Origin of the sequence: Pseudomonas sp. zfem003 (genome assembly GCF_032621675.1) — a bacterium.
Classification (GTDB): Bacteria; Pseudomonadota; Gammaproteobacteria; order Pseudomonadales; family Pseudomonadaceae; genus Metapseudomonas; species Metapseudomonas otitidis.
The window spans coordinates 281,854-334,612 of record NZ_JAVYJG010000008.1 but is presented as its reverse complement, the minus strand read 5'-3'; the positions used below and the strand labels follow the sequence as shown (position 1 = coordinate 334,612).

General features: G+C 63.9%; 63 protein-coding genes (2 of these 63 running past the window's edge). 26 read left to right on the top strand and 37 right to left on the bottom strand.

The features are described from left to right. The 3 genes in view from RTK35_RS21065 to RTK35_RS21055 are tightly spaced (at most 57 nt apart) and all read right to left on the bottom strand, a layout consistent with a single transcriptional unit that may run on beyond the window. Positions 1-457: the 5' portion of a hypothetical protein gene (locus tag RTK35_RS21065; protein WP_316908905.1), read on the bottom strand. The gene continues 407 nt to the left of window position 1, outside the view; only the first 457 of its 864 coding nucleotides appear in the window; the start codon lies at positions 455-457; its stop codon lies off the left edge, out of view. Position 458: 1 nt separating this feature from the next. After that, the gene (locus RTK35_RS21060; RefSeq protein ID WP_316908904.1) at positions 459-1,061 is read right to left on the bottom strand and encodes a hypothetical protein; all 603 of its coding nucleotides are present in this window, start codon (positions 1,059-1,061) and stop codon (positions 459-461) included. Positions 1,062-1,118: 57 nt separating this feature from the next. Beyond that, the gene (locus tag RTK35_RS21055) at positions 1,119-1,340 is read right to left on the bottom strand and encodes a transcriptional regulator (RefSeq protein ID WP_160482701.1); all 222 of its coding nucleotides are present in this window, start codon (positions 1,338-1,340) and stop codon (positions 1,119-1,121) included. A 99-nt stretch (positions 1,341-1,439) separates the two neighbouring features. Here RTK35_RS21055 and RTK35_RS21050 point away from each other — a divergent pair, with 99 nt between their 5' ends. From RTK35_RS21050 to RTK35_RS21035, 4 genes are all read left to right on the top strand, one after another. After that, the gene (locus RTK35_RS21050; protein ID WP_410478700.1) at positions 1,440-2,276 is read left to right on the top strand and encodes a helix-turn-helix transcriptional regulator; all 837 of its coding nucleotides are present in this window, start codon (positions 1,440-1,442) and stop codon (positions 2,274-2,276) included. 187 nt (positions 2,277-2,463) lie between these two features. Continuing rightward, positions 2,464-2,889, top strand: a complete 426-nt coding sequence (locus RTK35_RS21045; RefSeq protein ID WP_316908902.1) for a hypothetical protein — start codon at positions 2,464-2,466, stop codon at positions 2,887-2,889. After that, positions 2,822-3,310 carry a helix-turn-helix transcriptional regulator gene (locus RTK35_RS21040; protein ID WP_316908901.1) on the top strand — a complete coding sequence of 163 codons (489 nt, stop codon included), beginning with the start codon at positions 2,822-2,824 and terminating at the stop codon, positions 3,308-3,310. The genes RTK35_RS21045 and RTK35_RS21040 overlap by 68 nt, the downstream gene beginning before the upstream one ends. After that, positions 3,303-3,743 carry a DUF6941 family protein gene (locus tag RTK35_RS21035; RefSeq protein ID WP_316908900.1) on the top strand — a complete coding sequence of 147 codons (441 nt, stop codon included), beginning with the start codon at positions 3,303-3,305 and terminating at the stop codon, positions 3,741-3,743. Before RTK35_RS21040 ends, RTK35_RS21035 begins: the two co-directional genes overlap by 8 nt. A gap of 37 nt (positions 3,744-3,780) precedes the next feature. On the opposite strand, the gene RTK35_RS21030 is transcribed toward RTK35_RS21035, so the two are convergent. Further along, the gene (locus RTK35_RS21030) at positions 3,781-3,999 is read right to left on the bottom strand and encodes a hypothetical protein (RefSeq protein WP_316908899.1); all 219 of its coding nucleotides are present in this window, start codon (positions 3,997-3,999) and stop codon (positions 3,781-3,783) included. A gap of 103 nt (positions 4,000-4,102) precedes the next feature. On the opposite strand from RTK35_RS21030, the gene RTK35_RS21025 reads away from it, so the two are divergent. Further along, positions 4,103-4,771: an SOS response-associated peptidase gene (locus RTK35_RS21025; RefSeq protein ID WP_316908898.1), complete on the top strand. Its 669-nt coding sequence runs from the start codon at positions 4,103-4,105 to the stop codon at positions 4,769-4,771. A 66-nt stretch (positions 4,772-4,837) separates the two neighbouring features. Next, positions 4,838-5,521 carry a hypothetical protein gene (locus RTK35_RS21020; RefSeq protein WP_316908897.1) on the top strand — a complete coding sequence of 228 codons (684 nt, stop codon included), beginning with the start codon at positions 4,838-4,840 and terminating at the stop codon, positions 5,519-5,521. 1 nt (position 5,522) lies between these two features. On the opposite strand, the gene RTK35_RS21015 is transcribed toward RTK35_RS21020, so the two are convergent. Next, entirely contained in the window at positions 5,523-5,837 is a 315-nt protein-coding gene (locus RTK35_RS21015; protein WP_316908896.1) for a DUF1654 domain-containing protein, read from the bottom strand. Positions 5,838-6,453: 616 nt separating this feature from the next. Here RTK35_RS21015 and RTK35_RS21010 point away from each other — a divergent pair. From RTK35_RS21010 to fdxA, 19 genes are all read left to right on the top strand, one after another. Then, on the top strand, positions 6,454-6,684 hold the full coding sequence (locus RTK35_RS21010; protein ID WP_279811193.1) for a hypothetical protein: 231 nt from the start codon (positions 6,454-6,456) through the stop codon (positions 6,682-6,684). A 210-nt stretch (positions 6,685-6,894) separates the two neighbouring features. Next, positions 6,895-7,056, top strand: coding sequence for a hypothetical protein (locus RTK35_RS21005; protein WP_316908895.1), 162 nt, complete (start codon positions 6,895-6,897; stop codon positions 7,054-7,056). Positions 7,057-7,065: 9 nt separating this feature from the next. Beyond that, the gene (locus RTK35_RS21000) at positions 7,066-7,464 is read left to right on the top strand and encodes a hypothetical protein (RefSeq protein WP_316908894.1); all 399 of its coding nucleotides are present in this window, start codon (positions 7,066-7,068) and stop codon (positions 7,462-7,464) included. Continuing rightward, positions 7,424-7,738, top strand: a complete 315-nt coding sequence (locus RTK35_RS20995; protein ID WP_316908893.1) for a hypothetical protein — start codon at positions 7,424-7,426, stop codon at positions 7,736-7,738. Before RTK35_RS21000 ends, RTK35_RS20995 begins: the two co-directional genes overlap by 41 nt. Positions 7,739-7,800: 62 nt before the next feature. Then, positions 7,801-8,670 (top strand): hypothetical protein, encoded by an 870-nt coding sequence (locus RTK35_RS20990; protein ID WP_316908892.1) that lies wholly within the window; start codon positions 7,801-7,803, stop codon positions 8,668-8,670. Between the two features lie 61 nt (positions 8,671-8,731). After that, positions 8,732-9,136, top strand: a complete 405-nt coding sequence (locus RTK35_RS20985) for a host nuclease inhibitor protein (RefSeq protein WP_316908891.1) — start codon at positions 8,732-8,734, stop codon at positions 9,134-9,136. Next, positions 9,133-9,459, top strand: a complete 327-nt coding sequence (locus RTK35_RS20980; RefSeq protein WP_316908890.1) for a DUF4406 domain-containing protein — start codon at positions 9,133-9,135, stop codon at positions 9,457-9,459. Before RTK35_RS20985 ends, RTK35_RS20980 begins: the two co-directional genes overlap by 4 nt. After that, positions 9,452-10,084, top strand: coding sequence for a hypothetical protein (locus tag RTK35_RS20975; RefSeq protein ID WP_316908889.1), 633 nt, complete (start codon positions 9,452-9,454; stop codon positions 10,082-10,084). The genes RTK35_RS20980 and RTK35_RS20975 overlap by 8 nt, the downstream gene beginning before the upstream one ends. Next, on the top strand, positions 10,081-10,506 hold the full coding sequence (locus RTK35_RS20970) for a hypothetical protein (RefSeq protein WP_316908888.1): 426 nt from the start codon (positions 10,081-10,083) through the stop codon (positions 10,504-10,506). The genes RTK35_RS20975 and RTK35_RS20970 overlap by 4 nt, the downstream gene beginning before the upstream one ends. After that, positions 10,503-10,679, top strand: coding sequence for a hypothetical protein (locus RTK35_RS20965; RefSeq protein WP_208272946.1), 177 nt, complete (start codon positions 10,503-10,505; stop codon positions 10,677-10,679). Before RTK35_RS20970 ends, RTK35_RS20965 begins: the two co-directional genes overlap by 4 nt. Beyond that, positions 10,676-11,500: a hypothetical protein gene (locus RTK35_RS20960; RefSeq protein ID WP_316908887.1), complete on the top strand. Its 825-nt coding sequence runs from the start codon at positions 10,676-10,678 to the stop codon at positions 11,498-11,500. The genes RTK35_RS20965 and RTK35_RS20960 overlap by 4 nt, the downstream gene beginning before the upstream one ends. A gap of 1 nt (position 11,501) precedes the next feature. Beyond that, entirely contained in the window at positions 11,502-11,744 is a 243-nt protein-coding gene (locus RTK35_RS20955; protein WP_316908480.1) for a hypothetical protein, read from the top strand. Then, entirely contained in the window at positions 11,741-12,430 is a 690-nt protein-coding gene (locus tag RTK35_RS20950; RefSeq protein ID WP_316908886.1) for a hypothetical protein, read from the top strand. Before RTK35_RS20955 ends, RTK35_RS20950 begins: the two co-directional genes overlap by 4 nt. Next, a complete protein-coding gene (locus tag RTK35_RS20945) occupies positions 12,418-12,840 on the top strand; it encodes a hypothetical protein (protein WP_316908885.1) in 423 nt (140 codons plus the stop codon). Before RTK35_RS20950 ends, RTK35_RS20945 begins: the two co-directional genes overlap by 13 nt. Further along, complete coding sequence (locus RTK35_RS20940) at positions 12,840-13,325, top strand: DNA N-6-adenine-methyltransferase (RefSeq protein WP_316908884.1); 486 nt, start codon at positions 12,840-12,842, stop codon at positions 13,323-13,325. Before RTK35_RS20945 ends, RTK35_RS20940 begins: the two co-directional genes overlap by 1 nt. A gap of 60 nt (positions 13,326-13,385) precedes the next feature. Beyond that, on the top strand, positions 13,386-13,583 hold the full coding sequence (locus RTK35_RS20935) for a DUF4224 domain-containing protein (RefSeq protein ID WP_243899039.1): 198 nt from the start codon (positions 13,386-13,388) through the stop codon (positions 13,581-13,583). Positions 13,584-13,593: 10 nt separating this feature from the next. After that, positions 13,594-14,574 carry a tyrosine-type recombinase/integrase gene (locus tag RTK35_RS20930; protein ID WP_316908883.1) on the top strand — a complete coding sequence of 327 codons (981 nt, stop codon included), beginning with the start codon at positions 13,594-13,596 and terminating at the stop codon, positions 14,572-14,574. Positions 14,575-14,593: 19 nt separating this feature from the next. Continuing rightward, entirely contained in the window at positions 14,594-17,194 is a 2,601-nt protein-coding gene (mutS, locus tag RTK35_RS20925; protein ID WP_316908882.1) for a DNA mismatch repair protein MutS, read from the top strand. 137 nt (positions 17,195-17,331) lie between these two features. Next, a complete protein-coding gene (gene fdxA, locus RTK35_RS20920; protein ID WP_044414294.1) occupies positions 17,332-17,655 on the top strand; it encodes a ferredoxin FdxA in 324 nt (107 codons plus the stop codon). A gap of 463 nt (positions 17,656-18,118) precedes the next feature. Here the strand turns inward: fdxA and rpoS are convergent, their stop codons facing one another. The 8 genes from rpoS to RTK35_RS20880 all read right to left on the bottom strand — a co-directional run bounded on the left by rpoS (position 18,119) and on the right by RTK35_RS20880 (position 25,293). Further along, positions 18,119-19,120, bottom strand: coding sequence for an RNA polymerase sigma factor RpoS (rpoS, locus tag RTK35_RS20915; RefSeq protein ID WP_044414296.1), 1,002 nt, complete (start codon positions 19,118-19,120; stop codon positions 18,119-18,121). Between the two features lie 103 nt (positions 19,121-19,223). Next, positions 19,224-20,078, bottom strand: coding sequence for a peptidoglycan DD-metalloendopeptidase family protein (locus RTK35_RS20910; RefSeq protein ID WP_044414298.1), 855 nt, complete (start codon positions 20,076-20,078; stop codon positions 19,224-19,226). A 154-nt stretch (positions 20,079-20,232) separates the two neighbouring features. Next, complete coding sequence (locus RTK35_RS20905) at positions 20,233-20,868, bottom strand: protein-L-isoaspartate(D-aspartate) O-methyltransferase (RefSeq protein ID WP_172435135.1); 636 nt, start codon at positions 20,866-20,868, stop codon at positions 20,233-20,235. Positions 20,869-20,909: 41 nt separating this feature from the next. Then, complete coding sequence (gene surE, locus RTK35_RS20900) at positions 20,910-21,659, bottom strand: 5'/3'-nucleotidase SurE (RefSeq protein WP_074971927.1); 750 nt, start codon at positions 21,657-21,659, stop codon at positions 20,910-20,912. Then, positions 21,647-22,705, bottom strand: a complete 1,059-nt coding sequence (truD, locus tag RTK35_RS20895; RefSeq protein WP_316908881.1) for a tRNA pseudouridine(13) synthase TruD — start codon at positions 22,703-22,705, stop codon at positions 21,647-21,649. Before truD ends, surE begins: the two co-directional genes overlap by 13 nt. Further along, the gene (ispF, locus tag RTK35_RS20890) at positions 22,702-23,175 is read right to left on the bottom strand and encodes a 2-C-methyl-D-erythritol 2,4-cyclodiphosphate synthase (protein ID WP_074971929.1); all 474 of its coding nucleotides are present in this window, start codon (positions 23,173-23,175) and stop codon (positions 22,702-22,704) included. The genes truD and ispF overlap by 4 nt, the downstream gene beginning before the upstream one ends. A gap of 81 nt (positions 23,176-23,256) precedes the next feature. Beyond that, a complete protein-coding gene (gene fghA, locus RTK35_RS20885) occupies positions 23,257-24,102 on the bottom strand; it encodes an S-formylglutathione hydrolase (RefSeq protein ID WP_316908880.1) in 846 nt (281 codons plus the stop codon). A gap of 78 nt (positions 24,103-24,180) precedes the next feature. Next, positions 24,181-25,293, bottom strand: coding sequence for an S-(hydroxymethyl)glutathione dehydrogenase/class III alcohol dehydrogenase (locus RTK35_RS20880; RefSeq protein ID WP_044414315.1), 1,113 nt, complete (start codon positions 25,291-25,293; stop codon positions 24,181-24,183). A gap of 104 nt (positions 25,294-25,397) precedes the next feature. On the opposite strand from RTK35_RS20880, the gene RTK35_RS20875 reads away from it, so the two are divergent. Beyond that, positions 25,398-26,285, top strand: a complete 888-nt coding sequence (locus RTK35_RS20875; protein WP_074971931.1) for a LysR substrate-binding domain-containing protein — start codon at positions 25,398-25,400, stop codon at positions 26,283-26,285. Here RTK35_RS20875 and RTK35_RS20870 read toward each other — a convergent pair. The 24 genes from RTK35_RS20870 to tsf form a co-directional block, all read right to left on the bottom strand. Further along, the gene (locus RTK35_RS20870; protein WP_074971932.1) at positions 26,248-26,841 is read right to left on the bottom strand and encodes a hypothetical protein; all 594 of its coding nucleotides are present in this window, start codon (positions 26,839-26,841) and stop codon (positions 26,248-26,250) included. The two genes, RTK35_RS20875 and RTK35_RS20870, sit on opposite strands and share 38 nt — an antisense overlap. An 8-nt stretch (positions 26,842-26,849) precedes the next feature. Beyond that, positions 26,850-27,557, bottom strand: coding sequence for a 2-C-methyl-D-erythritol 4-phosphate cytidylyltransferase (gene ispD, locus RTK35_RS20865; protein WP_316908879.1), 708 nt, complete (start codon positions 27,555-27,557; stop codon positions 26,850-26,852). Further along, entirely contained in the window at positions 27,554-27,835 is a 282-nt protein-coding gene (ftsB, locus tag RTK35_RS20860; protein WP_107328241.1) for a cell division protein FtsB, read from the bottom strand. The genes ispD and ftsB overlap by 4 nt, the downstream gene beginning before the upstream one ends. Before the next feature lie 60 nt (positions 27,836-27,895). Next, complete coding sequence (gene eno / locus RTK35_RS20855; RefSeq protein ID WP_107328240.1) at positions 27,896-29,185, bottom strand: phosphopyruvate hydratase; 1,290 nt, start codon at positions 29,183-29,185, stop codon at positions 27,896-27,898. A gap of 145 nt (positions 29,186-29,330) precedes the next feature. Continuing rightward, positions 29,331-30,176 carry a 3-deoxy-8-phosphooctulonate synthase gene (gene kdsA / locus RTK35_RS20850; protein WP_142015295.1) on the bottom strand — a complete coding sequence of 282 codons (846 nt, stop codon included), beginning with the start codon at positions 30,174-30,176 and terminating at the stop codon, positions 29,331-29,333. Between the two features lie 2 nt (positions 30,177-30,178). Beyond that, positions 30,179-31,810 (bottom strand): CTP synthase, encoded by a 1,632-nt coding sequence (locus tag RTK35_RS20845; protein WP_107328239.1) that lies wholly within the window; start codon positions 31,808-31,810, stop codon positions 30,179-30,181. 164 nt (positions 31,811-31,974) lie between these two features. Further along, complete coding sequence (gene tilS, locus RTK35_RS20840) at positions 31,975-33,345, bottom strand: tRNA lysidine(34) synthetase TilS (protein ID WP_316908878.1); 1,371 nt, start codon at positions 33,343-33,345, stop codon at positions 31,975-31,977. Next, entirely contained in the window at positions 33,332-34,282 is a 951-nt protein-coding gene (gene accA, locus RTK35_RS20835) for an acetyl-CoA carboxylase carboxyl transferase subunit alpha (protein ID WP_044414343.1), read from the bottom strand. The genes tilS and accA overlap by 14 nt, the downstream gene beginning before the upstream one ends. A gap of 105 nt (positions 34,283-34,387) precedes the next feature. After that, positions 34,388-37,912, bottom strand: coding sequence for a DNA polymerase III subunit alpha (gene dnaE, locus RTK35_RS20830; protein ID WP_316908877.1), 3,525 nt, complete (start codon positions 37,910-37,912; stop codon positions 34,388-34,390). A gap of 93 nt (positions 37,913-38,005) precedes the next feature. Then, complete coding sequence (locus tag RTK35_RS20825) at positions 38,006-39,418, bottom strand: alanine/glycine:cation symporter family protein (RefSeq protein ID WP_044414349.1); 1,413 nt, start codon at positions 39,416-39,418, stop codon at positions 38,006-38,008. A gap of 177 nt (positions 39,419-39,595) precedes the next feature. Further along, a complete protein-coding gene (rnhB, locus tag RTK35_RS20820; protein ID WP_316908876.1) occupies positions 39,596-40,198 on the bottom strand; it encodes a ribonuclease HII in 603 nt (200 codons plus the stop codon). After that, a complete protein-coding gene (lpxB, locus tag RTK35_RS20815) occupies positions 40,198-41,331 on the bottom strand; it encodes a lipid-A-disaccharide synthase (RefSeq protein WP_316908875.1) in 1,134 nt (377 codons plus the stop codon). Before lpxB ends, rnhB begins: the two co-directional genes overlap by 1 nt. Before the next feature lie 3 nt (positions 41,332-41,334). After that, positions 41,335-42,111 carry an acyl-ACP--UDP-N-acetylglucosamine O-acyltransferase gene (lpxA, locus tag RTK35_RS20810; RefSeq protein ID WP_044414356.1) on the bottom strand — a complete coding sequence of 259 codons (777 nt, stop codon included), beginning with the start codon at positions 42,109-42,111 and terminating at the stop codon, positions 41,335-41,337. Then, complete coding sequence (gene fabZ / locus RTK35_RS20805) at positions 42,108-42,548, bottom strand: 3-hydroxyacyl-ACP dehydratase FabZ (protein WP_044414358.1); 441 nt, start codon at positions 42,546-42,548, stop codon at positions 42,108-42,110. The genes lpxA and fabZ overlap by 4 nt, the downstream gene beginning before the upstream one ends. A gap of 48 nt (positions 42,549-42,596) precedes the next feature. Next, positions 42,597-43,655 (bottom strand): UDP-3-O-(3-hydroxymyristoyl)glucosamine N-acyltransferase, encoded by a 1,059-nt coding sequence (lpxD, locus tag RTK35_RS20800; protein WP_316908874.1) that lies wholly within the window; start codon positions 43,653-43,655, stop codon positions 42,597-42,599. Positions 43,656-43,657: 2 nt separating this feature from the next. Continuing rightward, a complete protein-coding gene (locus tag RTK35_RS20795) occupies positions 43,658-44,161 on the bottom strand; it encodes an OmpH family outer membrane protein (protein WP_044414364.1) in 504 nt (167 codons plus the stop codon). A 45-nt stretch (positions 44,162-44,206) separates the two neighbouring features. Beyond that, a complete protein-coding gene (bamA, locus tag RTK35_RS20790; RefSeq protein ID WP_316908873.1) occupies positions 44,207-46,570 on the bottom strand; it encodes an outer membrane protein assembly factor BamA in 2,364 nt (787 codons plus the stop codon). 72 nt (positions 46,571-46,642) lie between these two features. After that, on the bottom strand, positions 46,643-47,998 hold the full coding sequence (rseP, locus tag RTK35_RS20785; protein ID WP_279801548.1) for an RIP metalloprotease RseP: 1,356 nt from the start codon (positions 47,996-47,998) through the stop codon (positions 46,643-46,645). A gap of 16 nt (positions 47,999-48,014) precedes the next feature. Beyond that, positions 48,015-49,205: a 1-deoxy-D-xylulose-5-phosphate reductoisomerase gene (ispC, locus tag RTK35_RS20780; RefSeq protein WP_316908872.1), complete on the bottom strand. Its 1,191-nt coding sequence runs from the start codon at positions 49,203-49,205 to the stop codon at positions 48,015-48,017. Then, positions 49,202-50,017, bottom strand: coding sequence for a phosphatidate cytidylyltransferase (locus tag RTK35_RS20775; RefSeq protein ID WP_316908871.1), 816 nt, complete (start codon positions 50,015-50,017; stop codon positions 49,202-49,204). The genes ispC and RTK35_RS20775 overlap by 4 nt, the downstream gene beginning before the upstream one ends. Next, on the bottom strand, positions 50,017-50,766 hold the full coding sequence (uppS, locus tag RTK35_RS20770) for a polyprenyl diphosphate synthase (RefSeq protein ID WP_172434459.1): 750 nt from the start codon (positions 50,764-50,766) through the stop codon (positions 50,017-50,019). The genes RTK35_RS20775 and uppS overlap by 1 nt, the downstream gene beginning before the upstream one ends. Positions 50,767-50,778: 12 nt before the next feature. Then, the gene (frr, locus tag RTK35_RS20765; protein ID WP_044414379.1) at positions 50,779-51,336 is read right to left on the bottom strand and encodes a ribosome recycling factor; all 558 of its coding nucleotides are present in this window, start codon (positions 51,334-51,336) and stop codon (positions 50,779-50,781) included. Then, a complete protein-coding gene (pyrH, locus tag RTK35_RS20760; RefSeq protein WP_044414381.1) occupies positions 51,333-52,076 on the bottom strand; it encodes a UMP kinase in 744 nt (247 codons plus the stop codon). Before pyrH ends, frr begins: the two co-directional genes overlap by 4 nt. A 191-nt stretch (positions 52,077-52,267) precedes the next feature. Continuing rightward, on the bottom strand, positions 52,268-52,759 hold the 3' portion of the coding sequence (tsf, locus tag RTK35_RS20755; RefSeq protein ID WP_044414384.1) for a translation elongation factor Ts. It continues 378 nt past the right edge of the window; only the last 492 of its 870 coding nucleotides appear in the window; the start codon falls outside the window, past its right edge; it ends in the stop codon at positions 52,268-52,270.

The window sequence follows — 52,759 nt, the reverse complement described above, 5'->3', positions numbered from 1 at the left end:
GCTCTTTGCTCTTGCTCTTATCTGTATCTTCTTCTTTATCTGTCGTGACATTGCGTGACTTGTCGTGACTGGCACCTGCTTCAGCCTCCGCACGCTCCCTCTCGCGCTGCTCACGCTTGCGCTGGGCAGCAGATTTTGCGCCGGTTTGAGCGTCGCCGGCATCCTCACGCTTGGGCTGCCGCTTATCCCATCCCGCAATCGCCATTCCATCCAGAACACGCCCCTGCATGGCCTTTAGGACGGCATCGACCTGGACGTCATCGACATCGAGCGCGCTGGCAAGATCTTCCGTCGTGACAGATGCGTGACCGCGCGTGACAGCGCGTGACGCATCCACCAGCAGGTGGAGGTAGATGGCCTGCACCAGAGCGATAGGCTGGCCGGACACCCGGGCTATGGTTCGCCACTTCGGATCGGTTGGCATGTCGTGCCAAAGGCGAAGCCACTGGTTGGCCATCTCACACCACCTTGAGCTGCTTCGGGCTCTGGTCGAGAACGCGCTCAGCCGCCCGGCGCAGCTCACTGCAGCGGCTCTCCGCCGCGCGCAGCGTGTCGATCATGGCGGGCAGCAGCGGCACATCGTTGGCGTCGATCCGCCCATCGGCCAGCACCTGGCCGCAGGCCTCCACGGTGGAACCCATGCGGGTCACCAGTTGGCCGAACGCGGTCACGGGGCAGGCATCGCCACCCAGCTCACGAACCGCCAGCAGGCCGTAACGGCTGGCCAGCTCCTGCAGGCAGCGCTCCCGGTATTCGGGCTCGAGGGCTTCGACCCAGGCCTCTTCCAGCCAGGCCGGGAAGTCCACCTCGGCGGCCAGCCAGCGCTGCACCCGCTTCAGCCAGGCGCTGGTGGCCTTCATGTACTCGGCGGCGCCGATGCTGGTGTCGCTCAGATCCGGCACCTTGCGGGCCTCGGCCTGGTCGCCCAGGGTCTGCAGCAGAAGGGTGTTCAGCGCATGTGCGAAGTGGTCGGTCGAGAACGACGTGCGCGCGATCTGCTCCTGGGCGTGCGCAATCAGCACCTGGTCCCGGCTGCAGTGTCTCGGTTTGGACGGTGTCATCTTGATCTCCTGGCCCTATCGTGGAGCCATGGATGAAGGGGTAAGGGCGAAAACGGATCAGGACGCCAGCTGCTGCCACGGGAAGTCCGGGCAGAGAGCAGCCTTACTCACCAACCCGCCACTGAGCTTCTCCAGCTCCAAGGCGCGCTTCGCGGGCACCGGGCGCTCTCCCGAGCACCACTGACTGACGGTCGGGGCTTTGACGTCGAGCTTGCGAGCTACCTCGGCCTTGCTGCCGACGATGCGCACAACCTCCTCCATCGCTTTGGTAGGGGACATTCGAGTGTTCTCCAGAGGAACTGGAGAACAAGATAAGGCATTAGCTAATGCGCAAGCAAGCCATTGCCTAATCAGCGGACGATCTGGACAAATTAGGCAATGCTTACTGGAATCGAACTGGGCGCGGCGATTGAATCGGCTCGCCTGAAAAAGAACGTCACGAAGAAGGCCATGGCCAGCGCTTTCGGCGTTGCGCCGCCTTCCGTGCAGGGCTGGGTCAACACCGGTCGGATCGACAAGTCGAAGCTGATCCAGGTGATCAGGTACTTCAGCGACGTTGTGGGTCCTGAGCACTGGGGCCTATCCAGAGACGACAACGACCTGCTGCAGCTCGATGACGATCTGAGTTCGGCTGCTCCGCAGTCAGCCGCCGACATCGTGCGAGCCATGCTTGAAACCAAGGCCGGAAAATCGATCTCGCCCGAGGCGCGTGAGCGTCTGCTGATCGCGGCCGATGAAGCCCAGCCCACCAACGTCATCACCGCCGACTTCTCCCGCCGCCCCATCCGTGGCGATGAGATCCGCATCGCCCACTACGACGTGCGCGGCGCCATGGGCAGCGGCAAGCTGGTGCGCGAATACCCCGAGATGCTCCGCGACGTCACCGTCAGCCAGGAGCACCTGCGCGAGTTGGGGGTGAAGTACAAGGACCCGGCCCACCTGAAGATGATCACCGGCGACGGGGAGTCGATGGCGCCGACCATCCGGCACCTGGATCCGCTGATCGTGGACGCCAGCATCCGCGAGTTCACCGGGGACGGCATCTACGCCTTCACCTGGCAGGGGCTGTTCTACATCAAGCGCCTGCAGATGAGGGGTGCCGAGCATTTCCGCATGCTCTCCGACAACCCGCTGCACCCGCCGGAGGACATTCGGGTCGATGAGACCTACATCCAGGCCAGGGTGCTGCTGGTGTGGAATGCGCGACGAGTTTAGAGCTCAGCGAAAATGCTCCAAAGGTGTAGTGGCAGAATGCCCTTGTTTCGGCGTAGGCTTTCTACATTTCGCATGGAGCCAGCACCATGGATGTGATCAATCTGATGCTCAGCGGCGCCAACATAGCGCCACTTGTTTGGCGCCAGCTGCCGTTCGTTGCTTGTGCTAATATATCCAGGGCGATATAGTGTACAAGCTAGTAGTCCATAATGACATCGCACGTTTTGACCTTCCTCGCCTGATGGCGGAAGACGTCGTGACTGGCAGAAGAATCGCCACACTGCTTCAGCAGCTTCAAAACGATCAGGACAAGCTCGACAGAATGAGCACGCCTAACTGGGGCGGCAGCCCGGCTAGGCCAATACCAAGAAACGCCCCATTCAACGTAAAAATGTGGCGTTTCGCACAGGATCGAGGAATGAACCTGTGGAGACTTCGCGACTACCTATTAGTAAGCCAGGGGCGCGAGTACAGATTGGTTTATGCATTCTTCCCGCAAAAGCTGCTTTATGTTGCTTTCGCGGTGGTAGAAAAGGAATGGAATTATGATCCCAAGCACGCTATTTCTCAACGAATCTTTAATTCATACAATCAAGTCGAATACAACCTCTAAGGCTGCGCAAACTGGAACAAAAAACAATATTGCACGTGTTGTTTTTGAAAAGCCCGTCGCGAAAACCGCCTTAGAGATTGAGCACTCCGACTTTGATGCTTTTATGGAAGCACTTGACTCAAGTGCAGAACATAAAGAAGGAATGAAAGAAGCTCGACTTTGGGTTGCCGAACAACTTTACGCTGAGGAAGGAGACACAATTAAGTCATTAAGACTGAAGAAAGGTCTCACTCAGAAACAACTAGCGCAAATTATTGGCACCAGCCAACCTCAAATCGCAAAGCTTGAAAAGGGTCTTGGCGACCCGCTCCAATCAACTTGCAGGCGCCTGCGCGAAGCACTCGGAATCAGTGCTGATGAATTAGAGAAAGCAATGGATCGCCAAGTCGAACTTAACATGCGGAATGAGAGTTATGAATAGCAGGTTTGCTACAAGCTTGTTCTGCGACGACATAAGACAAGAAGTCAATGGAAAGCTTTCTCTTATTGGCGTCTATCAAGGTGTGCTATATGTAAGCGCATTTCCAGCTACACTTCCAAAGATTTGCTTCATTATTCACATTCACAGCCCGTTCAGCCAAAAATTTAACTCTCTTTCTCTGACAGCAAGGTACGACTCCAGCGTAGTTTCTGAAGTAAGCTTAACAGCAGAAGAGCTTAATTCTGGCTCTCAAGAGACACCACTTGAGGGTGAAGTTCCGAAGTACAGGATCGCTGGATTTGAGTTTATTGTCACACCCCTCATTCTAAATAGCGAAGGAAAGCTAGATATCGAAGTGCTGGCTGACGGCGAGTTAATTCCGTGTCCACCGCTATACATCAAAAAAGCTCCAGCAGACATGAGCCTAGTTTAGTCGAGCCCCGCCCAGTGCGGGGCTTTTTCATTCCGCCCTACACCTCATCCGGCTCCGCCTCTGCATCCTCCGTATCCACGTTCTCCCAGTAGGCCCAGGCCGCCTGCTCTGCTGCTGACTGCAGCCTGAACAGCAGGTCCTGGTTCTTCACGTCACCCATGTCCGGGTTGGCTGCCATCAGGTCGGCCACTTCCTTCCAAGCAGCTGCTGCCGCCATGGCCAGGCGCTGGTGGCGCTCATTGCTGGTCTCGTTCATCTCGGCCTCCGCTGGGGGTGGTTTTCGGTAGACCTGAGCCTGGGCCGCACGTTCCGGGCGCGTGCTGGTCTACCCTTCCAGCACCTACCAGAGGGAGCGCGCCATGTGCGGCCGAGTTGTCCAGGCCATGTCCTGGAGCGAGATCCACCACCTCCTGAACATCCACAGCGAGCCGCGGGCCCAGGCGGAGCCTCGCTACAACGTCGCGCCCACCACACACGTGCAGATGGTGCTCCCGCTCGATGACAGCGGCAGGCTGGCGCCGCTGCGCTGGGGGTGGCGGCCACACTGGGCGCAGGATCGCGCAGCGCCGATCAACGCCCGGGCCGAGACGGTGTCCACCAGCCGCTTCTTCCGCGCCATCTGGCCGCACCGAATGCTGTGCCCTATCTCAGGCTGGTATGAGTGGGTGGACGAGGGTGAGAAGCGGAAACAGCCCTATTTCATACGGCGCAAGGACGGCACCCCTACCCTCTGCGCCTCGATCGGCCAGGTGCACGACGAGCCCCACGAGGGCGATGGCTTCGTGATCATCACCGCCGATGCGCTGGGCGGCATGGTCGACGTGCACGACCGCCGGCCGGTGGCGTTCGCCCCGGAGCTGGCCCGGGAGTGGCTGGACCCGGCCACGCCCCGCGAGCGCGCCGAGCAGATGCTGCAGCACGGCGAGGGGCCTGAGGCATTCGAGTGGTACCGCGTCGACCGCGCCGTGGGCAATGTGCGCAACCAAGGCCCTCATCTGATCGAGCCCCTACCCTCGCCTCTCATCTGAGGCAACTGGCGAGCCGTTGGGCGCTGGAGGCATACTGGATATCCATCCAGCTTTATCGCCAACACCATGCACCTCCAGATCGACCAGCGGCTGCGCCTCTACCAGGCCGCCTTCCATTACCCCGTCCACATCTACGGCGACCCGGAGCGCTGGCGGCGCGAGCAGTTGCAGGCGGCAGATGAACTTCTGCGGGATGGGGTGATCGAGGCAGCCGAGTACCTGGACATGCGCGACGAGGTGCTGGCCGTTCACGCCTACGCAGTCGAGCGCACTGCCGAGGATGCGCTGGAAGCGACCGGGGTTTACGCCGTGCTGGATGCGTCCAATGGCGGCCCAGTCGGCCGCCTGGAACGACGGTACCTCAGCGCCGGAACCCGACCCGAACTGGACCGCCTCACTGCGATGCACGATGTGGATGGTCAGCTGCAGATGATGCGCGACCGCCGCGATCCGGTCGGCCCGGTGTACGGCCTGGAGTTCCACCACCAGAGCGGCAACCGTTACCAGTTCCAGCCGCTCGGCTTTTTCCACCTGGGTCGCATTGTGCCCGTCATCACCGACCCAGATCACCACCAGGTGGTTGCAGCGCTACTGCTGGCCGCGATTGAGTCGGGCGATCAGCAGCAGGCTGAGCTGTACAGAAAGCGCTTGCGGTGGTCGGAATTTCGCACCTGCAGCGCATGCCGCTGCCGTTTCGCACTTCGCGAGGACTGTGCCAGGTGTGGCGGCATGGGCCTGGTGCGCCAATAGGTCAGAACGCGGCGGGCTCCTCGTCCAGCGGCACCAGGTCCTCTCCCCTCTCCACCTGCAGCACCTCATCCCCCTCCGGCTCCCAGCGCAGCGTCACCGTGCCGTCGTCGTTGAATGTCATGTCGATGCCCGGCTCCTCGGCCAGCAGCTCCATCACCCCATCCCACGCCTCGTCCGTATCCGTGTCCAGCCGGTGAATCGTCACGCAGCGCTCCAGCTGCGACTTGGGCGCGTTGATCATCGCCGACACCCTCAAGCCCAGCCGCTCCAGGCTGGTGAGTTCGCGGCGTTCGGATTGGGTCTTCTGCTTGGCCATCGTGGCTGCCTCCTTTGCTGTATATCCATACAGTATTCGCTGTTTTTGCGTAAGGCAACGCCTTCTAAAGGCTAATGGCCACTCCAAGAAAATTAGCCAATGCCTATTTACAAATAGTTAGGCATTGGCTTATTTTGTTTTCACGCCAGCAGAACACCGCCGGCACACAAGCCGGGGACTCGCCGGCTACCACGGACCGAGGGAAGTCGGTTCCAGGCCCCGAGAGGGATCGACCTGCTCCATACCGGAGAGTTCTCAACCATCAGGCACAGAGGAGGAACCAGCCAATGCAGAAATGAGACCAGCCGACAGATCGGGTCGGCTACCCGCGATGCACTGCCCCTACCAAGCGGGCCGCCGAGCTGCAGGTAATCGCGAGGGAAACGCTGGACCAGATGACCGCCGCGCCAAATGCCGAATAGGGCGCGCCGCGATGGAAGCTCAAGGCCAACACGTACGCGGCGCCCGGCTATCGGCAGCAGGGGCGCCATACACCAGGAAGCATGGGTTGGTGATCTGAACAGCGGTAAAGGTCCGCGCCAGGGCATGACCGAGCATTGAGACGGCCCGGCCAGATCACCCAACCCATGCAGCCGAACCAACCAGGAGGTTGGCCATGTTTGAACGCATCATCTGCTGCGGCCACGGCCTCGGCATCACGACCGCTACCTACGAAGCAGGCGATGTACAGGGCATGGTCAGCTTCAACGCCAGCGAAACGCGAACCTGCGTCATGAGCACCATCGGCCCCATCAACGCGATTCGAGATTGCGTGCTCACCCATCGGCATCACGCCGCTCCAGGGCGCCGAGTGGTCATCGGCGAGCAGGTGATGGATTGCTCCTAATCCATCGGGCCCGCCGTCCGAGCGGTCCCAACCCTGCCGGCAGGACGCCGGCACAGCGCCAGGGATTGCACCACCTCGCACGACCGACTCGCCCCGCTCACACCGGGGCTTTTTTTCGCCTCCAGTCGACAGCACTCCCCCCGCGCCCATCGGCAGCCAGCGGGATGGATGAGTGCTGTCGAGTGCAGGCCAACCAATACGGAGAACGCCATGAACAGCCAGCGCAACCACCAGGTGGAAGAGTTCGCCGCCGAGACCCTCACAGATGCACTCACCCTCGCCGCCCGCCGCGGGTACGGCCAGACCGCACCCATCTTCACCCAGGTGTGCGGCACCTTGGCCGTGGTGCGCTTCGCTCGCAAGGGTGCGTAGATGATTTCCATGGCCGGGTTCAGCAGCCACGAGCAGCAGCGCAAGGCCCTGGGCTGTGCTGCTGAGCTGGACCCCGACAAGTACCCCAGGCGCTACGCCGCCGCCCAGGCACGCACGAAGAAGCAGCGGACCACGAACAGCCCGACCCAGCAGGAGCGCTACCGCGAAGAGCGGGAGCAGTTGCTGCCCCAGCTGCGGGCGCTGGCGCCCCACTACTACATCACCGAGGTAGCCCGGCGGATGGGCGTCTGCCGCAAACGGCTCGGCCGCCTCGCCGAGGAACACGGCATCCAGTTCGCCGGCCGCCATGGTTTCACGAAGAAGGCGCTGAGCGAGCTGGTGGCCCAGCACCAGGAGAAGCACGCGAATGGCAATGACATCGCAGCAGCGGTCAGCGAAAGCGGCTGAGCGCCGGCGTCAGCGGGGTGAGGAAGAACTGCGCCACCGGGTCCGGCCAGGCATCAAGGCAAAGCTGGCGGACCTCATGACCTGGCATGGCATCGAGGAGATATCCGAGGCGGTGCAGCTAATGACACTGAACCTGCACGCCCTCGGGCCGGAGGGATCGGCCCCGGCATTCGCCGTGCCGCGCCACGAAATCACGATATCGGAGAACGTGGCGCACAAGCTCCGCGCGACCGGCGCAGCAGAGGCTGAAAGGCTCGACCAGGAAGAGAGATAGCCCCCATACCCCACACCACCACACCGCACCAGCGGCGCGACCTCGTGCGCCCGGGAGAACGCATGTCACCTTACAGAATTACCGGGCCGGCGCAGATCGGCTTTAGTGGCGGCCGCTCCTCCGGCTTCATGCTCTACCACATCCTGGAGGAGCATGAGGGAGCCCTGCCCCCTGACGTGCATGTCACGTTTCAGAACACCGGCAAGGAGCGGCCGGAGACGTTGGACTTTATCCATGAGTGCCAGCGCCATTGGAACGTCCCCATCACGTGGCTGGAGTTCGACGGTATCTACGGTCAAGGCCTGAGCTGGAAGCGCGTGAGCTACGAGACGGCCAGCCGCAACGGTGAGCCCTTTGACCTGATGCTGCAGTACTACGCAGATTACAGGCGCATGGAGAAAGGCGAGCCGCCCATCCTTCCAAACCCGGTAAATCGAATGTGCACTGATCGAATGAAGATCAAGGCCAGTACCTGGTTTATGCGGGATGAGCTGGGCTTTGATGCATGGGACGCCGTCATTGGTATTCGCGCGGACGAGCCCCGGCGTTACCACCGAATGATGGCGGCAAACCAGAAAGGCTCGAACCGCTGGGACAACCTGACCCCGATGTATCACGCGGGCGTGCTGAAGTCCGACGTCAACGGCTTCTGGGCACGCCAACCTTTCGACCTCGGCATCGACTCTGATCTCGGCAACTGCGACCTGTGCTTCCTCAAGTCGCCCGAAAAGATCATCCGGGCCATCGTGGAAAACCCTGCGTGTGCTAAGTGGTGGATTGAGGCGGAGGAACGGTCCGGCCAGGTATTCAGAAGGGACCGCCCGAACTACAAGGCCCTGGCATGGATGGCTGATCAGATTGGCCGCCAGTTACCCCTAGAACTCGACGTCTCTGCAGACGAAGACTTGATCGACTGCATGTGCGGTGACTGACCGCTAGCAGACTTCTTCACCCCATCACCTGACTCTGCGCACTGCGCCGGAGGGATTCCCCGTGTCCAAGAACACCATCTCCATCGAAACCATCATGGACCAGGCCCAGGTCTTCGCGAGCGCCTGGTCCCTCGTCGGCGGACCGTTCGACCGCGGCAACCAGATACAGATCGCTGAGCAGGAGAAGGAAGCCCTGCACGAGATGCTGCAAGAGTTCTGCAGCAACACCGAACTGCGGGAGATCGCCGAGGCCCTGATCACCTGGCACGCCAGCAAGGTCCAGAAGCTTGAGGCGGTGCTCGACACCCCGGCGGATACCGAGATTCGCCTGGGTGAGAACGACCCCATCGTGCTCACCGGCGAGGCGCTGCGTGGCTTCCGTGCCGGCATGGCCGTGGCAAAGGAGTGGTTCGGCAAGTTCCCCCTGTCCATCAGCCATGGCGACGAAGAAGGTGGCGACGAATGAAGCGCATCTACCTCGCCGGCCCTATGACCGGGCTGCCCCAACTCAACTTACCCGCGTTCCACGCCGAAGCCGCACGCCTCCGCGCCCTGGGCTACGACGTGGTCAACCCGGCCGAGCTCAACCCCAATCCCAACACCTGCTGGCAGACCTGCATGCGGGTCGATATCCGCGAGCTGGTGACCTGCGATGCGGTGGCCCTGTTGCCGAAGTGGCACGAATCCAGGGGCGCACGGCTGGAGCACCAGATCGCCTGTGAGCTGGGCATGCTCCGTATCAACGCTGCGGATATCCGGGAGCCTGCCCCGGAGGTGTGCCATGCGTGAGCGTCCGATCCTGTTAGCCGGCCCCAGAGTCCGCGCCATCCTGGAGGGGCGGATGACGGTCATGCGCCGCGTGATGAAGCCGCAGCCCACTCCCAGCAACATGGGCGGCCATAGCTGGCCTTGCCCGATCCACCAGACGATGCTCCACGTCGAGCAGGAGCTGCAGAACGGCGAGGGGATTTGGGGCGGGCTGGCTGATTCTGCATGCCCACACGGAGCGCCAGGCGACCGGCTGTGGGTGCGGGAAACTTTCGCCACGTTGAGTGCTGGTCAGTACGAGCCGGTGAAGCCTGCGTGTGGGTATGGGCAAGAGGTGCGTTTTGCCGCGACTGACCCCCTTGCCGACTGTGATGTCGGGGTCCGCGGATACCCCTGGCGCCCCTCGATCCACATGCCCCGATGGGCCTCCCGCATCCTGCTGGAGATCACCGCCGTTCGTGTCGAACGGCTGCAGGACATCAGCGACGAGCAGGCTCTGGCCGAGGGCGTCGACCAAACCAACACCTCGATCCCCGGCTACGCGCGCCAGCGCTTCCAAGACCTGTGGGAATCCATCAACGGCGCCGGCAGCTGGGACGCTAACCCCTGGGTCTGGGTCGTCGAGTTCAAGAGGATCACGCCATGACCGCCCTCACCCCGAAGCAGCAGCGCGCCGAGCACGTCAACCAGGTGATCCGGATCATCGCGGATCACGGCCGCCGGTTCTTCTTCAGCGCCAGCCAGCAGCGTTACGCCAGCATGGAGGTCGACGAGCGTGGCCGTGTCTGGTTCATCGACGACCATTCGGGCCGGCGCGTCTACACGCATCGCACGCCATGGGGTGGCCGTTGGCGCGGCTTCACCCACGGCGGAACGCTCCGCGCCCTGGTGGAGGAGTTCCGCGAGTACATCCGCACCGGTAAGCAGCTGCACCCCTACTACCTGGGGCCAGAGCGCGAGCGCCTGACCGACGGGAACATCTGGGGCTATGCGCCTGAGGAAATGCAGAAGGTGCGCCAGCTGGCCGGCGCCATTCCCGTCTTCCGCCAGCAGGAGCAAGCGCCATGACCGGCCTAACCGTCTCCGCCGGCCAGCTCAAGTCCGAACTGGAATCCACCCTCGAACTGCTCCGCCAGGCAAACCGATACGTGGGAGTTAACCCCAGCATCGGCGCACAGCAGCTGAGCACCCGCATAACCGAACACATCGCCGCCATCAGGCGGAGGGAGAAGTCGTCGTGACCTTCCAGAGAGAGAGCCGCTACATCGTCGTCAAGCTCAAAGACCTGGCACCGGGCCAAGAGGCTGACATCAGGGAGCACCTTACCGAGCTGAGCGCGCAGCCGGTGGACAGCCTTGTCATCGAACGCGATTGGCCGGAGTACGAGCCAGCCTGGCGCATGATCCAGGCCAGAGTCGAAGGCGCCCCCCTCTCCCCTGCCCATATCGAGGATGGGGAAGAGATCAGCGTAGTCCGGGTGCCATCGTGCGAGAACAGCTACGGCTTCGGGTACGTGGACGGTAGTTGCCACGTCGATCTGCGAAAGTACCGCAACCACCTCGAAGACATTCTGGATGCGCTGCCGAACGACGAACCCCTGATGACTGTCGCCCTGCATCAGCGCATCGTCGCCGCGCTCTCCGCCCCGCCTGCTGCTGGGGTGCCGGAGGGGTCTGTGTACGTAGAGTGCCGCCAATGCGACGAATGCCAGCACTACGGGATCAATGACGCTGCTACAGGCCTGGCCGCGTGCCACGACTGTGACTGGACAGGAACCGATCCGGTAGAGGACAGGTGCCCAGGTTGCGATAGCACCAATTGCATGGCGGCAGCCTGCCCAAAATGCGGGGCCAAATACGCTCTGGTGGCCAGCGATGATGTAGCCGCCCCCACCCCGCCTGCATCCGAACAGCAGAGGGCGGTGGTGATGCCGGAGCGCAGAACCATCCTTGATCCGGCTGACAGATACTGCTGCAAGGAAGTCGCGTGCGAGGCATGGAACGATGCGATGGACGAACTCCTGCGCCTGAACCCGCATCTGGCCAAGGGCGAGGGGGTGTGAGATGGGCGCGCTATTGATTGCCAACGCAGGCACGCCACACGAGCTGACCATCAGCGTCTACCACGACAGGACCGGACAGTATTTCCGCCTCGACAACACACCCGACCGCACAGGATCGCAGCTTTGGCATGAGCTGCCCCGCGAATACGGATCTATCGCGGGATGCAAGCGTTACGCGGCACGGCTGTTCGGTACGCCGCAGAAATGGGAAGAGCCCACCCCGCCCCAGGAGAACGACCGATGAGCGATGTGAAGCGGTACCAGATTGGTGGCCGAGATATCCCCGCAAGTGCAGCCGTTTTTCTGCCCAGCGAGGTGGTGAGTTCTGCCGACTACGACGCCCTGCTGGCCGAGCTTGAAGGCGAACGCGAAAACGCCAAGGAATGGCTGACCGAGCACTACGCCCTTCAAGCCGAGCGCGACCAGCTCCGCGCCGAGCTGGAGGCCATCAGGGGGCAGCAGTCCGACGCGGTGAGCGTGCCGAGGGAGTTGCTGGACGTCGGGCATTTGATCCGCACCCAGGACAACCGCTGCACCGACGCCCCGCTCTTCGCCGTGATGAAGAAGCGCCCGATCGTTGCATCACCGGATCACGACTACGACTACATCGAGTGGGTGAACGTCGATAAAGATTATGCCGTGGCGAGTGAATTTCGAGCGCGCCGCCTGGAAGCGCTGTACGAGGGCTGTCGCGAAATTCCCGAAGGCTGGGAGCGCTTCGCGATGAAGGAGATCGATGTTTTCGTCACTGCCTGCTTCACCGAGCAGGGCTGTAAGGACTTCCTGGCGCGCGATGGCCACAACCACCGCAAGCCCTTCATCTACGCCTTCGGCAGCTACCGCAACGCCGAATTCCGAGCGGTTCGTGATTGGCTGGCAGCGCGTCCTTCCACCAAGAACGCCGAGGAGGATCAGCCATGCGACAAGTAACCGAGCTGGATTTCCGCATGCCGGAGTTCCGTAACGCCAAGGTCGAGGATTACGAGTTTCGCCAGGACGGGAAGCTGGTCAGGAAAGACCGCTGGGAAAGAGGAATCCACACCATTCGGGCGATCATCGGCCACGGCGGGCGCGAGTTCGAGATTGATGATGTCGTGGAGCAGGTGCGCGACGTCATGGGCGACTGGATGCGCGCAGTCCCGGAAGATTGGGATGAAATGGTCGAGTCGAAACACGTTGACCTGATGCTCGCGGACGGATCGATCCTGATCGAATGCAAGGCTGATGGCGACGCGTTTGAGTGGAATTTCGGCGTGGGGTTCTCACCCGAAGACATTGGCGAAACTGTTGAGCGCTGGAGAAGAAGCCGACCCAACAAGAACGCCGAGGAGGGGGAGTGATGGCAGAACACGAACCCTGCATCGGCCAGTCTGATGACTGGTACACCCCGCCGGAAATGCTGAAGGCCCTGGCTGTGCGCTTCGATCTGGACCCGTGCAGCCCAGGGCCGGATCACTGGGTGCCAGCGGATCGCGTCTACACCATCCACGATGACGGGCTGGCCAAGGATTGGAGCGGCTTCGTTTTCATGAATCCGCCGTTTGGTGGCCGCAACGGTCACGTCCCGTGGCTGGAGAAGTTTTTGGCCCACGGCAACGGAATCGCCATCGTGCGCGCCTACACGTCAAGCGCTTGGTTCCACCAACACGCCGTCAAGGCGCACGGCCTGCTGTTCCCACGAGGCAAGACCCAGTTCATCCGGCCGGACGGCAGCATCGGCAAATCGCCTGGTCACGGCGTTGTGCTGCTCGGCATGGGCGCCAAAGCCTGCGAGGCCATGAAGCAAAGCGGCCTGGGCTGGTACGTCGACCAGCGCAACCAGTAACCCACCCCTACCCCACAACAGCCTGCCGGCAATGCCCGGCGGGGAGGTATCGTCGTGTTCATGACATCGGAAGAAGTGGCCGCCCTCACTGGGCGGACGCGCCCCAGCGCGCAGATCCGCTGGCTTGAAGAGCGCCGTTTCGGCTATGTGATAGGTGCTGACGGAAGGCCGAAGGTGCTGAAGGACGTAGTCCTGGCCCGGCTCGGGTCGGCTCAGCAGCAAACGAGGGAGCCCAGGCTGCGCCTGACTGGCTCGTGAGGAGAGAGACATGCGTCCCAGGAAGAAGGACAGGCATCTGCCGGCGTGCATGTACCACAAGCACGGGGCGTACTACCTGGTGCGGAAGGGAAAGTGGATGCGCCTGGGTGACGACTACCAGGGCGCCCTGCTGGCTTACGCCCGGGCAACATCCCAGGCGGCGCTCGGGGGAATGGCAGAGCTCATCGACAGGGCAATGGCTCACCACGTCAAGGTGAAGCACCTGGCCGCGAACACGGTCGACCAGTACGAGGCGGCGGCCGAGCGGCTGAAGGACATCTTCGCTGAGTTCGAGCCACGCCAAGTCATGCCGAAGCACATCGCCGCCGTGAAGGTAGATCTCGCCGGCACCCCGAACATGTGCAACCGCATCCTGTCCGTGGCGCGCATCGTGTTCAGCTACGCGCTGGAGTGGGGAGAGGTCGATTCCAACCCCTGCGTCGGGGTCCGGCGCCACCATGAGGCGCGGCGCGACCGCTACATCACCGATGCAGAGTTCTCGGCCATCCTGGCGGCTTGCAGCCCCTACGTGCGCAACATCCTGGAGATGGCCTACCTCACCGGCCAGCGCATCAGCGACGTGATCAGCATCCGCCTGGCCGACATCTCGCCGGAGGGTGTGGCGTTCGTGCAGCAGAAGACCGGGGCGAAGCTGGTAGTGGCCATGACGCCTGACCTTGAGGAAGTGATAGCTCGCGCCAAGGCGCTACCGAGGAAGGTGCGCACGCTCACCCTGTTCTGCGCCCGCGCCGGCCGGCCGGTCTCGTACCACTCCATCAAGCAGGCCTTTGCGCTGGCCAGGGAGAAGGCTGGCGTGCCTGACGTGACCATTCACGATATCCGCGCGAAGTCCCTGACGGATGCCGATGCCGAGGGCAAAAACGCCCAGGCACTGGGCGGCCATAGCGACCCCAGAATGACCGCCAGATATCTGCGGGGGCGGTTGCCGAAGATCGCTCAGGCCCCGACAATGCCGGTCAAAGTGCGCTGAGTATTAGACACAACCCCCTATGTCAAAAAGACAGGCATCCGCAGAAGCCCTAAATACCGAGCTCTCCGAGCACACGCCCATGATGCAGCAGTACTGGAAGCTGAAGAATCAGCATCCGGACCAGCTGATGTTCTACCGCATGGGCGACTTCTACGAGATTTTCTACGAAGACGCGAAGAAGGCGGCCAAGCTGCTGGACATCACCCTGACCGCGCGCGGGCAGTCGGCCGGCAAGGCGATTCCCATGGCAGGCATCCCCTTTCACTCGGTGGAGGGTTACCTGGCCAAGCTGGTCAAGCTCGGTGAGTCGGTGGTCATCTGTGAACAGATCGGCGACCCGGCCACCAGCAAGGGCCCGGTCGAACGCCAGGTCGTTCGGATCATCACTCCGGGTACCGTCAGCGATGAGGCCCTGCTGGACGAGCGTCGCGACAACCTGCTCGGCGCCGTGCTGGGTGACGAGCGGCTGTTCGGCCTGGCCGTGCTGGACATCACCAGTGGCCGCTTCGCTGTGCAGGAAATCAAGGGCTGGGAAAACCTCCTGGCCGAACTCGAGCGCCTCAACCCGGCCGAACTGCTCATCCCCGACGACTGGCCGCAGGGGCTGCCGGCGGAGAAGCGCCGGGGCGTGCGCCGCCGTGCGCCCTGGGACTTCGACAGGGATTCGGCGAAGAAGAGCCTGTGCCAGCAGTTCGGCGTACAGGACCTCAAGGGCTTCGGTTGCGAGAACCTGACCTTGGCGATCGGCGCGGCAGGCTGCTTGCTGGCTTACGCCAAGGAGACCCAGCGTACCGCCCTGCCCCACCTGCGCAGCCTGCGCCATGACCGCCTCGACGACACGGTGATCCTCGATGGCGCGAGCCGTCGCAACCTGGAACTGGACGTCAACCTTTCGGGCGGGCGGGACAACACCCTGCAATCCGTCGTCGACCGCTGCCAGACCGCCATGGGCAGCCGGCTGCTTGGGCGCTGGCTGAACCGTCCGTTGCGTGACCGGGCTGTGCTGGAAGCACGCCAGGACTCCATCACCGCGCTGCTGGACGGCTACCGCTATGAAGGGCTGCAACCGCAGCTGAAGGAGATCGGCGACGTCGAACGGATCCTCGCCCGTATCGGCCTGCGCAACGCCCGCCCCCGCGACCTGGCTCGCCTGCGCGATGCCCTGACCGCGCTGCCGGCCCTGCAGGACGCCATGAGCGGCCTGGACATTCCCCATCTTCAGACCCTGGCCGGCAGCATCCGTACCTATCCGGAGCTGGCTGATCTGCTCACGTGCGCCATCATCGACAACCCGCCGGCGGTGATCCGCGATGGCGGCGTGATCAAGACCGGATACGACGCGGAACTGGACGAGCTTCAGGCGCTCAGCGAGAACGCCGGCCAGTACCTGATGGATCTGGAAGCCCGGGAGAAGGCCCGAACCGGGCTGCCGAACCTCAAGGTCGGCTACAACCGCATCCACGGCTACTACATCGAACTGCCACGGGTGCAGGCCGAGCAGGCACCTGCCGACTACATCCGGAGGCAGACGCTGAAGGGTGCCGAGCGCTTCATCACCCCGGAACTCAAGGCCTTCGAGGACAAGGCGCTATCGGCCAAGAGTCGCGCCCTCGCCCGCGAGAAGATGCTCTACGAAGCCCTGCTGGAACTGCTGATCGAGCAGCTCGCGCCTCTGCAGGACACCGCAGCCGCGCTGGCCGAACTGGACGTGCTGAGCAACCTGGCCGAGCGTGCACTCAACCTCGACCTGAACCGCCCCCGCTTCGTCGACGATCCCTGCCTGCGCATCACCCAGGGCCGCCACCCGGTGGTGGAGCAGGTATTGGAAACCCCCTTTGTCGCCAACGACCTGACCCTGGATGACAGCACGCGGATGCTGATCATCACCGGACCGAACATGGGTGGTAAGTCGACCTACATGCGCCAGACGGCCCTGATCGTGCTGCTGGCCCATATCGGCAGCTTCGTGCCGGCAGCACGGTGCGAGCTTTCCATGGTGGATCGCATCTTCACCCGCATCGGCTCCAGCGACGACCTGGCGGGCGGGCGCTCGACCTTCATGGTGGAAATGAGCGAAACCGCGAACATCCTCCACAACGCCACGGACCGTAGCCTGGTGCTGATGGACGAAGTAGGCCGCGGGACCAGCACCTTCGACGGCCTCTCGCTGGCCTGGGCGGCTGCCGAGCACTTGGCCAGGCTGCGTGCCTACACCCTGTTCGCCACACACTATTTCGAACTCACGGTGCTGCCGGAAAGCGAGCCGGTGGTGGCCAACGTGCACCTGAACGCCACCGAGCACAATGAGCGGATCGTCTTCCTGCACCATGTTCTGCCAGGCCCTGCCAGTCAGAGCTATGGGTTGGCGGTGGCGCAACTGGCGGGCGTCCCGGGTGGGGTGATCCAGCGAGCACGCGAGCATCTGGCACGGCTGGAAACCACCAGCCTGCCCCACGAATTGCCCCAGACAGCGCCAGGGAAACCCGCGCCGCCGATGCAGAGCGACCTGTTCGCCAGCCTGCCCCACCCCGTGCTGGAGGACCTGGCCAAGGCCGATCCGGACAACCTCACGCCCCGGCAGGCACTTGATCTGCTTTATGCCCTGAAATCACGAATCTAACGCCGAGGCAAACAAGCTGTTAGAATCCCGCGCGCTCTGGACGAGCTTCGGTCGCCAGCCTGAGCCGGGATAGCCGATCCAGAGCAGGAAGCCCATGAAGTCGGGCTTCCATGCCGCCGCTTGAGGAGAGAATCAGAATGACCTTCGTCGTCACCGACAACTGCATCAAATGCAAATACACCGACTGCGTGGAAGTCTGTCCGGTAGACTGCTTCTACGAAGGCCCGAACTTCCTGGTGATCCACCCGGACGAGTGCATCGACTGCGCGCTATGCGAGCCCGAGTGCCCCGCACAGGCCATCTTCTCCGAGGATGAAGTACCGGAGGACATGCAGGAGTTCATCGAACTGAACCGCGACCTGGCGGAAGTCTGGCCGAACATCACCGAGAAAAAAGAAGCCCTCTCTGATGCCGAAGAGTGGGACGGTGTGAAAGGCAAGCTCCAGCATCTGGAGCGCTGAAAAGCACCAAAAGAAAAGGCCCGCCAAAGCGAGCCTTTTTCATTTCTTGCGGGCAAAAAAAGGGGCGGTTGCCCGCCCACTCTTTTGTCCCTATCCCTTTGTTTCCCAATCATCATCCTGATGAACCGCATCCTGCGGTGTTCCTGGCAAAAATCCGTCTCCGCCTGCAACCATTCCGTGTCGCGTGGAAGTGATATTAACGGCTTCCCTGAACGGGACAAGCTCACCCCATGGTGCTGGAGAACAGTGCTCTCACTTTTTATCTCAAAAAAATATTCTTTAATTTCAATTAGATAGAAAAAATAGAAACCTAAAAAACCCGTTCACGTCGCGCTCTTTACACACTTCACTTACGCCACATGTAAGCGATAGCTTACAAAATCTCTATCACTTCGGCCGGACACTTGCTAAGACCCCTCAATAAAAAACCCGGCCGAAGCCGGGTTCTCAAGGGCAGCTCGCCTTATTGGAAAAGTGCGTCGCTGGAAAGCCCATTCTTTTCAAGGATTTCACGCAGTCGCTTCAGGGCCTCAACCTGAATCTGGCGCACGCGCTCTCGGGTGAGGCCAATCTCCTGGCCTACCTCTTCCAAGGTGCAACTCTCATGACCACGCAGGCCGAACCTGCGCACCACTACCTCCCGCTGCTTGTCCGTCAGGTCGGAGAGCCACTGGTCGATGCTCTGGGACAGATCATCGTCCTGCAGAAGCTCGCAGGGGTCGGTGGGGCGGTCGTCGGTCAGTGTATCCAGGAGGGTCTTATCGGAGTCTGGACCAAGGGAAACGTCAACCGAAGTCACCCGCTCGTTCAGGCCGAGCATGCGCTTGACCTCTTCGACAGGCTTCTCCAGCAGGTTGGCGATCTCTTCGGCCGATGGTTCGTGGTCGAGTTTCTGGGTCAGCTCACGAGCCGCACGCAAATAGACGTTCAGTTCCTTGACCACGTGGATCGGCAGCCGGATGGTCCGGGTCTGGTTCATGATCGCGCGTTCAATGGTCTGACGTATCCACCAGGTGGCGTAGGTGGAAAAACGGAAGCCACGCTCGGGATCGAACTTCTCAACCGCCCTGATCAAACCGAGGTTGCCCTCTTCGATCAGGTCCAGCAGTGAGAGACCGCGATTGACATAGCGTCGGGCGATCTTGACCACCAGCCGGAGGTTGCTTTCGATCATGCGCTTGCGTCCGGCGGGGTCGCCCCGCTGGGCCAGTCGCGCAAAGTGGACTTCTTCTTCTGGAGTAAGGAGAGGGGAAAAGCCGATTTCGTTGAGATAAAGCTGGGTCGCGTCCAATGCGCGGGTGTAGTCGATGTACTTGTGTTGCTTGGGTGAGTTCGACTGCCTCGAACGCGTGCCAGACGAAGTTGCCTCGGGCTCCTCGGTCAGCACGTCATCCACGATGCCCGGCTCAAGAATGAGCAGGTCGTCATCGACATCAAACTCCGGCGCTTCTTTGTTGAGTGCCATTGTTGTTGTCCCTTGCTGAGTTCGACAACAAGCCCTGGCGATACCATTTCCCTGGCTACGCCTGAGCCCGTCCAACCTACGAGGACGACGGGCTGAACAACGATCAGCGAGGCGGCAGATATTGCAGCGGATCTACAGGCTTGCCCTGGCGGCGAATCTCAAAGTGCAGCTTCACCCGGTCGGTACCTGTGGAGCCCATTTCTGCAATGGTCTGGCCAACCTTGACCTGCTGTCCCTCCCGAACCAGCAACCTGCGGTTGTGACCATAGGCGCTCACGTAGGTATCGCTGTGCTTGATGATCACCAGTTCACCGTAGCCCCGTAATCCACTTCCGGCATACACAACGGAACCATCAGACGCAGCTAAGACAGGCTGGCCTAATTCCCCGCCTATATCAATGCCTTTATTCAAACTTCCGTTTGAGGAGAATCGGGCAATCAACGGACCGCCCGCCGGCCAGGCCCAACCTCCCGCAGGGCGCCCGGCTGGCGGGGCTGGAGGGGGCTGGGAGACACCCGGAGCAGGCTGCGGCCTGGAAGTGGCCGGCGGCGTCTTGGTAGTCGAAGACGGCGGAACCGGTCGGGTCGACGGCGACGTCGTAGGAGCCGTTGCCACAGTACGAGTGGGAGTTGAGCCGGTCTGGCCGTCGAAACGGATGACCTGGCCCGGGCGGATTACGTAGGGAGCCGGAATGCTGTTGCGTGCCGCAAGGGCCTTCCAGTCCCAGCCGAAACGGAACGCAATGGAATAGAGGGTATCGCCCCGCTGGACACGGTACTGCCCGGAGGTGGTCGGCTGTCGCTGCGTGCCGGAGGCCGACGGGTTGTTCCGGTCCACGACCTGGACACCACCCTTGGGCGAGCTGGCGCACCCCGCCACCAACCAGGCGATGACGACCATCGCTGCCAGTGCACGCATGCTTCCAGTGCTAATCCCCTGCCGAATGGCCAGGCTCATTCCCGTCCCCTTTCCCTACGTCCCAAGGTCATGCTTATTGTTGCCAATTATATCTGAGGGGCACGTTATCCACTGCGCACCGCGGCGCAAGACTACGCCCGGCCACCAGCCAATCAGAGAGCCGACTGGCCTTGCAGGTTCCCTGCTGGCCGCATCAGGCCAGCGGACCGCTCAGCAAGGGTACGAACCGCACCGCATCGAGGATGTGCCGGGAGAAACCGTTTTCCTCGCGGACGATCAGCATCAATTGCTGGACGTCCCCTGCCCCAACCGGAATCACCAGCCGCCCACCCGGTGCCAATTGGTCCAGCAGCGCTTGCGGAACTTCGGCGGCAGCCGCCGTGACGATGATGCCGTTATAGGGTGCCAGTGCAGGCCAGCCTTCCCAGCCATCGCCCCAGCGGAAAACCACGTTGCGCAGGTTCAGCTCGGCCAGACGCTCCTTCGCACGATCCTGCAGTGCCTGGATCCGCTCGACGGAGAACACCCGCTCCACCACCTGCGCCAGGATCGCGGTCTGGTAGCCGGAACCGGTGCCGATTTCGAGCACCTTGTCCAAGGGCCCCGCCGCCAGCAGCAGCTCGCTCATGCGCGCCACCATGTAGGGCTGCGAGATCGTCTGGTTGTGGCCGATGGGAAGCGCTGTGTCTTCGTAGGCCCGGTGGGCCAAGGCCTCATCGACGAACAGGTGGCGCGGGGTCCGACGGATGCTTTCCAGCACATGGGCGTTGGACAGCCCCTCCTCATAGAGGCGCTGGATCAGGCGTTCGCGGGTGCGCTGCGAGGTCATGCCGATGCCCCGTCGCAACAGATCATCCTGCTCGCGGGCCATCAGGACAGGCCTCCCAACCAGCTATCCAATGAGTCGAACGCCTGGGTGAAAGTGCGATCGAGCTGGAGCGGGGTGATCGAGACATAGCCCTGCATGACTGCATGGAAATCAGTCCCTGGCCCACCATCCTCCGCGTCCCCGGCGACTGAGATCCAGTAGCCCTCCTTCCCCCTCGGGTTCACAACCTTCACCGGTGCTGCTGCACGAGCGCGATGGCCAAGGCGGGTGAGCTGGATGCCACGGATATGGTCCAGCGGGAGGTTGGGGATGTTCACGTTGAGCACGGTGCGGGGCGGCAGGTCGAGCTGCTCGTGCGCCTCCACCAGCAGGCGGGCGAAATGCGCCGCTGTCGGCAGGTTGTCCGGCTGCCGCGAAAGCAACGAGAAGGCAAAGGCCGGGCGGTCCAAGAAGCGACCCTCCAAGGCAGCAGCCACCGTCCCGGAATAAAGCACGTCATCCCCCAGGTTGGCGCCCAGGTTGATGCCGGAGACCACCATGGCAGGGGCCTCCTCCAGCAATCCGTTCAGGCCGAGGTGCACGCAGTCGGTCGGGGTGCCGTTGATGCTGATGTAACCGTTGGCCAGGACCTGCGGATGCAGGGGGCGGTCCAGCGTCAATGCACTGCTGGCGCCGCTCCGGTCCTGGTCGGGCGCGATGACCACACACTCGGCATAACCCTCGAGCGCAGCATGGAGGGCGGCGATACCGGGTGCGTTCACCCCGTCGTCGTTGGAAATCAGAATACGCATGGATTGTCCGTGTGCCCCACCGGCACCAGATCGACAAGCTCGCGCACCACTGCGGTAGCGAAGCATCCGGCCGGCAGGACGAATTCCAGTTGCAGAACGTCAGGCCCGGGATAATGCCACGTAAGTCCCCCGATGGGGAGGCGCAGGATGCGCCGTTCGTGCGCCATGCCCGCCTCGACGAGCCAGTCACGCAGGGCCGGCTCGGCCAGCGCCACGGATTGCTCCGATGCTTGCGTCGAACCGCCGGCCGGCGAGTCACCCTGGCCCCACAGCGGACCGGTGGGATGCAGATCGAGAATCGCCAACCTCGGGTCGGCGCACTCGGCCTCTCCTGCCGGGAAGAAACTCCGGCTGTCGGTAAAGGCCAGGAGATCGCCGACCTGCGCCTGGTTCCAGTTGCCATTGGCCACACGCGCAGCCAGTACCCGGTTGAACAGGTAACTGCGGCCTGCCGAGAGCAAACGGGAGCGCAGGTTGCGTTGCTCGGGCAATACGTGCTGCTCGGCGAAGTGCCGGGCCTGCAGCAGGTTGCCGCCCTCGTGGCCAAAGCGCTGCAGGCCGAAGTAGTTGGGCACGCCGACGGCAGCCAGCGTCTTCAGCCGAGCCTCCAGGGCTTCCGGGTCGGCCTGCAAGGCCGTCAGCCTCAGGGTGAAACCGTTGGCCGAGTGGGCACCCCGCTGCAGCTTTCGCTTATGGCGGACCTGGCGCAGGATGCGCAGGGTCTCGCCTTCTGCCGAAGCAAGGTCCGGATCGGCCTTGCCCGGCAGGTGCAGACTGAACCACTGGCGGGTCAGCGCCTGGCGATCCTTCAGGCCGGCGTAGCTGATGGCCCGCTGGGGAACGCCCGCAGCCCGCGCAATGCGCCGGGCCGCTTCCTCGGTATTGAGGCCGCGCTTTTCCACCCACAACCACAGGTGTTCACCTTCACCCGCCAGGGGAATGTCCAGCACCTCGTCCACCTGGAAGTCTTCGGCCACCGCCTTGAGGACGGCCTGGCCGAGCGCTTCGCCATGGGCCCGGGGCCCCAGCAGTTCGAGTTCAGTCATAGCGGCAGCAGCAGGGCAACAGCGTGGACGGCGATGCCCTCTTCACGCCCGGTGAAACCGAGCTTCTCGGTGGTGGTCGCCTTGACGTTGACCTGGTCGATACCGACCTCAAGGTCAGCCGCAATGGCAGCGCGCATCGCCTCGATGTGCGGCGCCATCTTCGGTGCCTGGGCCACGATGGTGGCGTCGACGTTACCCACCTTCCAGCCCTTGCCCTTCACCTGGGCCAGGACATGGCGGAGCAGCACGCGGCTGTCCGCTCCCTTGAACTGCGGGTCGGTGTCCGGAAAGTGCTTGCCGATATCACCGAGTGCCGCCGCACCGAGCAAGGCGTCGGACAGTGCGTGCAGCACCACGTCGCCGTCGGAATGGGCCACCAGGCCGAACCTGTGGGGGATGCGTACCCCGCCGAGGGTGATGTGATCACCGTCACCGAAGCGGTGTACGTCGTAACCGTGTCCAATGCGCATGAGAGGAATGCCCCGTAAGAACAGGGGCGGGATTCTACCCGAAAGCGGAGCGACCGATGGCCGCCCCGCCTAGGTAACGCGTCAGCCCCGCAGGGCCGAAGCGTGATGGCGCAGGTGATCGTCGATGAAGCTGGCGATGAAGTAGTAGCTGTGGTCATAACCCGGCTGCAACCGCAGGGTCAGCGGATGGCCACTGGCGCGGGCGGCAGCCTGCAGCGCGTCCGGCTTGAGCTGGCCGTCCAGGAAGTCATCGCGGTCGCCCTGGTCAACCAGGATCGGCAGACGCTCCTGGGCTTCGGCCAGCAGTGCACAGGCGTCCCACTCGCGCCAGCGCGAACGGTCATCCCCCAGGTAACGGGAGAACGCCTTCTCGCCCCAGGGGCAAGCTATTGGATTGCTGATCGGTGCAAAGGCCGAAACCGACTGGTAGCGCCCGGGGTTCTTCAGCGCGCAGACCAGCGCGCCGTGCCCGCCCATGGAGTGCCCTGCGATGCCGCGGCGGTCCGAAACCGGGAAGTTGGCCTCCACCAGCGCCGGCAGCTCCTGCACCACGTAGTCGTACATGCGGTAGTGACGGGCCCAGGGCTCCTGGGTCGCATTGACGTAGAAACCGGCACCCAGGCCGAAATCCCAGGCCTTGTCCGGGTCATCCGGCACACCCTCGCCCCGGGGGCTGGTGTCGGGCGCGACGATGATCAGCCCAAGCTCGGCCGCCAGGCGCTGGGCGCCGGCTTTCTGCATGAAGTTCTCGTCGGTGCAGGTCAGCCCGCTCAGCCAGTAGAGCACGGGCAGCTTCTCGCCCTGTTCCGCCTGGGGCGGCAGGTACACCGCGAACACCATGTCGCAGTTCAGGCAGGTCGAGCGATGGCGGTAGCGCTTGTGCCAGCCACCAAAGCTCTTGTTGCTGGAAACGATCTCGAGGGTCATGGGGGCCTCCGGGTCGTCCTCAGGGCAACGCACAGGCGACAGGCAATCCCTGCCGCCCTGCGCCAGCCGAAAGGGCGCTCAGTAGTGGATGACGGTGCGGATGCTCTTGCCTTCGTGCATCAGGTCGAAGGCCTCGTTGATGCGATCCAGCCCCATGGTGTGGGTGATGAAGGTGTCCAGCGGGATCTCGCCCGACTGGGACTTCTCCACGTAGGTCGGCAGCTCGGTGCGGCCTTTCACCCCACCGAAGGCCGAGCCACGCCACACGCGACCGGTGACCAGTTGGAACGGACGGGTCTTGATCTCAGCACCGGCCGGAGCCACGCCGATGATGACCGACTCACCCCAACCCTTGTGGCAGCACTCCAGCGCCGCACGCATCAGGTCGACGTTGCCGACGCACTCGAAGCTGTAGTCCACGCCGCCGTCGGTCATCTCGACGATCACGTCCTGGATCGGCTTGGCGTGGTCCTTCGGGTTGACGAAGTCGGTCGCACCCAGCTCGCGGGCCACGTCGAACTTGGAGGGGTTGATATCGATGGCGATGATGCGCGAAGCCTTGGCCATCTTGGCGCCGATGATGGCGGCCAGGCCGATGCCGCCGAGGCCGAAGATGGCGACGGTAGCGCCCTCCTCCACCTTCGCGGTATTGAGCACGGCGCCGATGCCGGTGGTCACGCCACAACCCAGCAGGCAGACCTTCTCCAGCGGGGCTTCCTTGGGAATCTTCGCCAGGGAGATTTCCGGCAGCACGGTGTACTCGGAGAAGGTCGAGCAGCCCATGTAGTGGTAGATCGGCTGGCCGTTGTAGCTGAAGCGGCTGGTGCCGTCGGGCATCAGGCCCTTGCCCTGGGTCGCACGGACCTTCTGGCACAGGTTGGTCTTGCCGGACTTGCAGAACTTGCACTCGCGGCATTCGGCCGTGTAGAGCGGGATCACGTGGTCGCCCACTGCCAGGGAGGTGACGCCTTCGCCCACCGCCTCGACGATGCCGCCGCCCTCATGGCCGAGGATGCACGGGAACACACCCTCGGAATCCGCGCCCGACAGGGTGTAGGCGTCGGTGTGGCAGACACCGGTGGCGACGATGCGCACCAAAACTTCGCCCGCCTTGGGCGGCGCGACATCGACTTCGACGATCTGCAGGGGTTTGCCAGCCTCGAAGGCAACGGCGGCGCGGGACTTGATCATGGCGCTTCTCCAGCGATGTGAACGGTGGCGGGAGTGTAGATGACCTCGATTTGGTAAATAATCCGCCACAAAGCAAAACTTTATTGCCACACAGGGATAATCCAATGAACCGCTGGGAAGGCCTGGACGAATTCATCGCCGTCGCGGAAACCGGCCAGTTCACCGCCGCGGCCCAGCGCATCGGCCTCTCTTCATCCCAGGTGAGCCGCCAGATCGCCCGACTGGAAGAGCGCCTGCAAACCCGCCTGTTCTACCGCAGCACCCGCAAGGTGGCGCTGACCGAGGCCGGGCAGACCTTCCTGCAGCACTGCCAGCGCTTGGTGGATGCGCGGGACGAGGCCATGCGCGCCATCAGCGACCTGACCGGCGAACCCAAGGGCCTGCTGCGCATGACCTGCGCGGTGGCCTATGGCGAGCGCTTCATCGTGCCGCTGGTGAACGCCTTCATGGCACGCCACCCGCAGCTGCGGGTCGACATCGAGCTGAGCAACCGCCCGCTGGACCTGGTGCACGAAGGGCTGGACCTGGCCATCCGCCTCGGCCGCCTGCAGGACTCGCGGCTGGTGGCGACGCGCCTTGCGCCCCGCGTCATGTACCTGTGCGCCGCCCCGAGCTACCTGGAACGCTATGGCCGGCCCCACAGCCTGTCCGAGCTGGCCCGGCACAATTGCCTGGTGGGCAGCTCGGACCAGTGGACCTTCCAGCAGGACGGCAAGGAACAGAGCCTGAGGGTGCAGGGCAACTGGCGCTGCAACAGCGGCCAGGCCGTGCTGGATGCCACGCTACGTGGCTTCGGCCTGTGCCAGCTCCCCGACTACTACGTGCTGGACCACCTGAAGAGCGGCGAGCTGGTGTCCCTGCTGGAGCAGCATCGCCCGCCGAATACCGCCGTCTGGGCGCTGTACCCCCAGCAGCGCCACCTGTCACCCAAGGTCCGCCAACTGGTGGATGCACTCAGGGACGGCCTGGCGTCGACCCACCCGGCGGCGTAGGCGTGGGGGCCCGCCCATGGCGATGCAGGAAGCCGTGGACGTGCCCGGGGAAGCGCGAAGCCACCCAGGCGAACCCCAGGTACTTGAGGACCTTGCCTGCCAGGATGGCGGCGAACGCTCCCGGGTAGGCCAGCGGCACGGTGGACAACGCCAGCAGCGCCGGCGTCTGCGGCAGGGGCAGCAGGGCCACGGCGAAGAGCGCCAGCAGCCCGTACTCGTGGGTCCAGCCCATCACCCGCAGCCAGGAAGGGTCAGTGGCCATGGCTGGGAACCAGGCGTACAGCTGGCTCCAGCCCAGGTAGTGGGCGATCAGCATCATCCCCAGCGCACCGCAGCTGCTGCCCAGGGCGGCGAACAGGCTGACCACGCCCCAACGCCGGGGCGCCATGAGCACGGCGGGAACCACGACGGAGGTGATGGGATAGGCCGCCGTCAGGGTGCCGACGAAAGCCAGCCCCAGGCACAGCCAGGGCAGCCGCCAGCCGTCACCGGCCCAGCGCAGCACCCGGTGCAGGTAGCCTTCCAGGCGGGGCAGCAGGCGTCCCAGGCGCTTCATGGCAGGGCTCAGCGGTCGAACAGGCCACGCTGCAGGCGCAGCAGGTCTTCGGGGGTGGTGACCTTGATGTTGTCGGCGCGCCCTTCCACCAGGCAGGGCGCGGCGCCGGCCCACTCCATCGCCGACGACTCGTCGGTGATCGCCACGCCGGCGACCAGTGCATCGGCCAGGGCCCGGTGCAGCGCACCGAAGCGGAACATCTGCGGTGTGTAGGCCTGCCAGACCTGGCTGCGGTCGATGGTGTCGGCGACTCGCCCATCAGGGCCGATGCGCTTGAGGGTGTCCCGGGCGGGGACCGCCAGCAGGCCGCCCACCGGATCGTCGGCCAGCTCCGCCAGCAGGCGATCCAGGTCGAAACGGGACAGGTTGGGCCGGGCCGCATCGTGCACCAGCACCCAGTCGCGCGGTTGCGCGCCGAGTTCGGCCAGACGCAGGAGTGCGTTGAGTACCGAGTCCGCACGCTCCCGGCCACCCTCGGCGCGCTCGATGCGCGGGTCACGGGATGCAGCAAGGCTCGGCCAGTACGGGTCCTCCGGGCTCAGGCTGACCACCAGGCGCTTGAGCCGCGGGTGGTCGAGAAAGGCTGCAAGGGTATGTTCGAGCAAGGTGCGTCCGGCCAGCTCCAGGTACTGCTTGGGTCGGTCGGCACGCATGCGGGCCCCCACGCCGGCGGCGGGGATAACGGCCCAGAATTCGGGGAGTTCGGGTGGGGTCATTCGGTGATCTGGTAGAGGGTCTCGCCCTCTTTGACCATGCCCAGCTCATGGCGGGCACGCTCCTCGACGGTTTCCGTACCCTTCTTGAGCTCCGACACCTCGGCCTCGAGGATGCGATTGCGCTCGAGCAGGCGCTCGTTCTCGCCCTTCTGCTCGGCGATCTGCTTTTCCAGTTCGGCGACCTGGGCGAGGCTGCCATCACCCACCCAGAGGCGATACTGCAACCCGGACAAGACCAGGATCAGTACGACGAACAACCAGTAGGGGGATTTGGCCATCGAAAGAGAAGTATCCATACGAAAAGGGCAGCTTTCGCTGCCCTTTTTATCATCCCCGGCTTAGCCGCGGAACTCGGCACGACCGCGGTAAGGGGCCTTTCCGCCCAGTTGCTCTTCGATACGCAGCAGCTGGTTGTACTTGGACACGCGGTCGGAACGGCACAGGGAGCCGGTCTTGATCTGGCCGGCAGCGGTGCCTACGGCCAGGTCGGCGATGGTGCTGTCCTCGGTTTCACCGGAACGGTGGGAGATCACCGCGGTGTAGCCGGCAGCCTTGGCCATCTGGATGGCTTCCAGGGTCTCGGTCAGGGAACCGATCTGGTTGAACTTGATCAGGATCGAGTTGGCGATGCTCTTGTCGATGCCTTCCTTGAGGATCTTGGTGTTGGTCACGAACAGGTCGTCACCCACCAGTTGCACCTTCTCGCCGATCTTCTCGGTCAGGGACTTCCAGCCGGCCCAATCGGACTCGTCCATGCCGTCTTCGATGGAGATGATCGGGTAGCGCTGGGTCAGGCCGGCCAGGTAGTCGGCGAAACCGTTGGCGTCGAACACCTTGCCCTCGCCGGCCAGGTCGTACTTGCCATCCTTGAAGAACTCGCTGGAAGCGCAGTCCAGGGCAAGGGTCACGTCGGTGCCCAGCGTGTAGCCGGCATTGGCGACGGCTTCGGCGATGGCACCCAGTGCGTCTTCATTGGAGGCCAGGTTCGGGGCGAAGCCGCCCTCGTCACCCACCGCGGTGTTCAGGCCACGGGCCTTCAGCACGGCTTTCAGGTGGTGGAAGATCTCGGCGCCCATGCGCAGGGCGTCGGCGAAGTTCTTGGCGCCGACCGGCTGAACCATGAACTCCTGGATGTCGACGTTGTTATCGGCGTGCTCGCCGCCGTTGATGATGTTCATCATCGGGACGGGCATGGAGTACTGGCCCGGAGTGCCGTTCAGGTCGGCAATGTGCGCGTACAGCGGGACACCCTTGGCCTGGGCAGCCGCCTTGGCAGCCGCCAGGGACACGGCGAGGATGGCGTTGGCGCCCAGCTTGGCCTTGTTCTCGGTACCGTCGAGTTCGATCATCGCGCGGTCCAGGGCCTTCTGGTCGGTCGCGTCCTTGCCCAGCAGCAGGTCACGGATCGGGCCGTTGATGTTGGCCACGGCCTTCAGCACGCCCTTGCCCAGGTAACGGCTCTTGTCGCCATCACGCAGTTCCAGCGCCTCGCGGGAACCGGTGGATGCACCGGACGGCGCGCAGGCGCTGCCGATGAAACCGTTCTCGAGGATCACGTCGGCTTCCACGGTGGGGTTGCCACGGGAATCCAGAACCTCGCGGCCCTTGATGTCGACGATCTTTGCCATTGTTGTTAGCACTCCAAAGTTGACGATAACGCTGCAGCGAAATTAGAGGGGCGGGCCGTCCGGATGTTCATTCGGCAGTTCCGGCGAAAACATGACCGAATGGTCAGCTTGCGCCCGCCCGGCACTTTACCGGAGAACTGCCGGCTCAGGCAGTCTCGATCGGCGGAAAAGCCTTGACCAGGTCATCCAGGCGCTTGAGCTGGTCGAGGAACGGCTCCAGCTTGTCCAGGCGCAGGGCGCACGGGCCATCGCACTTGGCGTTGTCCGGGTCCGGGTGGGCCTCGAGGAACAGGCCGGCCAGCCCCTGGCTCATGCCCGCCTTGGCCAGGTCGGTGACCTGGGCACGACGACCGCCCGCGGAATCCGCGCGGCCGCCCGGCATCTGCAGGGCGTGGGTGACGTCGAAGAACACCGGGTAGCCGAACTGCTTCATGATGCCGAAGCCGAGCATGTCGACCACCAGGTTGTTGTAGCCGAAGGACGAACCGCGCTCGCAGAGGATCAGGCGATCGTTACCGGCTTCTTCGCACTTGGTCAGGATGTGCTTCATCTCCTGGGGTGCGAGGAACTGGGCCTTCTTGATGTTGATGACTGCATGGGTCTTCGCCATCGCCACCACCAGGTCGGTCTGGCGGGAGAGGAAGGCCGGCAGCTGGATGATGTCGCAGACCTCAGCCACCGGAGCGGCCTGGTAAGGCTCGTGCACGTCGGTGATGACCGGCACGCCGAAGGTCTTCTTCACCTCTTCGAAGATCTTCATCCCCTCTTCCAGGCCGGGACCACGGAAGGAGTTGATGGAGGAACGGTTGGCCTTGTCGAAGCTGGCCTTGAACACGTACGGGATGCCGAGTTTCTCGGTGACCCGCACGTACGCTTCGCAGACCTTCAGCGCCAGGTCACGGGACTCCAGCACGTTCATGCCACCGAAGAGCACGAAGGGCTTGTCGTTGGCGATCTCGATGTCGCCGACGCGAACGATCTTCTGCTGCATGCTCAGGCCTTCTTCGTTTTCTGTGCCAGGGCGGCCTTGACGAAGCCGCTGAACAGCGGATGGCCGTCACGCGGGGTGGAGGTGAACTCCGGGTGGAACTGGCAGGCGACGAACCACGGATGGTCCGGTGCCTCGACCACTTCGACCAGGGCGCCGTCGCCGGAGCGGCCGGTGATCTTCAGGCCGGCTTCCTTCAGTTGCGGCAACAGGTTGTTGTTCACTTCGTAGCGGTGGCGGTGGCGCTCGACGATCTCGTCCTTGCCGTAGCAGGCGTGAACCTGCGAGCCGGCCTCCAGCTGGCAGGCCTGGGCGCCGAGGCGCATGGTGCCGCCCAGGTCCGAGGCTTCGGTACGGATCTCGGTGGCGCCGGTGGCGTCCTGCCACTCGGTGATCAGGCCGACCACCGGATGGCCGCTGGCCTTGTCGAACTCGGTGGAGTTGGCGTCGGTCCAGCCCAGTACGTTACGGGCGAACTCGATCACGGCCACCTGCATGCCGAGGCAGATGCCCAGGTAGGGGATCTTGTTCTCGCGGGCGTACTTGACGGTGGTGATCTTGCCTTCCACGCCGCGCAGGCCGAAACCACCGGGGACCAGGATGGCATCGACGCCTTCCAGCAGGCTGGTGCCCTGGTTCTCGATGTCTTCGGAGTCGATGTAGCGCAGGTTCACCTTGGTGCGGTTCTCGATGCCGGCGTGGCTCATCGCTTCGATCAGCGACTTGTAGGCATCCAGCAGCTCCATGTACTTGCCGACCATGGCGATGGTGACTTCCTTCTCGGGGTTCAGCTTGGCGTCAACCACGCGGTCCCACTCGGACAGGTCGGCACCGCCGCACTGCAGGCCGAAACGCTCGACGACGAAGTCGTCCAGGCCCTGGGCGTGCAGCACGGAAGGAATGCGGTAGATGGTGTCGACGTCCTGCAGGGCGATGACCGCACGCTCTTCCACGTTGGTGAACAGCGCGATCTTGCGGCGGGAGGACAGGTCGACCTCGTGGTCGGAACGGCAGATCAGCACGTCGGGCTGCAGGCCGATGGAACGCAGCTCCTTCACCGAGTGCTGGGTCGGCTTGGTCTTGGTCTCGCCGGCGGTGGCGATATAGGGCACCAGGGTCAGGTGCATCAGCATCGCGCGCTTGGCGCCGACCTCCACCCGCAGTTGGCGGATGGCTTCGAGGAAGGGCTGGGACTCGATGTCACCCACGGTGCCACCGATCTCCACCAGGGCCACGTCGGCATCGCCGGCGCCCTTGATGATGCGACGCTTGATCTCGTCGGTGATGTGCGGAATCACCTGGATGGTGGCGCCCAGGTAGTCACCACGGCGCTCCTTGCGCAGCACATCGGCATAGACGCGGCCGGTGGTGAAGTTGTTGTTCTGGGTCATGGTGGTGCGCACGAAGCGCTCGTAGTGGCCCAGGTCGAGGTCGGTCTCGGCGCCGTCCTCGGTGACAAACACTTCGCCGTGCTGGAACGGGCTCATGGTGCCCGGGTCCACGTTGATGTACGGGTCCAGCTTGAGCATGGTGACCTTCAGGCCCCGCGCTTCCAGAATGGCGGCCAAGGATGCCGAGGCGATGCCTTTCCCCAATGAAGAAACAACACCACCCGTGACGAAGATGTAGCGCGTCATGAATAACCCTAGAAGTCAGCGTTTAGGCGGAAGGCCGCCGGAGAGAGCGAATCGGGCCTGGGCCCGGAATCTGGAACAGTGCCGAAACGGCAAGCACCTGCCAGTTCCGAGGGAATCGGCAGGTGCTCTGTAAGACGGGAGCGTAGTCTACCGGAAAGACCCTTTCAGCTCAAACCTTGGTCATTCGTCGGGGGTGTCCAAGACAGGGTCCAGCCCCCCTCCCGAGGGCCCTCCAGCCCTTGAAGATTGGGCACCGCAAGCAGTTCGTCGCCTCGGTATAGCAAGGGCAGGCGACCCCGGGCAAAAGCCGGGAAACCCCGCTCATTGAGCAGCCGCTTGAGATCACGTCGCCCCCGCCCATCGATCTGCATCGACTCCCCGCCTTGGCGATAGCGCACCTGCAAGGGACCTTCCGGACCCCGCCCTTCGATCCACACCACGCCATTGCCGTCCAGGGCCAGGGGATGCTCGGGGTTCGGCCAGGGCTGCGCCGCCGGCACGACATCCAGCCAGGCGTTGCCGAGCCACCAGAGCCGGCCACCTGCGCGGCGCAGTTCGCCACCAGCCAGGCGCCAGACCGGTTCGGCATCCGGTGCGGCATCACGCAAGGCCACCCAGCCCGCCCAGTGATCGCTGTCGGGCATGGCCGTGAAGGTGGCGAGCCAGTGACGCAGGGCATTGCGCTGCCGTGGTTCGGACAACGCCAGCAGCGGATCGAGGGAGAGGGTCTGCAAACCCAGCCAGGGGAATACCTCGGTGTCTCGCGCGGCAGCCAGGTCGATGGCCGCCAACTCCCCCAGCAGCGCCTCACCCTCGGCCAGGTGCGCAGCACTGCGGACCATGCCGCCGAGCGCGCGCGGCCAGCGTGACACCAGGGCAGGCAGGACGATCTGTCGCAGGTAGTTGCGATCCAGCCGGGTGTCCTGGTTCGACGGGTCCTCGACCCAGTCCAGCCCTTGCTCCCGCGCATAGGCCTCCAGGTCCTGACGGGCCACGTCCAGCAACGGCCGCAGCAAGTGACCGTCGCCCAGAGCGCGGCTCACCGGCATCCCCGCCAGACCCCGCACGCCAGCACCGCGCATCAACCGGAACAGCAGCGTCTCAGCCTGATCGTCACGGTGCTGAGCCAGCATCAGCACCTGCCCCACCTCAACGGCCTGTTCGAAGGCGCCATAGCGCGCCCGACGAGCGGCATTCTCCAGGCTGGCGCCCTCCTCCACGACAACGGAGGCATGCATCAAGGGCACACCGAGTCGGTCACACACGGCCTGGCAATGGGCCGGCCATGCCTCGGCAGCCGACTGCAGGCCGTGATGGACATGAAGTGCGCTGAGCGGCGGCACGTCACCCTGGCGGGAGAGCACAACCAGCAGATGCAGCAGGACGGTGGAGTCGAGGCCGCCGGAGAAGGCGACCGTCCACCCCGGCGCGGAGCGCCAGGGCAGGGTGCGGGACAGCAGGAGGGAATGGAGCGAGCGGGCCAGTGGCGAGCCCTCATCGGCCCGCCCCGGCGCGTGGCCCTCAGGCCACGCCATAACTCATCAGACGCTCGTAGCGACGGGCCAGCAGGTCGTCGACCGACAGCTTCTTCAGGGTCTTGAGCTGGCCGAGCAGCTCCTCGCGGATCGACTGGGCCGCAATGGCCGGCTCGCGGTGGGCGCCGCCCAGCGGCTCGGGAATGACCTTGTCGACGATCCCCAGGCCTTTCAGGCGCTCGGCGGTGATGCCCATGGCCTCGGCCGCGTCGGGCGCCTTCTCGGCGGTTTTCCACAGGATGGAGGCACAGCCTTCCGGCGAGATCACCGAGTAGGTCGAGTACTGCAGCATGTTCAGGCGATCGCACACGCCGATGGCCAGCGCACCGCCGGAACCACCTTCGCCGATCACGGTGGCGATGATCGGAGTCTTCAGACGCGCCATGACCCGCAGGTTCCAGGCGATGGCTTCGCTCTGGCCGCGCTCTTCGGCATCGATGCCCGGGTAGGCGCCAGGGGTGTCGATGAAGGTCAGGATCGGCATCTTGAAGCGCTCGGCCATCTCCATCAGGCGGCAGGCCTTGCGGTAGCCCTCGGGACGGGGCATGCCGAAGTTGCGACGGACCTTCTCACGCACTTCACGGCCTTTCTGGTGACCGATCACCATCACCGGCTGGTCGTCCAGGCGGGCTACGCCGCCGACGATGGCCGCGTCGTCGGAGAAATGGCGATCGCCATGCAGCTCGTCGAACTCGGTGAAGATGTGGCTGATGTAGTCCAGGGTGTAGGGCCGGCGCGGATGGCGGGCCAACTGGGCGATCTGCCAGCTGGTAAGGTTGCCGAAGATGCTTTCGGTCAGGGCGCTGCTTTTTTCCTGAAGGCGGGCAATCTCGTCGCTGATGTTCAGCGCATTGTCGTTGCCGACCAGGCGCAGCTCCTCGATCTTGGCTTGCAGGTCAGCGATCGGCTGTTCGAAATCCAGAAAGTTCGGGTTCATAGGCTTCCGTCGTGCGCGTGGGGCCAGGCGGCTGGGTCCATTTGGCGCCCTACCTTAAAGGAAGGGCGCATGTGGGTCGAGAGAACGCGGCGCGTCAGCCGCGTCTCACCGGTAGTGCAGGAAGACGTTGTCGCGCCCGAACTGGTCACGCAATGCCTGAATCAGCGTATCGGCCGGGTCGATGCACCACTGCTCGCCGAACTGCAGCAAGGCACGGGCACTGGGGCCTGCGTAGTCGATGGTGATCGGGCAGGAGCCCCGGTGGCGCCCGCACAGGTCGGCGAGCCAGCGCAGGCGGTCGCCTTGCAGGGCGCTGTGGTCCACCTTCATCCGGAGGCTCTCGGCCAGCCCGGTACGGGCCTCCTCCAGGCTCATGACGCGCTTGGCACGCAGGCGCAGGCCACCGGAGAAGTCGTCGTGGCTCACCTCCCCTTCCACCACCACCAGCGCATCGGTCTGCAGCAGGGTGTGGGCGGAGGCGAAGGCATCGGCGAACAGGGAGGCCTCGATGCGCCCGGAGCGGTCGTCGAGGGTGATGAAGCCCATCTTGTCGCCCTTCTTGTTCTTCATCACCCGCAGGTTGACGATCAGGCCGGCGATGGTCTGGGTATCCCGCGCGGGCTTGAGTTCGACGATGCGCTGACGGGCGAAGCGGCGCACCTCGCCCTCGTATTCGTCGATGGGGTGCCCGGTGAGGTAGAGCCCAAGGGTGTCCTTCTCGCCCTTGAGGCGCTCCTTGAGGGTCAGCTCCTTGGCACGACGGTGGTTGGCGTAGACGTCGGCGTCGGGCTCGGCGAAGAGTCCGCCGAACAGGTCCATGTGGCCGCTGTCGTGGCTGCGGGCGGTCTGCTCGGCGGCCTGGATGGCTTCCTCCATCGCTGCCAGCAGCACGCCCCGGTTGCGGTCGATGCCAGCCTGGTAGGCCTTGGGCTCGTCACTGAAGAACGGCCCGAGGCGATCCAGCGCACCGCCACGGATCAGCGCTTCCAGCGTGCGCTTGTTGATGCGCTTGAGGTCGACACGGTTGCAGAAGTCGAACAGGTCCTTGAACGGCCCACCCTCGTCACGGCATTCGACGATGGCCTCCACCGGCCCCTCGCCCACGCCCTTGATCGCACCGAGGCCGTAGATGATCTGCCCGGCGTCGTCGACGGTGAAGCGGTAGTCGGAGTTGTTCACGTCCGGCGCGACGATGCGCAGCTTCATGCTGCGGCACTCTTCGATGAGCGTCACCACCTTGTCGGTGTTGTGCATATCCGCCGTGAGCACCGCCGCCATGAAGGGCGACGGGTAGTGGGCCTTCAGCCAGGCGGTCTGGTAGGAAACCCAGCCATAGGCGGCGGAGTGGGATTTGTTGAAGCCATAACCGGCGAACTTCTCCACCAGATCGAAGATGTTGCCCGCCAGCTCGGCATCGATGCCATTGCTGGCACAACCTTCGATGAAGCCGCCGCGCTGCTTGGCCATCTCCTCGGGCTTCTTCTTGCCCATGGCGCGACGCAGCATGTCCGCGCCGCCGAGGGTGTAGCCCGCCATCACCTGGGCGATCTGCATCACCTGTTCCTGGTAGAGGATGATGCCGTAGGTGGGCTTGAGCACCGGTTCGAGGCCGGCGTACTGGTAGTCCGGGTGCGGGTAGGAGAGCTCGGCACGGCCGTGCTTGCGGTTGATGAAGTCGTCCACCATGCCGGACTGCAGCGGCCCCGGACGGAACAGGGCCACGAGGGCGATCATGTCTTCCAGGCAGTCGGGCTTGAGCTTCTTGATCAGCTCCTTCATGCCGCGGGATTCAAGCTGGAAGACCGCGGTGGTCTCCGCCTTCTGCAGCATGTCGTAGGTCTTCTTGTCGTCCAGCGGGATGCGGTCGATGTCCACCAGCGGCAGGCCGTTCTTCTCCTGCTCGCGGTTGATCATCTCCATGGCCCACTTGATGATCGTCAGCGTGCGCAGGCCGAGGAAGTCGAACTTCACCAGGCCGGCCGCTTCCACGTCGTCCTTGTCGAACTGGGTCACCAGGCCGCCGCCTTCCTCGTCACAGGCAATGGGCGCGAAATCGGTCAGCTTGGTGGGGGCGATCACCACGCCACCGGCGTGCTTGCCGGTGCCCCGGGTGATGCCTTCGAGCTTGAGGGCCATGTCCCAGATTTCCTGGGCTTCCTCATCGGACTTGAGGAAGTCCCGCAGGACCTCTTCCTGGTTGTAGGCCGCCTCCAGGGTCATGCCCACTTCGAAGGGGATCATCTTCGACAGGCGATCGGCCAGTCCGTAGGACTTGCCCTGCACCCGTGCCACGTCACGCACCACAGCCTTCGCCGCCATGGAGCCGAAGGTGATGATCTGGCTCACCGCGTTGCGGCCGTACTTCTCGGCCACGTAGTCGATCACGCGGTCGCGGCCGTCCATGCAGAAGTCGACGTCGAAGTCGGGCATGGAGACCCGCTCGGGGTTGAGGAAGCGCTCGAACAGCAGGTCATAGGCCAGCGGGTCGAGGTCGGTGATCTTCAGCACGTAGGCGACCAGCGAGCCGGCACCCGATCCACGGCCAGGCCCCACCGGGACGCCGTTGTTCTTCGCCCACTGGATGAAGTCGGCAACGATCAGGAAGTAGCCGGGGAAGCCCATCTGGATGATGGTGCCCAGCTCGAACTCCAGACGGTCGATGTAGAGCTGGCGCTTCTCTTCGTAGTCCGGGGTCGTCTCCTTCGGCCAGAGCACCGCGAGGCGCTCTTCGAGGCCTTCGTAGGAGGCGTGGCGCAGGTAGTCGTCGATGCCCATGCCATTGGGCGTCGGGAAATCGGGCAGGAAGTGCTTGCCCAGGCGCACGTCGATGTTGCAGCGCCGGGCGATCTCGACGGTGTTCTCGATGGCGTCGGGGAGGTCGCTGAACAGCTCGGCCATCTCTTCCGGCGACTTCAGGTACTGCTGGTTGGAGTAGTTGCGCGGACGGCGAGGGTCGTCGAGGGTCCGGCCTTCGCCGATGCACACGCGGGTCTCGTGGGCCTCGAAGTCGTCGGCCTTGATGAAGCGCACGTCGTTGGTCGCCACCAGCGGCGCTCCGCAGCGATCCGCCAGGGCCACGGCCGCGTGCACATGTTCCTCGTCATTGACGCGGCCGGTGCGTTGCAGCTCCAGGTAGAAGCGATCCGGGAACACTGCCTGCCACTCCGCCAGCAGGTGCTCGGCGGCAGCAGTGTCGCCGTTGAGCAGCGCCATGCCGATCTCGCCTTCCTTCGCGCCGGACAGAGCGATCAGGCCTTCGGCGGCCTCCTTCACCCAGTCGCGCTGGATGATCACCAGGCCGTTGCTCTGACCATCGGACCAGCCACGGGAGATCAACTCGGTGAGGTTGCGATAGCCCTTGCCGTCCATCGCCAGCAGCGTCATGCGGCTGAGGGGGCCGTCTTCGTCCAGGCTCGCCAGCCAGATGTCGGCGCCACAGATGGGTTTGATTCCGCCACCCTGGGCCGCCTTGTAGAACTTGACCAGGGAGCACATGTTGCTCTGGTCAGTGACCGCCACCGCTGGCATGCCGGCAGCCGCCACGGCCTTGATCAGGGGCTTGACCCGCACCAGGCCGTCGACCAGGGAGTACTCGGAATGGAGACGGAGATGCACGAAGGAAACGGTCATGACGATCCTTTGGAAGAGGCAGAAACGGCAGGGCCCGGATTGTACCGGGCCCGATGGTAAAGCTACAGGTTTGCGCTCAGCGTCGAACCGGGGTCAGCGGCGATCGTCCCAGATGCCGGGTTCCAGCTTGTCCTGGATCTCCGGGTACTGGCTGGCATCGAAGGTCGGCAGCTTGCCGGCCTTGCGCTGGGCGTTGTAGTCCCGGGCCAGCTTGATGGCCAGGTTGGAGAGCAACAGGATGGCGATCAGGTTGGTGATCGCCATCAGCCCCATGGACACGTCCGCCAGGTTCCAGACGAAGGGCAGCGACGCCAGGGCGCCGAACATCACCATCCCCAGCACCGCCAGGCGGAAGACCAGCAGACCGCCCGGGTGGTTGTGCTCGAGGAACACCAGGCAGTTCTCGGCGTAGAAGTAGTTGGCGACGATGGAGGTGAAGGCGAAGAACAGGATGATCACCGCCAGGAAGTACTTGCCCCACAGGCCCACCTGGCTGGTCAGCGCGTTCTGCACCAGCATGATGCCCTCGCCTTCCTGCGGGCCGGCCAGGAGGATGATGGCCGCCGACGCGGTGCAGATCAGCAGGGTGTCGATGAACACACCGGCCATCTGCACATAGCCCTGGGAGGCCGGGTGCGGCGGATAGGGCGTCGCCGAGGCGGCCGCGTTGGGCGCCGAGCCCATACCCGCCTCGTTGGAGAACAGGCCACGCTTGAAGCCGTTCATGATCGCCGCGCCGATGCCGCCGGCCGCCGCCTCATGCCAGCCGAAGGCACTCTTGACGATCATCACCAGGATGCCGGGCAGTTCGCTGGCCTGGGTGATGATCAGCACCACGGCCACCAGCAGGTAGGCGACCGCCATGAACGGCACCGCCAGTTCGGAAAAGCGAGCAATGGAGCGCAGGCCACCGAAGATGATCAGCGCCGTGATCGCCACCAGGGCGAGGCCGCTGATCCACAGCGGCACGCCGAACGCACCCTGCATGGCGCCGCTGATGGTGTTGGCCTGGACCGAGTTGAAGACGAAACCGAAGGCCAGGATCAGGAACAGCGAGAACAGCACGCCCATCCAGCGAGCACCGAGGCCTTTCTCCATGTAGTAGGCCGGGCCACCGCGGAACTGGCCCTTGTCGTCACGGATCTTGAACAGCTGGGCCAGGGTCGCCTCGACGAAGCCGGTGGCCATGCCGACCATCGCGATCATCCACATCCAGAACACTGCGCCAGGGCCACCCAGGGTGATGGCGACGGCCACACCGGCGACGTTGCCGGTGCCGACCCGTGCGGCCAGCGAGGTGCACAGGGCCTGGAAGGAGGAAATGCCGGAATCATCGGCCTGGCGACTGCCCTTGAGCACGCTGAAGGTGTGCCCGAAGTGGCGGAACTGGATCAGCCCGAGGCGGACGGTGAAGTACAGGCCGCAGCCCACCAGCAGCCAGATCAGGACCTTGCCCCAGATGAAGCCGTTGAGCGAGTTGACCACCAGGTTGGCCATGTCTTGCATGAGGAACTCCTTGGGCCGCTTATGGCGGCACTCAGTGAAACGCTGGAATACCCGGATGAAGTATCGCAGCGGAAAGATGATCTCGCTGGGGCGCCCGGTTGCCGACTGAGAGGCAGCGCATGGCGTCCGCGAAGCCACGCGGGCCTTGAGACGAGATCAGACGATCAGGGTGGCGGATCAGTGCCCGGTTTCGAGCAGCTCCCGGACGGGCGCGAACGAACGCCGGTAGATCGCCGTAGGACCGAGGCGTTTCAGCGCCTCGAGGTGCACCGGGGTCGGGTAACCCTTGTGCCCGGCCAGGCCGTAGCCCGGGTAGAGCGCGTCCAGCTCGGCCATTTCACGGTCTCGGGAGACCTTGGCCAGGATGGACGCGGCCGCAATCGCGGGGACCTTCGCATCACCCTGGACAACAGGCGCGCTGGGTACGGCGAGCTTGGGGCAACGGTTGCCATCGATGAGGGCCAGCTTCGGGGTCACGGAGAGCCCCTCCACCGCACGCTGCATGGCCAGCATGGTGGCGTGCAGGATGTTCAGCTGGTCGATTTCCTCGACCTCGGCCCGGGCGATGCACCAGGCCAGTGCCTTCTCGCGAATCTCATCGAACAGCGCCTCGCGGCGTGCCTCGGAGAGCTTCTTGGAGTCGTTCAGGCCCTGGATCGGGCGGGCCGGGTCGAGGATGACGGCAGCCGTCACCACCGGACCGCACAGCGGGCCGCGACCGACTTCGTCGACGCCTGCCACCAGCTCCTCGACCAGGTCGAAGTCCATGCCCATCTGCATCAGCGCGCCTCCGCCAGTTGCAACACCGCCTGGGCGGCTTCTTCGGATGCATCGCGACGCAGGGCGCGATGAATGGTGTCGAAACCCTCGGTCTGCGCCTCGCCGCCGTCGAGCAACGGCGACAGGGTCTGGGCCAGGGCTTCGGGGGTTGCGGCGTCCTGGATCAGCTCCGGCACGAGCAGGCGCTGGGCCAGCAGGTTCGGCAGCGACACATAAGGGCTCTTCACCAGGCGCCGCAGGATCGTGTAGGTGAGTGGCGCCAGGCGGTAGGCCACCACCATCGGACGCTTGTAGAGCAGCGCCTCCAGGGTGGCGGTGCCGGAAGCGATCAGAACGGCATCGCAGGCGGCCAACGCCTGGTGCGAGCGTCCATCGAGCAGGGTCAGCGGCAGGTCGCGCCCCGCCAGCATCTGCTCCAGCTGCTCACGGCGCGCGGCATTCGCGCACGGCAGTACAAACCGGATTCCGGGACGCATCGTGCGGAGCTGCTCGGCAGCATCGAGGAACAGCGCACCGAGCTTGCCGACTTCGCCACCCCGGCTACCGGGCATGAGCGCGACGACACTGCCCTCGGCAGGCAGGTCAAGGGCCTGCCGGGCGGCGGCGCGGTCAGCCTCAAGGGGAATGGTGTCCGCCAGCGGATGCCCGACGAAGCGGACCGGCACCTGGTGCTCTTCGTAGAAGCGCGCTTCGAAGGGGAACAGGGTGAGCATGAGGTCGCAGGCGTCGCGGATCTTCAGCACCCGCTTCTGCCGCCACGCCCATACCGAGGGACTGACGTAATGCACGGTGCGGATACCCGCTTGGCGGAGCTTGAGCTCGACACCCAGGGTGAAATCAGGCGCATCGATGCCAATGAAGACATCGGGTCGAGCCTCGATCAGGGTACGGATAAGGTGCTTCCGTCGACGGAGCAGTTCGGGAAGGCGTCCGAGCACCTCCACCAGCCCCATCACCGCCAGGCGTTCCATCGGGAAGTAGGAAACCAGGCCCTCAGCCTCCATCAAGGGACCGCCAACTCCGATGAACTCGATATCGGGACGGTGGGCCTTGAGGGCCTTCATCAGGCCGGAGCCGAGGATGTCACCGGACGCCTCGCCAGCGACCAGCGCGATGCGCAGGGGACGGGCCATGGCTCAGCGGGTGATGCCGCGGGTTGAAGACTGGATGGAGTCGCGGAACACGGCCACCTCGGGAAACTGGGCGGCGGACTCGGCCAACTCGGCCAGGGCCTGTTCGACCGTCAGCCCCTGGCGATAGACCACCTTGTAGGCCCTGCGCAGGGCCTGGATGGCCTCGGCACTGAAGCCACGACGGCGCATGCCTTCGAAGTTCATGCTGCGAGCTTCGGCAGGGTTGCCGAAGACGGTGACGTAGGCCGGGACATCCTTGCCGATGGCGGTGCCCATGCCGGAAAAGCTGTGGGCGCCGATGCGGCAGAACTGGTGGACCAGGGTGAAGCCGGAAAGGATCGCCCAGTCGTCGACATGGACATGCCCCGCCAGCGCGGTGTTGTTGACCAGGATGCAGTGGTTGGCGATGACGCTGTCATGCCCGACGTGTACATAGGCCATCAGCAGATTGTGATCGCCGATGGTGGTCTCCGCGCGGTCCTGGATCGTGCCGCGGTGGATGGTGACGCCTTCGCGGATCACATTGTGATCGCCGATCACCAGGCGAGTGGGCTCGCCCTTGTACTTCAGGTCGGGGGTGTCCTCCCCGACCGAGGAGAATTGGTAGATGCGGTTGTGCCTACCAATGCGGGTCGGTCCCTTGATGACCACGTGCGGACCGACCACGGTGCCCTCGCCGATTTCCACATCGGGTCCAACGATCGACCAGGGGCCGACCTGAACGCCATCCGCCAGCTTCGCCGACGGATCGATGATGGCGCGAGGGTCAATCAAACTCATAGCTTGCGTTCCGCACAGATGATCTCGGCCGAGCAGACTTCCTTGCCATCGACGTTGGCCTTGCATTCGAACTTCCAGATCCCGCGTTTGACGCTGAGGAATCGCGCCTCAAGGATCAGCTGGTCACCCGGCAGCACTGGCTGGCGGAAACGCAGCTTGTCCGAACCGACAAAGTAGTAGAGGGTACCGTCGGCCGGCTTGACGTCGAGCATCTTGAAACCAAGGATCCCCGCCGCCTGGGCCATTGCCTCGATGATCAGCACGCCCGGCATGATGGGGTGCTCAGGGAAATGGCCGTTGAAGAATGGCTCGTTGATGCTGACATTCTTGTAGGCGCGAATGCGCTTGCCTTCGATATCCAGGTCCACGACCCGATCCACCAGAAGGAAAGGGTAGCGGTGCGGCAGATATTCGCGAATCTCGTTGATGTCCATCATATTCCTGGAGCCTTGAATGGGGATTTGGGACGCGCGGCGCTGCGCGGGTCACGCATCAGATGAAGCATCCCCGCCCGGGGTCACTGCCGCCAGGCGCTTTTCCAGCTGTTGCAGACGACGCGCCATGTCGTCCAGTTGACGAATCCGGGCGGCGCTCTTCTTCCAGTCCGCTGCTGTCTGCATGGCGGTACCGGAGGAATAGGCACCCGGTTCAGTGATGTTGCGGGTCACCATGGTCATCCCGGTGACGAACACGTTGTCGCACACCTCGATGTGCCCGACCATGCCGACGCCGCCTGCGATCATGCAGTTGCGGCCGATCTTGGTGCTGCCGGAGATGCCCACACAGCCGGCCATGGCGGTATTGTCACCGACCTGCACGTTGTGGGCGATCATGATCTGGTTATCCAGTTTCACGCCGTTGCCGATGAGCGTGTCGGACAGGGCACCGCGGTCGATGGTGGTGTTGGCACCAACTTCGACATCGTCGCCCAGGGTCACGCCGCCGATCTGCGCGATCTTCTGCCAGACACCCTTTTCCTTGGCGAAGCCGAAGCCTTCACCGCCGATCACGGCACCGGACTGGATGACCACGCGCTTGCCGATCTTCACGTCGTGATAGAGGGTCACACGCGGGGCCAGCCAACCGCCTTCACCGATGACGCTGCGCGCACCGATAACGCTATAGGCACCAATGGTCACGCCGGCCCCGATACGGGCTCCCGACTCGATCACCACACCCGGCCCGATGCTCGCGCTGGGGTCGACCTGCGCATCCGCTGCAACGACGGCAGATGGGTGGATACCCACAGCAGCGACCGGCTTGGGATCGAACAGGTGCGACAGGCGCGCATAGGCCAGGTAGGGGTCCGGCACCACCAGCGCATCCCCCGCAAAATCTTCGGCATCGCCTGCAGTGAGCAGGACGGCACCAGCACGGGTTTCTGCGAGGAACTTGCGGTACTGGGGGTTGGCCAGGAAGGTCAGCTGATCCGGGCTGGCATCCTGCAGGGTGGCCAGCCCGCTGATCACGCGCGCTTCGTTGCCGCGCACGGCGGCACCGAGGCGCTCGGCCAGTTGGCCGAGGGTGTAGGAGACGGCTGTCATGTTCAGCGCAGCTGGTTCATGCGCTCGATGACCTGGCGGGTGATGTCGAACTGAGGCTTCACGTCAATCACGGCACCACGCTCCAGCACCAGGTCATAGGAGCCCTTCTTCAGGACCTCCTCGACGGCCTGGTCCAGCTTCGGCTTGAGCTGCTTGAGCATGTCACGGTCAGCCACGGCCTTGGCTTCGTTCAGTTCCTTGGACTGGAACTGGAAGTCACGGGCCTTCTGCTTGAATTCGAGCTCGAGGCGCTCGCGCTCGGCCTGCTGCATCTTCTCGCCTTCCTTGACCAGGCGGTCCTGGATGCGCTTGGCGTCGCTTTCCAGGGTCTTGAGCTTGTTCAACTGAGGACCGAACTTCTTCTCGGCGTCGACGGCGTACTTCTTGGCAGCGTCGGACTCCAGGAGCGCCATTTGGTAGTTCAGTACCGCGATCTTCATTTCGGCGAACGCCGGGGTGGCCATCATGGCCGCGGCTACCAGAACGAGTTGAGTCAACTTACGCACGATGCACTCCTGCAACAAATACTGTTGTCGTCTTGATCAAAACACTTAGAAGGTCTGGCCCAGGGAGAACTGGAACACCTGGGTGTCGGCATTGTCGGGCTTCTTGATCGGCATGCCCAGGCTGAAGCTCAGCGGGCCCAGCGCCGTGATCCAGGTCAAGCCCACACCCACCGAGCTTGCAAGCTCGCCCAGGTTGATGTTGCTGCAGTTCTTCGCCGTGGACGAGCAACTGGTGTCGAACACGTTGCCCACGTCCCAGAACAGCACGGTACGCAGCTGGCGCTGGTCCTTCACGAACGGCAGTGGGAACAGGTACTCGACGCCGCCCTGCACCAGCACGTTGCCACCGAAGGGCAGCGGATCCTGGTCCGGGTCAGCCAGAGTACCAGTGTTACCAGTTACCGCAGCACCACGGCTAGGAGTACTGCGCGGACCAAGGCTGCTGTCCTTGAATCCACGTACGGAGTTGAAGCCACCCGCGAAGTAGTGCTCGTAGAACGGCAGCTCAGAGGTAGAGCCGTAGCTGTCGCCGTAGCCCAGCTCGGTGTGCCAGCGCAGCGCGGTGTTCTGGGTCAGCGGAGTGAAGACCTGACCGCGGTAGTCGAGCTTGTAGAACGACAGGTCACTGCCGGGAATGGTGGTTTCCAGCACCAGGCTCTGGGAATGGCCACGGGTTGCCATCACGCCCTTGTTCAGGGTGGACTCGGACCAGCCGATCGATCCCTTGAAGTTCAGGTACTTGTCACCTTCTTTCTTGATGAAGTTGAAGATCTCGTCGACGGTGTAGCGGCCGGTGCCGATCTCGTCCTGCTGTACGGTCAGGCCGAAGGTCAGGCGCGACGTCTCGCTGATCGGGTAGCCGACGCTCACACCACCACCCAGGCTGTCCACGGAATAGCTGGAAACGTCCACGTCCAGCTTGTTGTAGTCAGTGGTGCGGTAGAAGGCGTTGTAGCCCAGGCTGACGCCATCGACGGTCCAGTAGGGGTCGACGAAGCCGAAGTTATAGCGGGTCTGGTACTCGGAGCGGGTCAGGCCGATGCTGACCTTGTTGCCGGTACCGAGGAAGTTGTTCTGGCTGATGGAGCCGCCCAGGATCAAGCCCGCGCTCTGGGCGAAGCCCACGCTGGCGGTGATGGAGCCGGAAGGCTGCTCTTCGACGGTGTAGTTCACGTCAACCTGGTCATCAGTACCCGGCACCTGCGGGGTCTCGACGTTCACTTCCTTGAAGAAGCCCAGGCGCTCGAGGCGGGTCTTGGATTGGTCGATCAGATAGGTCGACGCCCAGCCACCTTCCATCTGGCGCATTTCACGGCGCAGCACCTGGTCTTCGGTCTTGGTGTTGCCACGGAAGTTGATGCGGTTGACGTAGGCACGCTTGCCCGGATCGACGGCGAAGGTCACGGAGACGGTGTGGTCTTCGTCGTGGGTCTGGGGGATGCCGTTGACGTTGGCAAAGGTGTAGCCCTCGTTGCCCAGACGACGGGTGATCAGCTCGGAGGTGGTGGTCATCACCTTGCGGGAGAACACCTGCCTTTCCTTGACCAGCAGCAGCGCCTTCACTTCTTCCTCGGGCACCTTGAGGTCGCCGGAGAGCTTCACGTCGCGAATGGTGTACTTCTGGCCTTCATCGACGTTGACGGTGATGTAGACGTGCTTCTTGTCGGGGGTGATGGACACCTGGGTGGAGGAGATGTCCATGTTGATGTAGCCGCGGTCCAGGTAGTAGGAGCGCAGGCGCTCCAGGTCACCGGAGAGCTTCTCGCGGGCGTACTTGTCGTCGTTCTTGAAGAAGGACAGCCAGTTGGTGGTCTTCAGCTCGAACAGGTTGATCAGGTCTTCGTCGGGGAACACGGTGTTGCCGACGACGTTGATGTGCTGGATCGCAGCGACCGTGCCTTCGTTGATGTTGATCTTCAGCGCGACGCGGTTGCGCGGCTGGGGAATCACGTCGGCCTCGATCTCCGCGGAGTAACGACCCTGGGCCACGTACTGGCGCTGCAGCTCGTTACGCACGCCCTCGAGGGTCGCACGCTGGAAGATTTCGCCCTCGGAGAGGCCGGACTGCTTGAGGCCCTTCAGCAGGTCTTCGGTACTGATGGCCTTGTTGCCCTCGATCTCGATGCTGGAGATGGACGGACGTTCGACTACGCTGATGACCAGCACACCGCCGTCGCGGCCGAGCTGGATGTCCTGGAAGAAACCGGTCTTGAACAGGGCACGGGTGGCTTCGACCAGGCGGCGATCATCAGCCTGGTCGCCTACGTTCAGCGGCAGGGCGCCGAAGACGCTGCCTGCGGATACACGCTGCAGGCCGTTGACGCGGATGTCGGATATGGTGAAGGACTCGGCGTGAACTTTGCCGATCATGAGTGCGGCAAACACCGCGGTTAGCAGCAGGCGTTTCATGAAGTCCTTTTTTTCCAACTGATAATAAGGAATCTGCCGCATAGGGCGGCAGATCCGGAATTCAGTGACGCGTTACAGCCGGCTCAGGTCGTTCACCAAGGCCAGTAGCATGACCCCGACGACCAGACTGATACCGATCTGTACACCCCAAGCTTGCACCCGTTCTGACAATGGCCGACCACGCGCCCATTCGATCAGGTAGAACAGCAGGTGCCCCCCGTCCAGGACGGGAACTGGCAGTAGATTGAGAACCCCCAGGCTTATGCTCAGGTAGGCCAGGAAATTCAGGAAATCCCCCACGCCCGACTGGGCCGAAGCGCCCGCCACTTTAGCAATGGTTATCGGCCCGCTCAAGTTTTTTACCGAGAGCTCGCCGAGCAACATTTTCTTTAGGGAATCCAGAGTTAGCAGACTCATGGACCAGGTGCGTGCCGCCGCCTCGGCGACCGCATCCAGCGGCCCGAAAGCCACTTCGCGCAGCATCTCCGGCGGCCAGTCGACCGGCTTGACGCCTACGCCCATGAAGCCGCGGCGCGCCTCGCCTTCCCCGGCACTGCCCAGGGTGATGGAGACGTCGGCCACCTGCCCGGCACGTTCATAGCGGACCAGGACCGCCTGGCCGGCACGGGGGCGGACGTAGTCCACCAGTTGCTGCCAGTCGTCCAGACGGACATCGTCCAGCGCGAGAATGCGATCCCCCACCTGCAGCCCGGCGGCCTTGCCGGGGCCGTCAGGCACCTCGCCTACCACAGGCGGCAAGGCCGGGCGCCACGGCGTGATGCCGAGCGAGCCGATGGTGTCAGGCTCTTCGGCCCCCTTGAGCCAGTTGTCGAGCTGCAACTGCACGGACGTATCCACAGTCGAGCCAGCCTCGCGAACCTGCACATCCAAGGTCCCGGACTCGCCCAGACGGCGCACGAGCTGGAGATTGACGCCGCCCCATCCGGTCACTGCCTTGCCGTCCACCGAGACGATTTCCTGCCCGGGTACCAGGCCGGCACGCGCCGCGATGCTGTCCGGCGCTACGGCACCGATCACCGGGCGAACCTGCTGGCTGCCCAGCATGGCCAGCACCCAGAAAAACACCAGCGCCAGGATGAAGTTGGCTATCGGCCCTGCCGCAACGATGGCGATGCGCTGGCCGACGCTCTTGCGATTAAAGGTTTGACCGAGCTGTTCGGGCGGAATCTCGACGTCGGTCTCGCGCTCGTCGAGCATCTTGACGTAGCCGCCCAGGGGGATGGCCGCGATGACGAACTCAGTGCCATGGCGATCATGCCAACGCACCAGCGGCGTACCGAAGCCGACCGAGAATCGCAGCACTTTGACGCCGCAGCGGCGCGCCACCCAGAAGTGACCGAACTCGTGGAAAGTCACCAGCACCCCGAGTGCCACCAGGGTGCCCACGAACATGTAGAGCGCGTTCATCGAACCACCTTCGGGCTCAGCGCCCGTTCCGTACCAGCCATTGCTGAGCCGCTGCACGAGCGCGGGCGTCCGCCTCGACCACGGCGTCGAGCGATTCGACCGCCAGCGCCGCCTCTCGGTTCAGCACCTGGTCGATGATACTCGCGATCTCGGTGAAGCGAATCCGCCGCTCGAGGAAGGCCGCAACGGCAACTTCGTTGGCAGCATTGAGCATGGCCGGTGCACTGCCACCCGCCTCGGCCGCCTGACGAGCCAGGCGCAGGCAGGGAAAACGCCCCTCATCGGGCTCCTGGAAATCGAGCCGACCGACGCGGAAAAGATCGAGCGGCGCGACACCGGAATCCACCCGTTCCGGCCATGCCAGCGCATGAGCGATCGGAGTGCGCATGTCCGGGTTGCCGAGCTGTGCCAGCACCGAACCATCGACGTAGTCGACGAGGGAATGAATGACGCTCTGCGGGTGGATCACCACTTCGACCTGGGACGGCGCCGCGTCGAACAGCCAGCAGGCCTCGATCAACTCCAACCCCTTGTTCATCATGCTGGCCGAATCGACGGAGATCTTCCGCCCCATGGACCAGTTGGGATGGGCGCACGCCTGCTCCGGCGTGACATTGGCCAGCGCTTCCAGAGGCGTCTCGCGGAAAGGGCCTCCCGAGGCCGTGAGCAGGATGCGGCGCACACCGACCTGTGCAAGGCCACGCCCGTAGTCCACGGGCAGGCACTGGAAGATCGCATTGTGCTCGCTGTCGATCGGCAGCAGCACCGCACCATGGCGACGCACTGCCTGGATGAACAGGGCGCCGGACATCACCAGCGCCTCCTTGTTGGCCAGCAATACACGCTTGCCTGCCTCGACCGCCGCCAGGGTCGGACGCAACCCTGCCGCACCGACAATGGCGGCCATCACCGCGTCCACGTCCGGATGCGCGGCGATCTCACACAGCCCCGCTTCTCCCGACAGCACACGGGTGTCGAGACCAGCACTAATCAGCGCGTCCTGCAGGACGCGCGCGGCCGATACATCGGGTACCACCGCGAAACGCGGTCGATGCCGGATGCACAGGGCTTGCAGCTCCGTCAGGCGGGAAAAGCCGCTGATGGCGAAGACTTCATAACGCTGGGGATGGCGGGCGATCACATCCAGGGTGCTGAGCCCGATGGAGCCCGTGCCCCCCAGCACTGAAACGCGCAGAGGACGACTCACAATGCGCCCCAGCCCGCGACCCACAACAGGGTGGCGAACACCGGAATGGCAGCGGTGAGGCTGTCGATGCGATCCAGCACGCCGCCATGGCCAGGCAGCAGGTTGCTGCTGTCCTTGATGCCGGACTGGCGCTTGAACATGCTCTCGGTCAGGTCACCCACCACCGAGATCAGCACCACCACTGCCGCACCCAGCAGCCCCAGCACGAGCTCACCGCCAGACCAGCCGCGGTAGAGGCCGACACACAGCGTGATGAGGAGGCAGGTGACAAGCCCACCGATCAGCCCCTCCCAGCTCTTGCCAGGGCTCACCGCCGGGGCCAGCTTGCGCTTGCCGAAGGTCTTGCCGGAGAAGTAGGCACCGATGTCAGCGGCCCAGACCAGCACCATCACCGCAAGGATGAGCAGGTTCGCCAGCGGCCACTGCTTGAACAGCACCAGCCCTTGCCAGGCCGGCAGCAGGATCAGCAGACCGATCACCCACTTGCTGGCCTGGGCCCGCCAATGGCGGCTGCTTTCGGGGTAGCCCAGCACCAGGACGGTGGCAGCCCCCCACCAGAGCACCCCCAGCAGCAGGACCAGCGGCGCCAAGGCCGGCAACTGATAAAGGGCCAGCAGCGCCACGGCGACGACAGCGGCATAGCCGATACGGACGCCCTGGGACTCATGACCTGCAAGACGCGCCCACTCCCAGGCCCCAAGCGTCACCACGGCGCCGATGAACAGGGCAAAGGCCGCGCCATCCAGGAGGAAGAAGCCCCCAAGGGCGATCGGCAGCAGCACCAGGGCAGTGATGATTCGTTGCTTGAGCATCAGGGACGGGCCTCGGCCTCTATTTGTTCACTGGTCTTGCCGAAGCGGCGCTGGCGCGTGGCGAAGTCCGCCAGGGCCTTGCGCATGGCGTCGTGCTTGAAGTCGGGCCAGAACAGGTCGGAGAAATAAAGCTCGGCGTATGCCAGCTGCCAGAGCAGGAAATTACTGATGCGGTGCTCGCCACCGGTGCGGATGCACAGGTCGGGAAGCGGCAGGTCACCCGTCGCCAGGCAGTTCTGCATGAGCCCGGGCGTGATCTCGTCCACCTGCAGGTGGCCGGCCTGCACTTCACGCGCCAGCCGTTGGGCAGCCTGGGTGATGTCCCATTGCCCACCGTAGTTGGCGGCGATCTGCAGGGTGAAACGATTGTGCCCCGCCGTCAGCAGCTCGGCCTCGCGCATGGCGGCCTGCAGCTCGGGGTGAAAGCGGGAACGGTCGCCAATGATGCGCAGGCGGATACCGTTGTCGTTGAGTCGCCGCGCCTCGCGCCGCAAGGCACCGAGGAACAGCTCCATGAGCGCACTGACCTCGTCGGCCGGGCGCTGCCAGTTCTCACTGGAGAAGGCGAACAGGGTGAGCACATCCACCCCTGCATCCGCGCAGACCTCGATGACCGCACGGACCGCGTCGACACCGGCCTTGTGGCCGGCGACGCCGGGGAGCAGGCGCTTCTTGGCCCAGCGATTGTTGCCATCCATGATGATCGCCACATGCCGCGGGACCGCTGGAGAAACGCCTTTCTTTTCCATTTCAGAACGCCGTCAGACCGCCATCAGATCGGCTTCTTTGGCCTCCAGGGCCTTGTCGATCTCGCCAACGTACTTGTCGGTGAGCTTCTGGACCTCATCAGCAGCACGACGCTCTTCGTCTTCGCTGATTTCCTTTTCCTTCACCAGGTCCTTCAGCTGGGCGAGCGCATCACGACGGATGTTGCGCACGGCCACGCGGGAGTTCTCAGCCTCGGCACGGGCCTGCTTGGTGTAACCCTTGCGGGTTTCCTCGGTCAGAGCCGGCATGGGAACGCGGATGGTGGTACCGGCGGTGGCCGGGTTCAGGCCCAGGTCGGAGGTCATGATGGCCTTCTCGACCGCCTGGATCATGCTCTTGTCGAACACGGTCAGGGCCAGGGTGCGGGAGTCCTCGGCCACCACGTTGGCGACCTGGCGCAGGGGAGTATCGGCGCCGTAGTAGGAGACCATCACGCTGTCCAGGATGCTCGGGTGAGCGCGGCCGGTGCGGATCTTGGCGAAGGCGTGGTCCAGGGCCTCCAGGGTTTTCTTCATGCGCTCCTGCGCGTCCTTCTTGATCTCGTTGATCATTGTTCGCCCTCCTCGATCAGGGTTCCTTCGGCGCCGCCCACCACGATGTTCAGCAGGGCACCGGGCTTGTTCATGTTGAAGACCCGCAGCGGCATCTGCTGGTCACGGCACAGGCAGATGGCGGTCAGGTCCATCACCCCCAGCTTGCGATCCAGCACCTCGTCGTAGGTCAGGCGCTCGAACTTCTCGGCATTGGGGTCCTTGAAGGGATCGGCAGTGTACACGCCATCCACCTTGGTCGCCTTCAGCACGACGTCGGCGTCGATCTCGATGGCCCGCAGGCAGGCAGCCGAGTCGGTGGTGAAGAAGGGGTTGCCGGTGCCGGCGGAGAAGATCACCACTTCGCCACTCTTGAGGTGGCGCATCGCCTTGCGGCGGTCATAATGATCGGTCACGCCGACCATTGAGATGGCCGACATCACCAGCGCGGGAATGTTGGAGCGCTCCAGGGCATCGCGCATGGCCAGGCCGTTCATCACGGTGGCGAGCATGCCCATGTGGTCGCCGGTCACCCGGTCCATGCCGGCCGCACTCAGGGCCGCACCACGGAACAGGTTGCCGCCACCGATCACCAGACCCACCTGGACACCGATGCCGACCAGTTGACCGATCTCCAGCGCCATGCGGTCCAGGACCTTCGGATCGATGCCGAACTCCTCGGACCCCATCAGCGCTTCGCCGCTGAGTTTGAGCAGAATGCGTTTATAGCGAGGTTGACGACCACTCACCTGCTGAGCCATTACGAGTCTCTCCTGCGGCGTTTTTCGAATTCATGGGCCAGAGGCCCGGTACGCGGGGCATGGCGCTGGCCATGCCGATGGCGAACGCCAGGCGCACGCCACGGAACCTGCCCCAAATGGGTTCCCCAGTTTGACGAAGAGGCCGCGCGCGTGAGCGGGCAGCCTCTTGCGGGGCGACAGCCGAGGCCGTCTTATTGCTGGGTGGCAGCGACCTGGGCAGCTACTTCGGCAGCGAAGTCCACTTCCACCTTCTCGATGCCCTCGCCCACTTCGAAGCGAACGAAGGAAACGATTTCGGCACCGGCTTTCTTGGCCAGCTCACCAACCTTGACTTCCGGATCCTTGACGAACGGCTGCTCGACCAGGCTGGCTTCGGCCAGGAACTTGGAGATACGGCCCTTGACCATGTTCTCCACGATGTTCTCCGGCTTGCCGGCGATCTTGTCGGCGTTCAGGGCCAGGAAGATTTCCTTTTCCTTGGCGATGGCTTCTTCGGAAACCTCGGAAGCGTTCAGGAACTGCGGGTTGCTGGCAGCGACGTGCATGGCGATGTCTTTGGCCAGCTCGACGTTGCCGCCCTTCAGGTTCACCAGAACACCGATGCGGTGGCCGTGCAGGTAGGCACCTACTACGTCACCCTCGACACGGGCCAGACGACGGATGTTGACGTTCTCGCCGGTCTT

What these genes read in the sequence shown, in the direction of transcription:
- RTK35_RS21060 (WP_316908904.1), bottom strand. Translation starts at nt 1,061, where the DNA reads ATGACACCGTCCAAACCGAGACACTGCAGCCGGGACCAGGTGCTGATT.
- RTK35_RS21055 (WP_160482701.1), bottom strand. Translation starts at nt 1,340, where the DNA reads ATGTCCCCTACCAAAGCGATGGAGGAGGTTGTGCGCATCGTCGGCAGC.
- RTK35_RS21050 (WP_410478700.1), top strand. Translation starts at nt 1,440, where the DNA reads ATGCTTACTGGAATCGAACTGGGCGCGGCGATTGAATCGGCTCGCCTG.
- RTK35_RS21040 (WP_316908901.1), top strand. Translation starts at nt 2,822, where the DNA reads ATGATCCCAAGCACGCTATTTCTCAACGAATCTTTAATTCATACAATC.
- RTK35_RS21035 (WP_316908900.1), top strand. Translation starts at nt 3,303, where the DNA reads ATGAATAGCAGGTTTGCTACAAGCTTGTTCTGCGACGACATAAGACAA.
- RTK35_RS21030 (WP_316908899.1), bottom strand. Translation starts at nt 3,999, where the DNA reads ATGAACGAGACCAGCAATGAGCGCCACCAGCGCCTGGCCATGGCGGCA.
- RTK35_RS21025 (WP_316908898.1), top strand. Translation starts at nt 4,103, where the DNA reads ATGTGCGGCCGAGTTGTCCAGGCCATGTCCTGGAGCGAGATCCACCAC.
- RTK35_RS21020 (WP_316908897.1), top strand. Translation starts at nt 4,838, where the DNA reads ATGCACCTCCAGATCGACCAGCGGCTGCGCCTCTACCAGGCCGCCTTC.
- RTK35_RS21015 (WP_316908896.1), bottom strand. Translation starts at nt 5,837, where the DNA reads ATGGCCAAGCAGAAGACCCAATCCGAACGCCGCGAACTCACCAGCCTG.
- RTK35_RS21010 (WP_279811193.1), top strand. Translation starts at nt 6,454, where the DNA reads ATGTTTGAACGCATCATCTGCTGCGGCCACGGCCTCGGCATCACGACC.
- RTK35_RS21005 (WP_316908895.1), top strand. Translation starts at nt 6,895, where the DNA reads ATGAACAGCCAGCGCAACCACCAGGTGGAAGAGTTCGCCGCCGAGACC.
- RTK35_RS21000 (WP_316908894.1), top strand. Translation starts at nt 7,066, where the DNA reads ATGGCCGGGTTCAGCAGCCACGAGCAGCAGCGCAAGGCCCTGGGCTGT.
- RTK35_RS20995 (WP_316908893.1), top strand. Translation starts at nt 7,424, where the DNA reads ATGGCAATGACATCGCAGCAGCGGTCAGCGAAAGCGGCTGAGCGCCGG.
- RTK35_RS20990 (WP_316908892.1), top strand. Translation starts at nt 7,801, where the DNA reads ATGTCACCTTACAGAATTACCGGGCCGGCGCAGATCGGCTTTAGTGGC.
- RTK35_RS20980 (WP_316908890.1), top strand. Translation starts at nt 9,133, where the DNA reads ATGAAGCGCATCTACCTCGCCGGCCCTATGACCGGGCTGCCCCAACTC.
- RTK35_RS20975 (WP_316908889.1), top strand. Translation starts at nt 9,452, where the DNA reads ATGCGTGAGCGTCCGATCCTGTTAGCCGGCCCCAGAGTCCGCGCCATC.
- RTK35_RS20970 (WP_316908888.1), top strand. Translation starts at nt 10,081, where the DNA reads ATGACCGCCCTCACCCCGAAGCAGCAGCGCGCCGAGCACGTCAACCAG.
- RTK35_RS20965 (WP_208272946.1), top strand. Translation starts at nt 10,503, where the DNA reads ATGACCGGCCTAACCGTCTCCGCCGGCCAGCTCAAGTCCGAACTGGAA.
- RTK35_RS20955 (WP_316908480.1), top strand. Translation starts at nt 11,502, where the DNA reads ATGGGCGCGCTATTGATTGCCAACGCAGGCACGCCACACGAGCTGACC.
- RTK35_RS20950 (WP_316908886.1), top strand. Translation starts at nt 11,741, where the DNA reads ATGAGCGATGTGAAGCGGTACCAGATTGGTGGCCGAGATATCCCCGCA.
- RTK35_RS20945 (WP_316908885.1), top strand. Translation starts at nt 12,418, where the DNA reads ATGCGACAAGTAACCGAGCTGGATTTCCGCATGCCGGAGTTCCGTAAC.
- RTK35_RS20940 (WP_316908884.1), top strand. Translation starts at nt 12,840, where the DNA reads ATGGCAGAACACGAACCCTGCATCGGCCAGTCTGATGACTGGTACACC.
- RTK35_RS20935 (WP_243899039.1), top strand. Translation starts at nt 13,386, where the DNA reads ATGACATCGGAAGAAGTGGCCGCCCTCACTGGGCGGACGCGCCCCAGC.
- RTK35_RS20930 (WP_316908883.1), top strand. Translation starts at nt 13,594, where the DNA reads ATGCGTCCCAGGAAGAAGGACAGGCATCTGCCGGCGTGCATGTACCAC.
- mutS (WP_316908882.1), top strand. Translation starts at nt 14,594, where the DNA reads ATGTCAAAAAGACAGGCATCCGCAGAAGCCCTAAATACCGAGCTCTCC.
- fdxA (WP_044414294.1), top strand. Translation starts at nt 17,332, where the DNA reads ATGACCTTCGTCGTCACCGACAACTGCATCAAATGCAAATACACCGAC.
- rpoS (WP_044414296.1), bottom strand. Translation starts at nt 19,120, where the DNA reads ATGGCACTCAACAAAGAAGCGCCGGAGTTTGATGTCGATGACGACCTG.
- RTK35_RS20910 (WP_044414298.1), bottom strand. Translation starts at nt 20,078, where the DNA reads ATGAGCCTGGCCATTCGGCAGGGGATTAGCACTGGAAGCATGCGTGCA.
- RTK35_RS20905 (WP_172435135.1), bottom strand. Translation starts at nt 20,868, where the DNA reads ATGACCTCGCAGCGCACCCGCGAACGCCTGATCCAGCGCCTCTATGAG.
- surE (WP_074971927.1), bottom strand. Translation starts at nt 21,659, where the DNA reads ATGCGTATTCTGATTTCCAACGACGACGGGGTGAACGCACCCGGTATC.
- truD (WP_316908881.1), bottom strand. Translation starts at nt 22,705, where the DNA reads ATGACTGAACTCGAACTGCTGGGGCCCCGGGCCCATGGCGAAGCGCTC.
- ispF (WP_074971929.1), bottom strand. Translation starts at nt 23,175, where the DNA reads ATGCGCATTGGACACGGTTACGACGTACACCGCTTCGGTGACGGTGAT.
- fghA (WP_316908880.1), bottom strand. Translation starts at nt 24,102, where the DNA reads ATGACCCTCGAGATCGTTTCCAGCAACAAGAGCTTTGGTGGCTGGCAC.
- RTK35_RS20880 (WP_044414315.1), bottom strand. Translation starts at nt 25,293, where the DNA reads ATGATCAAGTCCCGCGCCGCCGTTGCCTTCGAGGCTGGCAAACCCCTG.
- RTK35_RS20875 (WP_074971931.1), top strand. Translation starts at nt 25,398, where the DNA reads ATGAACCGCTGGGAAGGCCTGGACGAATTCATCGCCGTCGCGGAAACC.
- RTK35_RS20870 (WP_074971932.1), bottom strand. Translation starts at nt 26,841, where the DNA reads ATGAAGCGCCTGGGACGCCTGCTGCCCCGCCTGGAAGGCTACCTGCAC.
- ispD (WP_316908879.1), bottom strand. Translation starts at nt 27,557, where the DNA reads ATGACCCCACCCGAACTCCCCGAATTCTGGGCCGTTATCCCCGCCGCC.
- ftsB (WP_107328241.1), bottom strand. Translation starts at nt 27,835, where the DNA reads ATGGCCAAATCCCCCTACTGGTTGTTCGTCGTACTGATCCTGGTCTTG.
- eno (WP_107328240.1), bottom strand. Translation starts at nt 29,185, where the DNA reads ATGGCAAAGATCGTCGACATCAAGGGCCGCGAGGTTCTGGATTCCCGT.
- kdsA (WP_142015295.1), bottom strand. Translation starts at nt 30,176, where the DNA reads ATGCAGCAGAAGATCGTTCGCGTCGGCGACATCGAGATCGCCAACGAC.
- RTK35_RS20845 (WP_107328239.1), bottom strand. Translation starts at nt 31,810, where the DNA reads ATGACGCGCTACATCTTCGTCACGGGTGGTGTTGTTTCTTCATTGGGG.
- tilS (WP_316908878.1), bottom strand. Translation starts at nt 33,345, where the DNA reads ATGGCGTGGCCTGAGGGCCACGCGCCGGGGCGGGCCGATGAGGGCTCG.
- accA (WP_044414343.1), bottom strand. Translation starts at nt 34,282, where the DNA reads ATGAACCCGAACTTTCTGGATTTCGAACAGCCGATCGCTGACCTGCAA.
- dnaE (WP_316908877.1), bottom strand. Translation starts at nt 37,912, where the DNA reads ATGACCGTTTCCTTCGTGCATCTCCGTCTCCATTCCGAGTACTCCCTG.
- RTK35_RS20825 (WP_044414349.1), bottom strand. Translation starts at nt 39,418, where the DNA reads ATGCAAGACATGGCCAACCTGGTGGTCAACTCGCTCAACGGCTTCATC.
- rnhB (WP_316908876.1), bottom strand. Translation starts at nt 40,198, where the DNA reads ATGCAGATGGGCATGGACTTCGACCTGGTCGAGGAGCTGGTGGCAGGC.
- lpxB (WP_316908875.1), bottom strand. Translation starts at nt 41,331, where the DNA reads ATGGCCCGTCCCCTGCGCATCGCGCTGGTCGCTGGCGAGGCGTCCGGT.
- lpxA (WP_044414356.1), bottom strand. Translation starts at nt 42,111, where the DNA reads ATGAGTTTGATTGACCCTCGCGCCATCATCGATCCGTCGGCGAAGCTG.
- fabZ (WP_044414358.1), bottom strand. Translation starts at nt 42,548, where the DNA reads ATGATGGACATCAACGAGATTCGCGAATATCTGCCGCACCGCTACCCT.
- lpxD (WP_316908874.1), bottom strand. Translation starts at nt 43,655, where the DNA reads ATGACAGCCGTCTCCTACACCCTCGGCCAACTGGCCGAGCGCCTCGGT.
- bamA (WP_316908873.1), bottom strand. Translation starts at nt 46,570, where the DNA reads ATGAAACGCCTGCTGCTAACCGCGGTGTTTGCCGCACTCATGATCGGC.
- rseP (WP_279801548.1), bottom strand. Translation starts at nt 47,998, where the DNA reads ATGAACGCGCTCTACATGTTCGTGGGCACCCTGGTGGCACTCGGGGTG.
- RTK35_RS20775 (WP_316908871.1), bottom strand. Translation starts at nt 50,017, where the DNA reads ATGCTCAAGCAACGAATCATCACTGCCCTGGTGCTGCTGCCGATCGCC.
- uppS (WP_172434459.1), bottom strand. Translation starts at nt 50,766, where the DNA reads ATGGAAAAGAAAGGCGTTTCTCCAGCGGTCCCGCGGCATGTGGCGATC.
- frr (WP_044414379.1), bottom strand. Translation starts at nt 51,336, where the DNA reads ATGATCAACGAGATCAAGAAGGACGCGCAGGAGCGCATGAAGAAAACC.
- pyrH (WP_044414381.1), bottom strand. Translation starts at nt 52,076, where the DNA reads ATGGCTCAGCAGGTGAGTGGTCGTCAACCTCGCTATAAACGCATTCTG.